Source organism: Bacillus sp. DJP31 (assembly GCF_049310945.1).
Taxonomy (GTDB): Bacteria; Bacillota; Bacilli; order Bacillales; family SA4; genus Bacillus_BS.
Genome location: NZ_JBMERO010000016.1, coordinates 1 through 57,671 on the forward strand (window position 1 = coordinate 1; position 57,671 = coordinate 57,671).

General features: G+C 35.7%; 50 protein-coding genes, 2 tRNA genes and 6 pseudogenes (1 of these 58 running past the window's edge). 23 read left to right on the plus strand and 35 right to left on the minus strand.

The genetic code is table 11. The features are described from left to right. The 4 genes from ACOI1C_RS14670 to ACOI1C_RS14685 all read left to right on the plus strand — a co-directional run. A partial coding sequence (locus ACOI1C_RS14670; RefSeq protein ID WP_422511252.1) for a hypothetical protein occupies positions 1-942 on the plus strand: 942 nt, incomplete at its 5' end. After that, positions 917-2,257, plus strand: a complete 1,341-nt coding sequence (locus ACOI1C_RS14675; RefSeq protein WP_422511253.1) for a YcaO-like family protein — start codon at positions 917-919, stop codon at positions 2,255-2,257. The genes ACOI1C_RS14670 and ACOI1C_RS14675, both read left to right, overlap by 26 nt. 16 nt (positions 2,258-2,273) lie before the next feature. Continuing rightward, a complete protein-coding gene (locus ACOI1C_RS14680) occupies positions 2,274-3,023 on the plus strand; it encodes a SagB/ThcOx family dehydrogenase (RefSeq protein ID WP_422511254.1) in 750 nt (249 codons plus the stop codon). A gap of 141 nt (positions 3,024-3,164) precedes the next feature. Then, entirely contained in the window at positions 3,165-3,329 is a 165-nt protein-coding gene (locus ACOI1C_RS14685) for a DUF2197 domain-containing protein (protein ID WP_422511255.1), read from the plus strand. 8 nt (positions 3,330-3,337) lie between these two features. Here ACOI1C_RS14685 and ACOI1C_RS14690 read toward each other — a convergent pair whose 3' ends face one another. Further along, positions 3,338-5,116 (minus strand): hypothetical protein, encoded by a 1,779-nt coding sequence (locus ACOI1C_RS14690; protein ID WP_422511256.1) that lies wholly within the window; start codon positions 5,114-5,116, stop codon positions 3,338-3,340. A 95-nt stretch (positions 5,117-5,211) separates the two neighbouring features. On the opposite strand from ACOI1C_RS14690, the gene ACOI1C_RS14695 reads away from it, so the two are divergent. The 6 genes from ACOI1C_RS14695 to ACOI1C_RS14720 all read left to right on the plus strand — a co-directional run bounded on the left by ACOI1C_RS14695 (position 5,212) and on the right by ACOI1C_RS14720 (position 13,567). Beyond that, positions 5,212-5,856: a 2OG-Fe(II) oxygenase gene (locus tag ACOI1C_RS14695; RefSeq protein ID WP_422511257.1), complete on the plus strand. Its 645-nt coding sequence runs from the start codon at positions 5,212-5,214 to the stop codon at positions 5,854-5,856. After that, positions 5,843-7,204, plus strand: coding sequence for an MmgE/PrpD family protein (locus ACOI1C_RS14700; protein WP_422511258.1), 1,362 nt, complete (start codon positions 5,843-5,845; stop codon positions 7,202-7,204). The genes ACOI1C_RS14695 and ACOI1C_RS14700 overlap by 14 nt, the downstream gene beginning before the upstream one ends. Further along, positions 7,174-8,514 carry an MFS transporter gene (locus ACOI1C_RS14705; protein WP_422511259.1) on the plus strand — a complete coding sequence of 447 codons (1,341 nt, stop codon included), beginning with the start codon at positions 7,174-7,176 and terminating at the stop codon, positions 8,512-8,514. Before ACOI1C_RS14700 ends, ACOI1C_RS14705 begins: the two co-directional genes overlap by 31 nt. A gap of 780 nt (positions 8,515-9,294) precedes the next feature. After that, positions 9,295-10,812, plus strand: a complete 1,518-nt coding sequence (locus ACOI1C_RS14710) for a hypothetical protein (RefSeq protein ID WP_422511260.1) — start codon at positions 9,295-9,297, stop codon at positions 10,810-10,812. Between the two features lie 801 nt (positions 10,813-11,613). After that, positions 11,614-11,787: a hypothetical protein gene (locus ACOI1C_RS14715; protein WP_422511261.1), complete on the plus strand. Its 174-nt coding sequence runs from the start codon at positions 11,614-11,616 to the stop codon at positions 11,785-11,787. Positions 11,788-12,334: 547 nt separating this feature from the next. Continuing rightward, positions 12,335-13,567: an IS701 family transposase gene (locus ACOI1C_RS14720; protein WP_422511262.1), complete on the plus strand. Its 1,233-nt coding sequence runs from the start codon at positions 12,335-12,337 to the stop codon at positions 13,565-13,567. Between the two features lie 353 nt (positions 13,568-13,920). On the opposite strand, the gene ACOI1C_RS14725 is transcribed toward ACOI1C_RS14720, so the two are convergent. The 3 genes and pseudogenes from ACOI1C_RS14725 to ACOI1C_RS14735 all read right to left on the minus strand — a co-directional run. Further along, complete coding sequence (locus tag ACOI1C_RS14725) at positions 13,921-14,304, minus strand: hypothetical protein (RefSeq protein WP_422511263.1); 384 nt, start codon at positions 14,302-14,304, stop codon at positions 13,921-13,923. 208 nt (positions 14,305-14,512) lie between these two features. Continuing rightward, the gene (locus ACOI1C_RS14730; protein ID WP_422511264.1) at positions 14,513-15,541 is read right to left on the minus strand and encodes an amidase domain-containing protein; all 1,029 of its coding nucleotides are present in this window, start codon (positions 15,539-15,541) and stop codon (positions 14,513-14,515) included. 818 nt (positions 15,542-16,359) lie between these two features. Further along, positions 16,360-16,572: pseudogene (locus tag ACOI1C_RS14735) on the minus strand (VOC family protein); the annotation flags it as partial. 278 nt (positions 16,573-16,850) lie between these two features. Between ACOI1C_RS14735 and ACOI1C_RS14740 the strand changes: the two are divergent. Further along, positions 16,851-17,462 (plus strand): annotated as a pseudogene (locus tag ACOI1C_RS14740) (tyrosine-type recombinase/integrase). A 148-nt stretch (positions 17,463-17,610) separates the two neighbouring features. Next, positions 17,611-18,141 carry a hypothetical protein gene (locus tag ACOI1C_RS14745; protein WP_422511265.1) on the plus strand — a complete coding sequence of 177 codons (531 nt, stop codon included), beginning with the start codon at positions 17,611-17,613 and terminating at the stop codon, positions 18,139-18,141. A gap of 317 nt (positions 18,142-18,458) precedes the next feature. On the opposite strand, the pseudogene ACOI1C_RS14750 reads toward ACOI1C_RS14745, so the two are convergent. Next, positions 18,459-18,839: pseudogene (locus tag ACOI1C_RS14750) on the minus strand (RNA-guided endonuclease TnpB family protein); the annotation flags it as partial. Between the two features lie 311 nt (positions 18,840-19,150). Here ACOI1C_RS14750 and ric point away from each other — a divergent pair. Then, a complete protein-coding gene (gene ric, locus ACOI1C_RS14755; RefSeq protein WP_422511266.1) occupies positions 19,151-19,891 on the plus strand; it encodes an iron-sulfur cluster repair di-iron protein in 741 nt (246 codons plus the stop codon). Here the strand turns inward: ric and ACOI1C_RS14760 are convergent. Together ACOI1C_RS14760 and ACOI1C_RS14765 are read right to left on the minus strand one after the other, a co-directional pair. Next, positions 19,879-20,118, minus strand: a pseudogene (locus ACOI1C_RS14760) (transposase); the annotation flags it as partial. The gene ric and the pseudogene ACOI1C_RS14760 sit on opposite strands and share 13 nt — an antisense overlap. 265 nt (positions 20,119-20,383) lie before the next feature. After that, positions 20,384-20,482: pseudogene (locus tag ACOI1C_RS14765) on the minus strand (hypothetical protein); the annotation flags it as partial. A gap of 145 nt (positions 20,483-20,627) precedes the next feature. On the opposite strand from ACOI1C_RS14765, the gene ACOI1C_RS14770 reads away from it, so the two are divergent. Continuing rightward, on the plus strand, positions 20,628-21,581 hold the full coding sequence (locus tag ACOI1C_RS14770; RefSeq protein WP_422511267.1) for an L-lactate dehydrogenase: 954 nt from the start codon (positions 20,628-20,630) through the stop codon (positions 21,579-21,581). A gap of 36 nt (positions 21,582-21,617) precedes the next feature. Further along, on the plus strand, positions 21,618-23,243 hold the full coding sequence (locus ACOI1C_RS14775; protein ID WP_422511268.1) for an L-lactate permease: 1,626 nt from the start codon (positions 21,618-21,620) through the stop codon (positions 23,241-23,243). Positions 23,244-23,782: 539 nt separating this feature from the next. Here ACOI1C_RS14775 and ACOI1C_RS14780 read toward each other — a convergent pair. Beyond that, on the minus strand, positions 23,783-24,430 hold the full coding sequence (locus ACOI1C_RS14780; protein ID WP_422511269.1) for a response regulator transcription factor: 648 nt from the start codon (positions 24,428-24,430) through the stop codon (positions 23,783-23,785). Beyond that, complete coding sequence (locus ACOI1C_RS14785) at positions 24,427-25,635, minus strand: sensor histidine kinase (protein WP_422511270.1); 1,209 nt, start codon at positions 25,633-25,635, stop codon at positions 24,427-24,429. Before ACOI1C_RS14785 ends, ACOI1C_RS14780 begins: the two co-directional genes overlap by 4 nt. A 147-nt stretch (positions 25,636-25,782) precedes the next feature. On the opposite strand from ACOI1C_RS14785, the gene ACOI1C_RS14790 reads away from it, so the two are divergent. Further along, positions 25,783-26,631 (plus strand): CPBP family intramembrane glutamic endopeptidase, encoded by an 849-nt coding sequence (locus ACOI1C_RS14790; RefSeq protein WP_422511271.1) that lies wholly within the window; start codon positions 25,783-25,785, stop codon positions 26,629-26,631. A 1-nt stretch (position 26,632) separates the two neighbouring features. Beyond that, positions 26,633-27,169 carry a DUF4097 family beta strand repeat-containing protein gene (locus ACOI1C_RS14795; RefSeq protein WP_422511272.1) on the plus strand — a complete coding sequence of 179 codons (537 nt, stop codon included), beginning with the start codon at positions 26,633-26,635 and terminating at the stop codon, positions 27,167-27,169. Between the two features lie 389 nt (positions 27,170-27,558). On the opposite strand, the gene ACOI1C_RS14800 is transcribed toward ACOI1C_RS14795, so the two are convergent. Further along, the gene (locus tag ACOI1C_RS14800) at positions 27,559-27,747 is read right to left on the minus strand and encodes a hypothetical protein (protein ID WP_422511273.1); all 189 of its coding nucleotides are present in this window, start codon (positions 27,745-27,747) and stop codon (positions 27,559-27,561) included. A 114-nt stretch (positions 27,748-27,861) separates the two neighbouring features. Here ACOI1C_RS14800 and ACOI1C_RS14805 point away from each other — a divergent pair, with 114 nt between their 5' ends. Both ACOI1C_RS14805 and ACOI1C_RS14810 read left to right on the plus strand, forming a co-directional pair. Further along, the gene (locus ACOI1C_RS14805) at positions 27,862-28,587 is read left to right on the plus strand and encodes an SDR family NAD(P)-dependent oxidoreductase (protein ID WP_422511274.1); all 726 of its coding nucleotides are present in this window, start codon (positions 27,862-27,864) and stop codon (positions 28,585-28,587) included. After that, positions 28,587-28,946, plus strand: a complete 360-nt coding sequence (locus ACOI1C_RS14810) for an S-adenosylmethionine:tRNA ribosyltransferase-isomerase (protein WP_422511275.1) — start codon at positions 28,587-28,589, stop codon at positions 28,944-28,946. The genes ACOI1C_RS14805 and ACOI1C_RS14810 overlap by 1 nt, the downstream gene beginning before the upstream one ends. On the opposite strand, the pseudogene ACOI1C_RS14815 reads toward ACOI1C_RS14810, so the two are convergent. Then, positions 28,899-29,945 (minus strand): annotated as a pseudogene (locus ACOI1C_RS14815) (IS3 family transposase). The gene ACOI1C_RS14810 and the pseudogene ACOI1C_RS14815 overlap by 48 nt on opposite strands. 259 nt (positions 29,946-30,204) lie before the next feature. Here ACOI1C_RS14815 and mntA point away from each other — a divergent pair. From mntA to ACOI1C_RS14830, 3 genes are all read left to right on the plus strand, one after another. Further along, entirely contained in the window at positions 30,205-30,615 is a 411-nt protein-coding gene (gene mntA, locus ACOI1C_RS14820; protein ID WP_422511276.1) for a type VII toxin-antitoxin system MntA family adenylyltransferase antitoxin, read from the plus strand. Continuing rightward, positions 30,608-31,015, plus strand: coding sequence for a type VII toxin-antitoxin system HepT family RNase toxin (gene hepT / locus ACOI1C_RS14825; RefSeq protein ID WP_422511318.1), 408 nt, complete (start codon positions 30,608-30,610; stop codon positions 31,013-31,015). The genes mntA and hepT overlap by 8 nt, the downstream gene beginning before the upstream one ends. Positions 31,016-31,208: 193 nt before the next feature. Further along, entirely contained in the window at positions 31,209-31,430 is a 222-nt protein-coding gene (locus ACOI1C_RS14830) for a hypothetical protein (protein ID WP_422511277.1), read from the plus strand. Positions 31,431-31,616: 186 nt separating this feature from the next. On the opposite strand, the gene ACOI1C_RS14835 is transcribed toward ACOI1C_RS14830, so the two are convergent. From ACOI1C_RS14835 to ACOI1C_RS14950, 24 genes are all read right to left on the minus strand, one after another. Then, positions 31,617-32,999, minus strand: coding sequence for a reverse transcriptase domain-containing protein (locus ACOI1C_RS14835; RefSeq protein WP_422511278.1), 1,383 nt, complete (start codon positions 32,997-32,999; stop codon positions 31,617-31,619). 668 nt (positions 33,000-33,667) lie between these two features. Further along, the gene (gene rlmH, locus ACOI1C_RS14840) at positions 33,668-34,147 is read right to left on the minus strand and encodes a 23S rRNA (pseudouridine(1915)-N(3))-methyltransferase RlmH (RefSeq protein WP_422511279.1); all 480 of its coding nucleotides are present in this window, start codon (positions 34,145-34,147) and stop codon (positions 33,668-33,670) included. 70 nt (positions 34,148-34,217) lie between these two features. After that, the gene (locus tag ACOI1C_RS14845; RefSeq protein WP_422511280.1) at positions 34,218-34,400 is read right to left on the minus strand and encodes a CxxH/CxxC protein; all 183 of its coding nucleotides are present in this window, start codon (positions 34,398-34,400) and stop codon (positions 34,218-34,220) included. A gap of 153 nt (positions 34,401-34,553) precedes the next feature. Then, positions 34,554-35,768, minus strand: a complete 1,215-nt coding sequence (locus ACOI1C_RS14850) for a S1C family serine protease (RefSeq protein ID WP_422511319.1) — start codon at positions 35,766-35,768, stop codon at positions 34,554-34,556. Between the two features lie 128 nt (positions 35,769-35,896). Then, on the minus strand, positions 35,897-36,691 hold the full coding sequence (locus ACOI1C_RS14855; protein WP_422511281.1) for an MBL fold metallo-hydrolase: 795 nt from the start codon (positions 36,689-36,691) through the stop codon (positions 35,897-35,899). Beyond that, positions 36,691-37,476, minus strand: coding sequence for a two-component system regulatory protein YycI (locus ACOI1C_RS14860; protein WP_422511282.1), 786 nt, complete (start codon positions 37,474-37,476; stop codon positions 36,691-36,693). Before ACOI1C_RS14860 ends, ACOI1C_RS14855 begins: the two co-directional genes overlap by 1 nt. Next, positions 37,463-38,803: a YycH family regulatory protein gene (locus ACOI1C_RS14865; RefSeq protein WP_422511283.1), complete on the minus strand. Its 1,341-nt coding sequence runs from the start codon at positions 38,801-38,803 to the stop codon at positions 37,463-37,465. The genes ACOI1C_RS14860 and ACOI1C_RS14865 overlap by 14 nt, the downstream gene beginning before the upstream one ends. Beyond that, a complete protein-coding gene (gene walK / locus ACOI1C_RS14870; RefSeq protein ID WP_422511284.1) occupies positions 38,800-40,623 on the minus strand; it encodes a cell wall metabolism sensor histidine kinase WalK in 1,824 nt (607 codons plus the stop codon). The genes ACOI1C_RS14865 and walK overlap by 4 nt, the downstream gene beginning before the upstream one ends. 6 nt (positions 40,624-40,629) lie before the next feature. Then, positions 40,630-41,337: a response regulator YycF gene (gene yycF / locus ACOI1C_RS14875; protein WP_422511285.1), complete on the minus strand. Its 708-nt coding sequence runs from the start codon at positions 41,335-41,337 to the stop codon at positions 40,630-40,632. Positions 41,338-41,523: 186 nt separating this feature from the next. Beyond that, positions 41,524-42,969: a peptidoglycan DD-metalloendopeptidase family protein gene (locus ACOI1C_RS14880; protein WP_422511286.1), complete on the minus strand. Its 1,446-nt coding sequence runs from the start codon at positions 42,967-42,969 to the stop codon at positions 41,524-41,526. Between the two features lie 292 nt (positions 42,970-43,261). Further along, positions 43,262-43,334: transfer RNA gene (locus ACOI1C_RS14885), tRNA-Phe, on the minus strand. 584 nt (positions 43,335-43,918) lie between these two features. Then, positions 43,919-43,993 (minus strand) — tRNA-Glu (locus tag ACOI1C_RS14890). Positions 43,994-44,288: 295 nt separating this feature from the next. Next, a complete protein-coding gene (locus ACOI1C_RS14895) occupies positions 44,289-45,581 on the minus strand; it encodes an adenylosuccinate synthase (protein WP_422511287.1) in 1,293 nt (430 codons plus the stop codon). Positions 45,582-46,099: 518 nt separating this feature from the next. Then, a complete protein-coding gene (dnaB, locus tag ACOI1C_RS14900) occupies positions 46,100-47,464 on the minus strand; it encodes a replicative DNA helicase (protein ID WP_422511288.1) in 1,365 nt (454 codons plus the stop codon). Between the two features lie 100 nt (positions 47,465-47,564). After that, a complete protein-coding gene (gene rplI / locus ACOI1C_RS14905; protein ID WP_422511289.1) occupies positions 47,565-48,011 on the minus strand; it encodes a 50S ribosomal protein L9 in 447 nt (148 codons plus the stop codon). After that, positions 48,008-49,984: a DHH family phosphoesterase gene (locus tag ACOI1C_RS14910; protein ID WP_422511290.1), complete on the minus strand. Its 1,977-nt coding sequence runs from the start codon at positions 49,982-49,984 to the stop codon at positions 48,008-48,010. Before ACOI1C_RS14910 ends, rplI begins: the two co-directional genes overlap by 4 nt. A 30-nt stretch (positions 49,985-50,014) precedes the next feature. Continuing rightward, positions 50,015-50,917: a YybS family protein gene (locus tag ACOI1C_RS14915; RefSeq protein ID WP_422511291.1), complete on the minus strand. Its 903-nt coding sequence runs from the start codon at positions 50,915-50,917 to the stop codon at positions 50,015-50,017. A gap of 223 nt (positions 50,918-51,140) precedes the next feature. Then, a complete protein-coding gene (rpsR, locus tag ACOI1C_RS14920; protein WP_422511292.1) occupies positions 51,141-51,383 on the minus strand; it encodes a 30S ribosomal protein S18 in 243 nt (80 codons plus the stop codon). Positions 51,384-51,422: 39 nt separating this feature from the next. Beyond that, complete coding sequence (gene ssb, locus ACOI1C_RS14925) at positions 51,423-51,941, minus strand: single-stranded DNA-binding protein (RefSeq protein WP_422511293.1); 519 nt, start codon at positions 51,939-51,941, stop codon at positions 51,423-51,425. A 45-nt stretch (positions 51,942-51,986) separates the two neighbouring features. Then, positions 51,987-52,277: a 30S ribosomal protein S6 gene (gene rpsF / locus ACOI1C_RS14930; protein ID WP_422511294.1), complete on the minus strand. Its 291-nt coding sequence runs from the start codon at positions 52,275-52,277 to the stop codon at positions 51,987-51,989. A 251-nt stretch (positions 52,278-52,528) separates the two neighbouring features. Beyond that, positions 52,529-53,629, minus strand: coding sequence for a redox-regulated ATPase YchF (gene ychF / locus ACOI1C_RS14935; protein WP_422511295.1), 1,101 nt, complete (start codon positions 53,627-53,629; stop codon positions 52,529-52,531). A gap of 115 nt (positions 53,630-53,744) precedes the next feature. Continuing rightward, positions 53,745-55,748, minus strand: a complete 2,004-nt coding sequence (locus ACOI1C_RS14940; protein ID WP_422511296.1) for a molybdopterin-dependent oxidoreductase — start codon at positions 55,746-55,748, stop codon at positions 53,745-53,747. Between the two features lie 21 nt (positions 55,749-55,769). Further along, positions 55,770-55,970: a DUF951 domain-containing protein gene (locus tag ACOI1C_RS14945; protein ID WP_422511297.1), complete on the minus strand. Its 201-nt coding sequence runs from the start codon at positions 55,968-55,970 to the stop codon at positions 55,770-55,772. Between the two features lie 29 nt (positions 55,971-55,999). Then, the gene (locus ACOI1C_RS14950) at positions 56,000-56,929 is read right to left on the minus strand and encodes a mechanosensitive ion channel family protein (RefSeq protein WP_422511298.1); all 930 of its coding nucleotides are present in this window, start codon (positions 56,927-56,929) and stop codon (positions 56,000-56,002) included. 491 nt (positions 56,930-57,420) lie between these two features. Between ACOI1C_RS14950 and yyaC the strand changes: the two genes are divergently transcribed. Beyond that, positions 57,421-57,671 carry the beginning of a spore protease YyaC gene (gene yyaC, locus ACOI1C_RS14955; RefSeq protein WP_422511299.1) on the plus strand. Its footprint extends 364 nt past the window's final position, so 251 of the gene's 615 nt are visible here — the first part of the coding sequence; its start codon is at positions 57,421-57,423; the stop codon falls past the right edge of the window.

Below are 57,671 nucleotides of genomic sequence, written 5' to 3' on the forward strand. Positions count from 1 at the left end.
GATAAATTAGTTTTAAACCCAAAATTCAATATATTTGATAATGGACAGGAAATTTGTTTTTATAACTCTGAAGAGGCTAAAGGTACTGTTTTGAGAGGCATGGGAGTTGGATTTTTCCGTAGAATAAATATAAAACAGATTCCTTTGCAATTGGATGTAAAGGTATTTAGTTCGAATGAACCTATTGAAGAAGAACTATGGAGTGCTTTTTTGGATTCTTTAATCGAGAAAAAAATTCTAATTGACGAAAAGGAGATTTTTAGTAAACATAATACAACAGAAATTAGTAATGTTACTCTCAGTCTATTCGGTAAACCTATAATCATTATACAAATGATAGAGCTTCTTCAAAAGGTAGGGTTTCAACATTTTATTGTTGAACGAGATGATACATTAGATTTTTCGAATTTTAATGAGTTAACTATTGAAACTGTATCATCGGTTAAAGATATAAGCAAAAGTAGTAGTAACATCGTAATTTTTATTGATTCATCTGCAGATATAAGGAAAGCTAGGTATTTAAATGAAATATCAATTAGTAACGGTATTCCCTTTTTAAGTCTTAGAATTTATGCTAGTTCTTTTGAGTTGGGTCCTTTGGCACTACCCGGTCAGAGTGCATGTTTTGAATGTTATTGGCAAAGACTTCAATCTAATAGTGACAATACTACAGAATGGTATTTAGATCATTTATCAGAAAACATAAATTTACCAAAGTCAGCCGAAGTAATTCTAAATCAAAACATTGCGTTACAGTATCTAACAATGGAATGTTTACGTTTCTCTTTGCAAGAGAAAGTGCCTATTTCCCTTGGACATATTATTTCTCATGACTTCGATAAAGGAAGGTTAAGGAGCTCAAGTATATTAGAGGTTCCAGGATGTGAAATATGTAATGTAGCGGGAGGAATATATAATGAAGCTACAATATACGGATGCTGACCAATTAGTAAAATCAATTTTAAAAAAAGAACCAGATGCTACTAAGTATCTAAATTCTTTTATGAGTCTAGTTGATCCCTCCTTAGGTATTATTCGCTATTTTGATAAAGAACAAGATTATTATGGTGACGAACCAAATTTTACTGCTTTTCGTGCAGAAATCTTTCCTACTAGTAATTATTCTCACGGAGGATATAAGACAGTAAAAGCTGAAGGTGGGCGGTCGCTATACCCTGATCAAGCAAGGGTGGGGGCTTTATTTGAAAGTTTTGAAAGATATTGTTTATCAATTTATAAGATTGAAAGATTAATATATTCTTCATTCAATCAGTTAACACAGTCTGGGGTTATAGTTGAAGATCCAATGAAGTTCGTCTCTAGTGAACAAAGTGGCCGAGAAGAGTTACGCGAGGAGAAAATGATGTGGACCTCTGCATGGTCCATTCGTTATGGAAAAGAAATTTTAATTCCTGCTCAGTGTGTTTATTTACCCTACCAATTTCAACAAGGTGAACCTGTCTTAAGAGATCCATTAACTACAGGGGCTGCTGCAGGTTTGACTTTAGGTAAAGCAATTCTAAGAGGATTGTTAGAAGTTATTGAGCGTGATTCAACTATGATTGTTCATTATAGAAAAATCAAGTGCCAAGAAATTGATCTATCTCAAGTTTCGGGAACTCTTAAATCACTTATTGATTCTCTCAAACGATATAACTTAGAATATAAAATTTATGACTATAGTTTAGACATTCCTGTTCCCGTAGTGGTTTGTAAGATAATAGATCGTTCGGGAGTGGGGCCAACCTGTACAGTTGGAGCAAAAGCCTCTTTTAGCCAGGAAAGTGCCATCCTCGGTGCCATTCTTGAAGCAGGCAGCTTACGATTAGGAATTCGTGGAGTTATGGAGGAAGCACGGAAAGAATCGTTAATAGCATTAAATGACTATTCTAAATTAGATACAGCGAACAGACGGTCGTTTTTATGGAGCCAACCAGAGATGCTACATCACTTAGATTATCAAGATGATTCAAACGAGAAATCTATTAAGTTTAAAGAATGGGATGAAATGAACGAAGAACGACTTAAAGAATTAATTAACGTTGTGTTAGAAAAGGGTGGCGACATAATTATAAAAGATGTTACCACTTATGATATAGGATCTTATGGCGTGAAGGTTGTAAAGGTAATAGTTCCAGGTCTTCAACCCATGCACTTATTTGAACCTGAATGTAGCTTTTCAAACAGGATATTAGAATTTGGTGGTGAAAGAATGAATCCTGATTCTTTAAACATGATTCCTCACCCATTTGGATAACTGGAGTTGAATGACATTGCATAATAGAAAGAGCTTTCAAATATTTCATGATAACAGTAAAAATGCGCATGTTACACTTGGAAATCAAACTTTGACAAATCCTAAAAATTGGCCTAAAGAATGGACTGAAGTAGAAGAAAAGACGCACCCGCGGCTACTTAATATTGAGCTCTCTAAAGATGACGTCTCTGTTGAAATGAAATTAATAGATGCAATTCATCTTAGAAGTTCATGCAAAACAAATAGTAGTGACCAACCTTTAGCTTTAAAAGATCTCTCTACGTTGATAAGAAATTCTGTTAGCTTCCGTAAACCCCATCAAACTAAAGATTTGAATATTGGAAGAAGAGTATATCCTTCTGCGGGTGCAAGATTTCCGTTGGAATGCTATATAATCGTTAATAATATTGTAGGTTTAGAAAAAGGTTTATATCACTACGAATTATCAAAAGAGAGTTTAGCTCTACTATTCCACAAAAATTTGGAAAGGGAAATAAAGGAAATATTTGGTGAAGATCTTGTTCATTCAAGAGCAATTATTATTCTTACTTCAGTAATGAATAGAAATATAATGAAGTATGGTGAAAGAGGCTATAGATTTGCATTAATAGAAGCTGGTCATTTAATGCAGAATATATGCCTTCTTTCCACAGCAATGAATATTCCTATGGCACCCATTGGAGGTTTTGTTGACGTGCTCGTTTCTAGATTACTTGATTTAGAAGAAACGAGAGAAATCCCCTTATATTCTTGTGTACTACCCTGAGGTTTTTCAGGACCAATAGAAAAAATTAGAGTATAAGATATAAAAAAACTGGAATTATTATTAATAAATTCGAGATTGAATAAAGTGTAATATAATAGATCAAGCAGTAAGCTTGATCTATTTACAAGAAAGGAGGCCTTTTTGTTATTTTTTTACAATGTTGAATGCTTATTGTGCAAAAAAATCTTTGAGCTTGATGAAAATAACTCTCAATATAAAAAATTTAAACTAAACATGAAGGGTAAATATATCTGTAATAGCTGCAAAGAAAAAATAGAATCTGATGCTAGAAAAATGATGCTTTGAGATATTAATTAATCCCTATGTGTATTTACGGTCTCTTCAAACTTCTCTAAATCATTAATAATGCAATCCATAGCTTCTTGCCAAAAGTAATTTTCTTGAAGATTAAGATTAAAGTGTTTTAATATAAGATTTTCTATGGTCATACTTCCAGTGTCTTTTAGTAATTGTTCGAAATTTTTTACGAAATCTGTACTATTTTGTTTAAATCTACTTAAAAGAAAATTGCTAAACAGACAGCCAAAAGCGTATGGAAAATTATAAAAGGGTACCATTGTTTTATAATAGTGGTTTTTCGAGCACCATGAGGAAGGATTGTAATTTTCAATCATATTCCCAAAAGCTTTCTTTTGCGAATGTTCCATTAGTTCATTTAATCTTTCAGAGTTCAGAACTCCGTGCTGTCTATTTTGATACAATTCGTACTCGAAGAGAAATCTAGAATAAATATCTAATAAAAAAACGACATTGTTTTCCATCTTTAAATTCATATAAGATAAAATATTTTTAACACTAGACTGTTCGTTGATAATACTATCTGTGACTATTAATTCAGTCAGCGCTGATGCTGTTTCTGCCATACTCAAGGAGTAATTTTGGGACAGTATAGGTAAATCATACAGAACATGATAATGATAAGCATGACCAAGCTCGTGAGCTAATGTAGTAGTATAGCTAAGATCGTTAGGTACATTAATATATACTCTGGACTGTTTTTTGTTCGCAAAATTCAAACTAAAGGCACAACGCTTTTTGGTAGGATCATTTTCAGATTTTATCCAACTTTCTTGAAAAAAGGTATGGATAAATTCCTTGAAATCTGTACTAAATGAGGATAAGCCATCTATGATGAGATCAACAGATTGGGAGTGTTCAACGGTATTGTCGGATTTCAAAATAGGAGCATTTAAGTCTTCCCAGCTTAATCGGTCTTTTCCTAATATCTCTGCTTTAATTTTCAGATATTTATGTAACTTATCTTTATTAAGTTCAATCACTTCCCACATTTTCCATAACGAGGTTTCGGACATATTGTTAATGTCAAACAAGGCTTCTGTTAAGAAAGAATCTTTATTTAAAACCTCATAAATAGCTAGCCTAAACCCAGAAAGATTGTTTAGAATCGAAGCAAATAGATCCTGGTTTTCGAACAATGTCTTATTTCTTATTTCAAATTCTTGCTTTCTAATATTCTCATGCATATTAAATTCATTGGTTTTAATATTACTAAAATGCTTTATTTTTCGTTGTGTTTCTATTTCCACCTTTTTCAAGAGAGTGGAATGGAGCTCTTCCCAAGAATGCAAGCCAATTGGTGTAAGACTATTGATTATTCTTATTACAGTTGGTGAGGTAAAACTACGAGAATTATATCTTCTTTTTTCAAGAGAAAAGCTAATAGGGTAGACCAATTCATCTGATATAATAATAGACCAATTTTCTTCCGGGATTTTTCCAATGTAATAATCTACAAAGAAAGAAGCTGTGAAATATGATGAAAGTAACCTTGTAACTATTTTTTTATATTTAATTACATTTACCTGATCCGTTTGAAGACAAACCAAATACCCATTTGCAAGACCTAAACGTTCAATAATATCTTGTAGTTTCTTAAATAGGGATTGAATGTTTGAGGGTAAAATATCTCTTGGACTCTCTAAATAATCAAGTTGTTCACAAAAAAAATGTAAATCAGAATCTAGTGTATTCAAAAATTGACGAAATTCTTGATAATTATTTTTGTTTGAAAAGATCGAATTTAAATTCCATTCATTTATAGGTATCTTCAAGTCAAAATCTCCTCATAAAATTAGTTAAAGTAATAATAGAATATTATCATATATTGTAAATATATCAAAAATTAGTTAAGTTGGAGTTGAGTGTGATGAAAAAAGAACTAAGTGAAGAAACATCATTTCTAGAGTTTTCTAAAGTGAATAAAAGTTTAATGCCATTTAAACACTTCTATGCTGAGAATGTATTTACAGAGAAAGTGAGCAACAATCTTTTAGAATGGATTAAAGACAATGATTTGTTTGTTCAAAAAAATGAACAATTTTACAGAAATTCATGGTTCAACATTACACCAGAGAACCTTCCTGCGGAATTAAAAGATGTTTTCTCAATTGAAGGATTAAAAATTTTAAAGAAAAAAGTAGAAGACATTTTCGAAGTTTCTTTTTTAGAAGATATTCTTGTTTTTGCTCAAAAATATGTGAAGGGAGAAGGAACATTAATTCATACAGATTATATGGAGCCAATAAATAGGGATTACCAATATTTCTTTACTCATAGAATGATTGCTTACTTAAACGATGGATGGAATGAAGAAATGGGGGGGACATTTGGAGTGTTTAGATCATCCAATCCATCAGATATTGTAAACACGTTTGTTCCTAAACATAACTCAGCAGTAGGTATTGCTCATGGTCCTCACTCTTATCATGCGGTTAGTGGCGTTACTAATGGAGTTCGATATGCCATTCAATTTAATTTTCTGTCTAAGGAATTGAAATATGAAGGGGAATAAATCTAATTCTCTAAAAAATCTAACAAAAACTATTTGCAACACGTCCTATGAAGATGTTCCTACTGCTCACTTTGACCAAATAAAACTATCAATCTTGGACTCATTAGGGGTAGCTTTAATGGCAAAAAACACTCAGGATTATAAAAAAATACATGAGTTTTATTGCTCTTTGGGAGGAGGTTCTAGTTATGTTTGGGGAAGTAATAAGAAAGTGTCTTCTTTAGATGCAACATTTTTGAATATTTATGCTGGTCATCGAAATGATTTCGATAATATTCTATATGGTACATTTGGTCACCCTTCAGTTATTTTATATCCAGCCTTAATTTCTGTTTACGATTATATGGAAATAAGCGGAGAAAGATTATTGAAATCCATTCTAATCGGACTAGAGACTATGACAACATTAGGAATGAGTTTTGGATGGAGTCTTAAAGAGAAAGGATTTCATCCTACGTCTGTTTTAGGAGGATTTGCGATTGCATCTTCCTTAGGGTGGATGCTTGAATATCCTGATGAAAAGCTCCGAAATGCTTTTGGATTAGTAGGTGCATCAATATCTGGTTTTAAAAGCAGTTTCGGTACTTTATCAAAGCCATATCAAGTAGCTGTATCTGGAAGAGAGGCTTTGTCTGCGACCTTATTACTTCATAATGGGGCAGAACTAATAAGTGAAGGAAAATGGCTAGAAAACCTATCACTATTATCTGGAGTTTATGAAAATGATTGGAATTATAGGGGATTTGGAGAACCATGGATTCTCGATGAAATGAATTTTCTATATAAATTTTATCCTTGCTGTGGTTATTTTCATCATGTGATGATGGAAGTTTCAAAAATCCTTGAAAACACCAATGAGGATAGAGAGTTTGTGGAGAAAGTCCACCTAATCCTACCTGAGTTTATTAAAAATGCTAGCATGTTTGATGAACCGAATAATATAGACGAGGCCAAATTCAGTATTTTATTTAATCTTGCGTTAGTGCTAATCTACGAGGATCTAACATTGGAACTATTTACAGAGAGAGAAGTACAAAATCCTACTGTAAAAAGGGTTATGGAAAAAATTGAAATTAAGTATATAAAAGATGAAGATGCCCTTAATGATAAAAATCAAATAAATGGTTGGGTTAGGTTGGAGTATAAGAGCGGGCAAGTATTGACTGGTACTATAAAATTAACTGATAATGGAAGTGAAGTGGATTTTAATAGAATCTATGAAAAGTTCTATCAGTGTGCAAGATCTTCGTTAACCGTTAAGCAAATTGATAAATATGTAGATTATATTATGAACATAGAAAAAAAAGATTCGCAGGAATGGATAAGATTACAGGAGAATTTCTTTTAGATGTAAATAGTAACCATTTTGTTCATTTAGGAGGCATTCATAATATGAGGTTAGATTCCAACTCATTATTTAAGTCTAATAAACACTTCCGCTTATTTTGGTCAGGACAAACCATTTCTATGTTTGGTTCCCAAATAACAGTAATTGGACTACCCTTAACTGCTGTTTATTTACTTGGTGCGAACCCATTTCAAATGGGGCTTTTTCAAGCAATGGCGACTATTCCCTTTTTTATTTTCAGTTTATTTGCAGGGGTGTGGATTGATCAAAATCAAAAGAAACCTTTGTTAATATTATCCAATTTGTTAACGGCTTTTTTCTTACTTTTAATTCCTTTATTTGCTTGGTTAGGAATGCTGAACTTTTTTATGTTCTATTTCATTGTCTTTTTATCTGCCACTTTTTCAATGGTCTTTGAGCTTGCTTACCTTTCATTTTTACCTGTTATTGTAAAGAGAGAAGATTTGTCTGATGGGAATAGTAAATTAGAAATAAGCCGGTCAATAGCACAAGTTTCTGGACCAAGCGTTGCTGGTGTTCTTATTTCAGTTTTAACAGCCCCTATAGCAATTCTCATTGATTCTATATCTTATATTGTTTCTACTATTTTTATATGGAGGATTAAAGCTGAAGAGCCAAAGCCAATAAAAGAATTCGATAGTAGTATATTCAAGAAAATTGGAGAAGGGATGGGTCTTCTAGTCAAGCATCCCATTTTAAGATCTATTTCTGCTTCAACAGCAATTCTTAATTTTTTTAGAACAGCATTTGACGCAGTTTACATTTTCTTTATAATAAAAGTTTTAGGAATTAATCCTACTCAAATTGGAATAATCTTCGGAGTAGGTAGTATAGGAGGAATATTAGGAGCATTTTTTTCTCGAAGAATTTCAGAAAAATTTGGCATTGGCCCTTCTATTATTGGTTCCGTTGCTATGGTAACTGTGGGTAGCATAATTGTTCCTTTTGCTAATGAACAAATAATAATTGCAATGACATTGCTCATATTAGGTCAAATTATAACAGGATTTGGTAATACTGTATATTTTGTAAGTCAAGTGAGCCTTAGGCAGTCAATTACTCCAATGGAAATATTGGGAAGGGTTAATGCTAGTAATCGGTTTATCTCTCGAGGAGCTATGCCTTTAGGAGGTATTTTCGGAGGATTACTGGGGACATTCATAGAATTAAGATTAGCTTTGTTGATTCTGGCTATTGGATATATACTAGCAATATTATGGTTAAGTATTTCTCCTGTTAGAAAAATACAAACAATTGAAGATGCAGATGGGTATAGAGTCCAAGCCTAGATGTTCCTTTCCCAACCTCGTTTCTCTGATTCTAGTTTGGGATTTTCTCTAGTTTGGGTGACGGTTCTCTAGACTGCTAATGTTTGGCATCAATCGCAATGTATTCTTCTTGGAAAACCTCAAATTGCTGATACTGATAAAATTATCTATTAATCTCTAAAGATTAAAAAAGTTTACTTTATTAGAAACGTGATTTAAGAAGCAAACATTACCACCGTCACTTCTTTGAAGAACTAGCGGAATTAGGTATAAGATAAATATATTAAAGCAATCCATTTTTTATTGGTGGATTGCGCTTATTACCCCTCGGATGCCATCAGCTTTATTATCGAACTTAGCTGGAAAATATTAATTCCGAGTATCCTCCAGATCTTACAATACTCAATGCACTGCACTCTCTGCATTAAATTAAAACAGCCAAAGTTAGATTTTTAATAAATAATATTATTCCATTAATCGTTGGTTATTACGGTTGAAAAATTTGCCATTATGCTATTGCTATACACTTTGAAGCAAGAAATCAGGCTCCTCCAAAGGAGGAAAAGCCCAGAACCGAAACCATATTCTGAAGGACTGTGTTTATTTAAAATTTGTAATTATGAAATCAACTTACATAGGTGCCTTAACAAAAAATTAAAAATCTAAATAAGCTATTCCGATTAGCTTATTTATCTTGGAAGAGAAAAATGTCAACTTAGTATCCTTGTATCAATCATTTCTTTATTTAAAAATTTTTGTGCTAATTGTAATATACCTTTACGTTATTGTGACGAAGCAACTATGTTGGGGAAGCAATGTAATAATTGTGGTAGAAGGTTAGATTACTTTATAGAACCAGAAGATTTATCAATAGCATATATTTCAAATGAACTAAGAAAATCCGAAGATTGGTTATTCATGTTATCTCATAAAGAGATATTTCAGAAACATGATGGTTTTTCAATAATGGAATCATTAACTATTACTTACTTATACTTTATAAGTCTTCAAGACGACATAACAAACATCCCTATCCCTCATTTTATTGATTTTTACAATTGTCAAATTTCAAGTTTAGCGAAAAAAAAAATAAATAAAAATCGAAATATCACGCCATTAAATCTACTAAGAACTTTAAGGTATTATAAAATTTCGTTAAAAGAATTTAGCGCTATTGATGTCCCAAAATCTTTTTTAGATACTATAAAAAGAAATGGTAATTCAGAAGGCGACAAATATGAGTTAGGTAAGTGCCCAGCCCCTTGGTGTAAAGGTGATGATGATTCTTCAACACTTATTAAATTAAACCAAAGAAGGATAAAGTACACTAAGACTACATACTGTACAAAATGTAGTCTCACCTATGGGTATAATAGAGAATCCCAAGCATGGGAGAACACTGATGGAATAATAGAAACATACTACACCTTACTCCCTTATTTAAAAGAGTTAAGTGATTTAGAAAGTTTGTTTTATAAAGAAATTGAGTTAGATGATAACATTCTTAATAAAACTATTGGATACTCATTAAATAATAGTTTAATACAAAATGAACTTTATCGACCAACACATATAAATTCTAAACAAGGTATATTGAAGAATTTATTATTGAAGTCAAAAAATGTCGGTAAATTAAAATCACTTGCTAAAAAAGACTATAACTGGAATCAATTAGAGTTTTACTATATCTACTATACTAAGGAAATTCAAGAGCATATACAATTTTTGATTGATGAAAGCAAGAATCAGGAAACAAAGACAAAAGATAAATGGAGATCGAAAATAAATGAAGCTATTACTCAATTAATAAATGAAGATAATGATATCTCAATAGGAGTTGTTGCTAATTTAATTGGATGCAATATAAAGACGATTAAAGTAAACTGCCTAACACAATTTATATTGGAGGCAAAAATTAATCAATTTAAAATGAGACACTTAAGACAAGAAAAAGAGTTGAAACCAATATTTGACCAATATTTGAATGAGTGTTTATATGAAAACATAAAGCCCACCTGTATGGAGGTCTACACATTATTAGGTGTTACGAAGATAACAATAAGTAAAAATTATCCTGACTTATATGAATATATAAAATATAAAATATCAATTGCTAATCGTTTATTATATGAAACTATAATAATGAAATATAAGAATTTATGTGGACTTGCCATAAGAGAAATTACCGAAAGGGGAGAAAGTTTATCATACTGTAAAATACTAAAAAAGGCAGGTTTGCAAGAATATTATTGTAGGAGTTATCCTGATTTAAGAACATATATTGACTATGAAATTAGTAAACTAGCTAAGGTCAATTAGTAATTTAGTTTATTATTAAATAGAACGCTATATTGGATATACAAACTTTAAAAATTCACTAAAAAATTACTGATAAGAAGGTTTTCAACTAGTTATAGCAACATAAAGGTCCTGCTCTCCCACAAAATGTATTATTTGACGCTTAAGTATAAAAAGAGATCTTCAAAGCCGAGGATCTCTTTTAATTGGTTTAATCAGTACCATTTAACTTCAGAATTAACCATCTAACTATGAAACCAATCAAAAAGTAATAAAAAAGAGAATAAATATAGTGCCATTTCACATTTTGAACAAGAGTGTATCCAAACGGAAATTGGTTCGCCCACAAACGCAAAAGAAATACCAAATATGAGGAGTTCTAGTGTCTAAAACACGGAACGTAACATATACCATTAGACAGTATTTTTCTTTTCGATAGCACAACTACATTTCCATAACATCCTTTAACTAATTAAAGCCAATGCGATTTTGGTTAGTATCAAAGGTGATATTTTTATATAGAAACGATGCCGCCCCTATCTAGTGCGCTAGTATAAGCTTAAATCACTTCGTGTCAAATAAGTTTATGTCAACTGTAATTATTGAAACCAATATTTTATGCCATCAGTAAATATTGTAAATGACAATTTTATGTTATTATTTCATGCTTATTTACCCCTTTTTTATGACAGTTGTAATTATTGCTCACATGAAGATAAAAAGCATTGGAGATTCCTCACCGAGAGTGAAATCAGAAAAATATTAGATGTACCTTGATGGTTTGAATTCCCTGAACACACGAACATCACAAGACGATTTGAGATGTTGGGACAATCTTTAAGTTGCCAAGTGATTAAAGCGATAGCTAACACCATTGCTGCTACATTTATGAAACAAGCCTTTAATAAGGTTAGTGAGTCAATGAAATCGGTAAAAGAGAAAGCTGAAAATGCTATTTCAATAGCAACAAATGGTCAGCTTGAATTAGTTTTTTAGTTAGTAAAGATGGTGTGGATCATGTCCTACCATCTTTTTTATTTTAAGTAAAAGTGTCATAGACTTTAAGATAATCTGTCCTAACGTTTTAATATCAAATGACATAGAAGAAAAGCTTTCAATCGATCGTTTGTCACCTAGCTAAATGTTTACAAATTTCGCTTACCATAATTGATATATTTCGATTTCATGCTACAATATAGAAAGTTAATTGAATGAGCTAAAGGGAAATCCCCTTAATGTATGTATTTCACTCTAAACGGGTGAAGTGTATTCATTAAGGGGATTTTTAGTTTAATAGGGAATCTTATCCTTCGGGCCAGAGTGAAAAGACGATAGAATTTTGTCAAATTATCTGATAAGATTATGATTATCTAATTTAATTAGTCAATAACTTGACTCTTGCAAAAATCTTGTCAGATAAAATCTTGTCTTAATCGCTCAAATGCTAAGAACCTTTGTCGAAACGGTAAAATAAAAAAGGACATTCCTACCTTTTTGGTGAAATTTGTGTTTACCACAACCCAAATACCCAAAAAAAAGGAGAATGTCTAACATTATGGTAACCTTCTATTCTTTTATCGTCAAATTTATTTTAGCCCTAAATCTTGAACTTTCAAAACCACAATTAAATCATGTTCTAACCTTTATGCAAGGGATCATATTAACCGACGGTCGTAAGACTGTTTCACAAATTCGGAGGTCAACTCATGAAAAGCGTCACCTAAGTTGTATGACGAGGTTCCTTAATGAATCTCCGTGGTGTCCGAATCGCGTGAATCGGAGACGTATTCAGTTCATGATGGAAAGGATTAAAAAAGCCCGTTTGAAGCAAGGTGATTCCCGTTCCATTACTTTTTTCATAATAGATGATACCCAGTCCAAGAAAGATCGTTCCACAAAACAAATGGAGGGACTAGATAATCATTTTTCACACTCTGACGGGAAAAGCATGTGGTCTCATTGTATAGTAACAGCACATATTGTTAGCGAGGGGTATTCCTTCGCATGGGATTTCAGGTCTTACTTTCGAGAACATTATTGCCAAGAACAAGGTCTTGCCTTCAAGAGTAAGAATGACCTAGCAATTGAACTGATTGAATCATACAAATCAACTACTGACGAGCAAGTATATGTTTTAGTTGATAGCTGGTACACAAGTAGAAAACTTATCGATGAATGTAGTCAAAAGGGTTTCCATCTCATTGGAGGACTACGAGCAAATCGTAAGATCTATCCAATTGGCATTGGTATTAAGATATCTGAATTTGCTTCGACGTATATACAGAAGTCTGACCTCCACTCTGTTACAGTGGGGCGTCATGACTATAAAATCTACACATATGAAGGACATCTAAGCGATACAGAGAGCGCCAAAGTCTTATTGTCTTGGGAAAACGAATTCGATTCAAGCAAAACTCCGTTTTGTATCCTTTGTACAGATAGTAGTCTGGATCTCGTGACGATCCTAAGCTACTATAATGTGCGCTGGAACATTGAAACCGGATATCGATACTTCAAGGATTTATTAGGCTTTGACGAATATCAACTTCTTTCAAACAAAGGCATTGAGCGTTTTTGGTGTATTGAGTTCTTGACCTACAACTTCTTAGAGTACCAACGTCATGAATGGAAAAAGGAAGTACCGCTAACGATTGGAGATGTTGTCCGAAGGATACGGAAAGACCATCTCGGTCAGATTGCGGTATACGCTTACGAACAGGCATTATCTAAAAAATCACTCGCCGACGTGCTGAAGGAACTTAAACTTACAGCTTAAAAAAAACCTTTAAGCTGCTTACACTACCAGTCTGACCTTTTTTAGGGATCTGGCTAGAAAATGCAAGAGTCAAGTAATTTTAGAAGAAAAGGCATTCAAGTTTTTAAGTAACTTTTTACCATTAGTTTTAATGGTAATCGGTGGTATCGTTTCAGATTCGCTTAAAAATAAGTATATTGATTAAAAAAGAGTGGCGATAAAGCCACTCTTTTTTAAGGAAATTACAATATTTAAAAGTCCAATTTCTCAATATTTGATAAATTTAACTTTTTTCATTACTCTAGAATAGCGTTTTCTGATTATGTAATAATTAGCACATAGTTAATTCGCTATTTGTTAAACAAAATAAATTTCTAAAAATGAGAAGGAACTTTAACAAGGACATAACGTTTTGTCCACATTTCTTTTACTACAATCAAGGTTTCACCATTTTTTTCAAAAAATAAGCCACTACCGTCTATCTCTTTAAAATCCCAGCCATTACTGCTAATAAATTTTTTTATATTTTCATCAACTTCTACCGCACCACTTTTGGGGTTTTTTGTAATATACCAAACTCGATTACTTTCCTTTGAAATTTCTACTAAATCTTGATCGGATTCATTTAGTTTTTGAATTGCTTCTTTAGGTGTTATGGAGTCAATAGGAAGATCTGGATACATCCAATTATTAACAATAAAAAAAGTTGTAACAACAACTGCAATGATAGCGGCGGCTATTAGCAATATTTTTTTCAATTAAACTCTCCCCTTTTAATTATTAGTCAAAAATGTATACACCTATGCTTAGATTAGTCAACGGCAGTGATCAACATGCCAGCGAGTGGTTCTCTCGCTGTGACAGTGGTTCAAAATGTCCGAGAAGCTTGTTCTCTCTTAGTGAAATATTCATATATAAAAGCGCAAACTTATTTGTTTGCGCTTTTATAAATTTTATAATCAATGTTTAATTTGATGCTTTATCCATCTCATAGCCATAAACTTTATAACCACTGTTATACCAATTGGCTAGAGTCGTTGTTTCTTTCTTATCAGATGTATGTTGTGTCAAATACTTTTGACTGCTAGCTGATCCAGTGTTCCTAGTGATAATAGCTGTATGTTCCATATCACCATCGCCTTGAAAGTCTGCATTAACAGCATCACCCGTTTGTAATGCGGAAGATGAACTTGTTACGCCAGCACGATTCTTCCAGTGAAGATAGAAGTTTTGAGCGCCCCCCCAACTATAAGATGGCACTACACCATAGCTCCAAGATGCTGAACTTGTATAAGAGCTACCATACTTTAGCCTCATACCGCCAGCGTATAGAGCTTGTGATACGAAATTAGTACAATCATTCCAGCATGATTCATTTGTAATACTACAACCGTTTTTATTTGCATAATAACCATAACTAGGATTCCTGCCAGTCCACCATTTATATGCATAATCTCTTGCAGCAATGTTATTATACCCATTTGAATATACAGTGCTAATTGATACCTCATTGGAAATAGGTGTCACGTTATTCTGAGTAGAAATATCATCCGATGAAAGTGGTAATAAGCTACCTAATTCAATATTCTCTTGTGACGATAATGTGTTTTTGCTATTTAATTTATTTTTATATTCTTTAAGCTTACCGTTTTTAGAGTGATTTTCATACAAATCTATAAACTTAACGAAGGATACTATTTTTTTCATATCCTCTTCATTAAACTCATCAAAACTACCACCTAATGATAAAACGAATTGCTGGTAAGTAGGATTATCTAGATCACTCTTAATGGAGAACTCGTTTGTTTGTATATATTCTTTAATTATTTTAATAGCTTCCTTATGTTCCACCATAGCAACTTTTTTTTCATTTGCCAAATCATTTGAACTCGTTTGGTAAAAACTAATATCTTCTGATTTATAGCTATTTTTCTCTTGAAGATTTACTTCCCCTGCAGCTAGAGTTGGGCTAGTCTGTAACGTTGTTGCAATCATTATAAAAGCCATTGCCGGTTACTAAAAACTTTTTTATACCTATTTCCCATCCATTTTTTATGATTAGTAAACAGAAAAAAGAATATTAAGAATAAATATAAAATTAAGATTTAATCAAACTATTCTTACTATCTATGTACTATTTTCAATATAAACAGCATTCAGATATTTGTCAATATAAACTAAATATTTGCAATGATTGTAAAATATTAATAAGGAATGACCCCTTTTATTTTAGAGAAAGTGGTCTCATTAGATTCTCTAAGACGAAGTTTTTCTTGTCAAAAAGAGGAGACGCATCACATTGATTAGTAGCGAAAGAAATAATTGAATTGTTAAATAATCAAGAAAATATATCAAGAGTAGAACGAAAAAAATGACCATCATTTTACTATGATGATCATTCCCCTAAATTTGCAACTAGCGCTATCGCAGTTAGTTGAGGAATTATATATTATTTATTAAGAAATTGTTCCCACTCACCTAAAGAAAGTTTTTCGTTATTATCTTGTAAGTGTCTAGGGACATGAACAAAACACATAAATTCCAAGCTATTACCGTCCGGATCTTCAAAATACACTGAAGCATTACTCTGATAAGGTCTTACAAACGGTTCAACACTAGTTCTGTTTCCAAAAGAGGTAGGCTGAATCCCTTTCTCTTCTAACCACCTCAATGCATTTTTCATTTTCTCAAAGGGTATTTTAAACGCCACGTGCCTTAATGCAGGATGGTAAGGTATTTTGTACTCTTCACCCTCCCATAGCCCTAACCAACTTTTCTCTTTTTCAATCCAAAAGAACGCACAGCCATCATTCTACATAGAACGCCACATGTCTAATAGATGGATGATATTCTACATCCACTTTGTTACTCTCCCATAGACCTAACCAACGTTTCCCTTTCTCCGTCCAAAAGAAAGTCATGTTGTCTCCTTTGTAAGCAAGTTTTAATCCTAAATTTTCATAAAATTTAATAGAACGTTCTATGTCTCTAACTGGTAAATGTGCCTCGTATAATCCTTTAATCATAAGATGTTCACCTCCCTAAAAAAATAACCACCTGATACCATTTATAGAATCATGTTCCCTGTTAGATTATTTCTACGTAGGATTGTAGATTCCTTATTTCCCCACTTTATTTAGACGGTAACGAAAAAAGTCTTATAAATTTAATGTAACAAAAATGATAGTAAGTTACTTTCAGTTTGTTGATTTTACTGCACTTCTACAAATCTCATGATACGCTGAGGAAATGAAGAAACTATGTTACATTCGATTCGTTGATTTTAAAGGGGTTCATCACGGCTATGGTTACTAAGAAACAGAAGACTGACGAAATTAAGGACGTGCAGCCGATTCGTTCCCTCGACCAAATTGAGGATATGGAATGGAGCTTAAAACGGCATTGTTCCGAACGAGATTACATCATGTTTTTAGTAGGGATTAATACAGGGTTACGTGTGGGGGATCTACTGAATTTAACGATCCGTGATGTTAAAGGGAAAAAGAAAATGGCCGTGAAAGAAGGCAAAACGAAGAAAACGAGAACCATCCATCTTGAACAGATCTACCAGGTGCTTAATGAGTACATAAAGACACTGGAAGGCACGGACTGGCTTTTTCCTTCTCGTAAAGGAGATAAGTCTATCAGTAGGATACAAGCGTACAGATAGCTGAATAAAGCTTCTCAGATGGTCGATATGCCGGATGGAATCGGCACACATACCATGCGGAAAACCTTCGGATACTGGCACTATAAACAGTTTAAAGACGTGGCTGAACTGCAAATGATTCTTAATCATTCGCATCCTCGAATCACGTTGGATTATATCGGGATTACCGAGGAGCAAATCGAACAAAATATGAAAAATTTTTCATTAGGGGTTGGGAAATTGCCCCCCGTAAGTAGAAAGCTTTAGGCAGGGATCCATCCTAGCCTTTTTCTTTTGTCTATAGATCCCCTTTCAGCAAATGTATGAAGGGATTTCATAAGGCTATATCGAAAAAGTACTGAAATAATAGCTTAGGCTGTTAACTAGTTCGAAAAGAAAGAGAGTTGATGATCTAATGAAAATTAGAGAAATTTTAGAATTAACTCAAAAAGAACAGTTATCACTAATTGCTAAAGAGCGTTTAACGTTTGGAGAAAAGAAAGCGAAGGCAGCATTAAAGGAGGCAGGCTGTACGTTTACTAGTGGAAAGCGCGGATGGTTTCTTGATGAAGGTACTGATAATAGCGTTTTAGAACAGTCTATTTACGACTATTCATCACCAAGCAAAAGAAAAGTTAAGGCTGTTAGTACCGGTATTGAAACTGGTTTGGATACCGGCACTGATACTGGTATTGAAACTGGTTTTAGTACTGGTACTGAAACCAGTAAGGTTACTGGTACTACTACCAGTAAAGAAACCCGTAACAGTACGGACCTATTAGATCGTTTGTTTACTGATTTGCAAGCAACCAACGACAAAAAAGAAGTTAGTTTTTATTTAACTTCAGATGTTATTGAAGTGATCAATCGAACTAGGAAGGGGAACAGATCGGACTTAGTAAACGAGGCATTAAGAAAAGTTTTTAGGGAAAAGGGCTGGCTGTAAGATTTACAATATCCACCAAGTGGTTTTCAGAATATTTCCGAAACCTCTATTTTGTTGTTGTCATGCAAGATAGATAACTTAATTAATACGAACGGACAAATAAAAAAGCCATTCCTTAATGTTAAAGGGACCAACCTTTAACGGAATGACTTCTTATTAACTCAGTGTTTGCACCACTGGTTAATTGATACACCTATTATATAACCTTACGTACATAAATTTCAACTAGAAAATGTAGGGTGAATTAAAAGGCGGCTATCTCTTTAACTTGGTAAGCACACAGGTAACCTGTACATTTTCGGCTTTGTTTTTTCCCCTTGTTTATCCCAATTAGAAGAACCTTTCTTTTTACGAGAAAGTTTGCGTTGTTCTTTTGTTAATTTCTCAAGCATTTGTCGATAAAACTTAGTGTAATTGGCTTTCTCATCCTCACTATCAACAAACAACCCATCCATCGCAAATTTGATATGACCATCCAACAACTCAATATTTCAGTTTACGACATTCGTTGTATAGCTTTGTTTATGTCGTTTACTTTTGAATTTCGGAAACTTAGAATTCCCTTTAAAAAAGGCTTTATAAGCCTTATCTAAGTTTTGTTGAGTATTCGCCAACGCTAACGAATCAACTTCTTTTAGCCACTCAAACTCCTTGTTGTATTTAGCAGGAGTGGGGTGTTTCACTTTTTTTAGTGCTTCCACCCGAGGGTATTGCTTGCTTGGAGTATTGAGAAAGGTTCAAGGCACCGTTGTTGTTAAGGTATCACATTAATAAAGACAAAAGTAATCTGTGAGGTAAATCACTATTTACAAGATTTCACTCTTAAACTCAATATTTTATTAGTTAGAGACAGTCGAACAAGTACGTAATGATATACAAAAATTTGTCACACGTTTGTGACAATTATTACTATAGACTAGGTGTTTTAAGTGACTTGCATCACTTCTCCCCTATTCAATGAAGGGTAGACTAAAGGTGTAAAAGTAAAAATTATATGGAGGCGAAGGAAATGGCAGAAGTATTTCATGAACAATCAAATGTAGGTGATATTGTTGCAAAGTTTCCCAAAGCAGGTGATTATTTCAAATCAATCCGAATTGATTTTTGTTGTGGAGGAAATCGGCCATTAATAGAAGCGCTTAATGAACGTGAATTAGAGGCAAGTGTTGTTATCTCTGATTTAAATACATTATATTCGAATGCTCTTAAGCGTAATGAGCTTGGGGTTGTTTGGGATCAAGCATCCTTCGAAGACATCATTGAGCTCATTATTCAAAAACATCATCTGTTTTTACAAGAAGAGCTACCTTCACTTAGTCCATATGTAACAAAGGTATTAAGAGTTCATGGGCACCATCAGCCTCATTTAGCTGAGGTACACAAATTATTCCACCAATTAAAAACTGAGTTAGAGCAACATACCATTAAAGAAGAGACAGAAGTCTTCCCTACTATCCTTCAAGCTGAGCAAGATAATATTCTTGAAGCTACGGAGATATTAACTAATAAAATAATGGAATTAGAAGCAGAGCATGATGCAGCAGGTGACATTATGAAAAGATTAAGAGTTATAACTAACGACTTCACTCCTCCTGAAGGAGCTTGTGGCACCTATCAGTTAGTGTATCGTAGGTTAGAGTCTATTGAGGACGACTTGTTCAAACACGTTCATATTGAAAATAATGTCTTGTTCCCAAAAGCAAGAGAGCGTTGGATTAGTAAAGTAAGATTGAAGACTAGCTCAGAATAGGTAATGGTTTCGGTTGATGCACACAGAGTGGATAAACGACTAAACCATTCACCTTTGATCTTTCTTCGTTTAAATCGATAACAAAAATCATTCAAATAAGATTGAAGATGCTTTGAGTCAAGGTCATGGAAGGTTCCACCAACAAACGCTTTTGCATTTGAAATAACTGTATGCAGCCAATGTAAGTGGTCTGGACTTTCTTTGGCATTATAAACTTGATATTCGCGTTTAAAGCCAGCTCCAGCAAGCGATCGTTACGAATAATGATACGCATCACTACTAATGGCAAGATTTTTCGCTCGAGAATTTTTTTTAGAACGTAATTAATTTCATATACTGGTGCTTACCCAATCGGAACATCCTCTCAAGAAACGTTTGTTTTACCATTATGACCGAACATTCTTTCTTTATATAAGTCATTCTGAGGTATAGGGATACCCATTTTTCTGATTAAAGTTAATCTCTAAATCTATTCATTGAAATTTCCTAGGATTAAGAATAAGCTTTGTAATTTTTATTCAGCTGTTCTATTTTCAATGTACTTGTACAATGCGGGTAATTACGGCAACCGTAAAAGCTTCCATATCCCCTTTTCTTTTTTGCATGTAACCCTTATAACTTGTACAGATTACACGGTAAAGGGTTTTGCTAGACAAATGTTTAATAAGTAATTAAACATTTACTTGTAAGGTGAATGACAATTATATGCCTTATAAAAAATAGAGGAGGAATGAACATGATTCAACGAAATATTAATCGTGTAGTTGTTATTGGAGCAGGATCTGTTGGAAGTAGTTATGCATTTGCGTTACTTAATCAGTCGTTAACAGAGGAATTAGTCCTTATTGATCAAAATGAAAATAAAGCAATAGGCGATGCAATGGATTTAAACCATGGTAAAGTATTTGCACCAAACCCTACAAAAACATGGTATGGAAATTATGATGATTGCAAAGACGCTTCAATCGTCTGTATATGTGCCGGAGCAAATCAAAAACCAGGTGAGACGCGTTTGGACCTCGTCGAAAAAAACCTAAAGATTTTTAAGTCAATTGTTGATCAAGTTATGACTAGTGGATTCAATGGTATTTTTCTTATCGCGACTAATCCTGTAGATATTTTATCATATGGAACATGGAAATATAGCGGTCTCCCTAAAGAACAAGTAATAGGTAGTGGAACGATTCTTGATTCAGGTCGTTTTCGCTTTTTGCTTGGTGAGTATTTTAATGTTGCGCCAGCTAACGTTCATGCACATATTATTGGAGAACACGGCGATACAGAGCTGCCGGTTTATAGTCAAGCTGACATAGGAGGCGTTTCTGTCAATACATTAATTGAACGAAATTCACATTACCATATGAAGGATTTGGATGACTTGTTTGTTAACGTTCGTGATGCCGCTTATCAAATTATCGAGAAAAAAGGAGCTACTTATTACGGAATTGCGATGGGTTTAGCTCGAATTACAAAAGCTATCCTGACAAATGAAAATAGTATCTTAACAGTGAGCACCTATCTAGATGGACAGTACGATGAAGAAAATGTTTATATTGGTGTTCCTGCCATTATCAATCGAAATGGAGTCAGAGAAATTGTTGAATTAACGCTTAATGAAAAAGAAATGCAACAATTTAAACATAGTGCAAAGGTTTTAAAAGATGTTTTAGCTCCTCATTTTACTAAATGAATGTAATAATATTGAATTTTGAATGGAGACGTTAGTATGTGGTTACAGCAATATGATCCTTTTGGCAATGAATTAATAAGTGCTATGGTGGCCTTTCTTCCGATTGTGTTTTTCTTTTTAGCTTTAACCTTGTTTAAAATGAAAGGAATTCTTGCTGCTCTTCTTACACTAGGAATTAGTTTTATTGTCTCCATTGTGTTCTTTGATATGCCGATCGCTAAAGCGTTATCTGCCGCATTTTTAGGAATATCAAATGGGTTCTGGCCGATAGGATATATCGTATTGATGGCTGTTTGGCTTTACAAAGTCGCCGTGAAAACGGGTAAATTCACCGTTATACGCGCAAGTATTGCGCGTATATCTTCAGATCAACGTCTACAGTTATTACTAATTGGTTTTTGCTTTAATGCTTTCTTAGAGGGGGCTGCAGGATTCGGTGTTCCAATTGCCATTTGTGCTGCACTGCTTGCAGAGCTAGGTTTTCGGCCGCTAAAAGCCGCGGCATTATGTTTAATTGCAAATGCCGCATCCGGAGCATTTGGTGCGATTGGGATACCTGTTATCGTAGGAGCACAGATGGGCAATATAGAAGCAATTGATCTTTCTAGAACACTTGCATATACTTTGCCGATGATTTCGTTCATTATCCCATTTTTATTAATTTTTATTCTTGATGGATTTAAAGGCATCAAGGAAACATTCCCAGCATTACTCCTTGTGAGTGGAATATTTACGGGCGTGCAGTTATTTACAATGATCTTCTTAGGACCAGAACTTGCTAATATCTTAGCGGCTTTAGCTAGTATGGGTGCACTTGCTTTGCTCTTACAAAAATGGCAACCTAAACAGATCTACCGAGAAAATAATACAACTGAAGTAGTAGAAGTGAAAAAATATAGCATGAAGGAAATTGTGAAAGCATGGTCACCATTTTATATTTTAACGGGTATGGTGACTGTATGGAGTTTCCCGGCATTTAAAGCATTGTTTCTTGAAGGTGGTATTCTCTTCAATACGATTGTTTTAGTAAAAGCGCCATTTTTACACCAACAAGTGATAAAAACGCCTCCTATTGCACCAACAGAAACTGCTCTTGATGTTATTTTAAAATTAGATTTTATTTCAGCAACGGGGACAGCTATTTTACTTGCTGTTATGTTAACAGGCATGTTTAGTTCAACCATTACATTTAAAGAAGGACTAGCATCGCTTAAAGAAACATCAAAAGAGTTATGGATTCCCATTATGACCATTAGTTTTGTCATGGGGTTTGCGAGTGTCGCTAATCTTGCAGGTTTAAGTTCTTCTATTGGTCTGGCATTATCAAAAACAGGCGATTTATTTCCTCTGTTCAGTCCGGTTCTCGGTTGGATCGGTGTATTTATCACTGGCTCAGTGGTAAGCAATAATGCTTTATTTGGTCATTTACAGGTTGTTACCGGGACGCAAATAGGGACCAATTCAACCTTACTTCTTGCTGCTAATACAGCTGGAGGAGTGATGGCAAAATTAATTTCGCCACAATCGATAGCGATAGCGACAGCTGCCGTAAAGGCGACAGGTCAAGAATCCGCATTATTTAAGATGACGTTAAAATACAGTCTTGCTTTGTTAGTAATCATCTGTATTTGGACATTCGTTCTATCCATAACCTTGAGTTAGATCAAAACCCTATAACCACCTCAACATCAGTTTCTAGATAATGATAAGGGACTGATTTTTTTGTGGAGATTATTTGCGATTAGCTAGCTGCGTTATGATAAATAGACGTTGTACAACGAAGCTGTTGATCAATTGATCGTCCCTTAGTGGTGTTATACGCTCCTCATCTATGTGAAAACAAATCAAAGCAACATATCCTAGCTAATAAAACCAATGAATAAAAAGTGAAAGCGTATTACATAAAAAATGACGATAAGGATTAGACAGGAGATACCCTATGAACGAAAATGAGTATGATCGCATGCTGAGAATTAACCCAACAAGCCTACAGGTTTTGAGTAGCTCTGTCCAACAAAATTGATACGAGGCAACCTCATATGAAGCACATGAAGCGTTAAGCGAAATGTATACGTTCGATCGTAAGGATGAGTTGACGATTATGGCTGTGGGAAAGGAAGAGTATAAAGTAATTCATTTTTTCTTCCTCATTTCTATTTTTAAATACAGTCACCTCAACCCTTCTAACGGCAAAAATAGTTCTAATTGTCTCTCACTTTTAAAGCAGCTTGATAACGGTCCTTCACATCCAGCTTGTGATATATACTTGAGATATAGTTCTTGACCGTTCCTTCGGATAAAAACAATTTTTCCGAAATATGTTTGTTACTTAGTCCTATCGCCAGACACTCCAGAATTTGCTCCTCACGCTCAGTTAATCCGTATTTATACTTCATTCCATTATTGCTTATCTCCTTAGAGGTATGAGCATCTGCTTGCTTAAGTAAAATCTTCACCATATCTTGTGATAAGAGACTTCCATCATTTTGGACATGCTTGATCCCTGATATTAATTCTTTGGGATGAATTGCTTTTAATAAGTAACCTTCCGCGCCTAGATTTAAAGCTTCAATAACATGCTCTACCTCTTGGAACGTTGTTAGAATAATAATTTTCACATTAGGCCATTCTTGTTTAATGACTCTAGTTGCTTCAATACCATTTAATAGTGGCATTTGTATGTCCATTAATACTATGGTCGGTTGAAGTTTTTCAACAAGTTCAATTGCTCTCTGACCATTCTCAGCTAGACCGACCACCTCTATGTCTTCATCTGTATTGATTATAAAAGCTAAACTTTCTCTAATCAGTTCTTGATCATCTACCAGTAGCAGCTTAATTTTCTTCATGCCTTTCCTCCTACCGGAACTGTACAGACGATTGTAATACCTTCCTCTACCTCATCATTCTCAATCTGCAACGTACCATTTCGTTCTTCCAATCGGTTTTTCATTGAAATTAATCCAAAACCATATTTCCCCGCATCCATTCTTCTTCCATTATTATAAACTTTTAGTTCGATGTATTCTTCCGTAAACCGAATACTCACGGATATACTTCTTGCTTCTCCGTGCCGCTTGGCATTCGTCATACATTCTTGCAAGCATCGGACAAATGTTAACTTTATATGAGATGCCAACTCAGGTTCTTTACCTTCTATATTAAAATTTATATCCGTACTGGTATGTTCCCCGAATTCTTTGGTCAATTGTTCAAGCTGAATGGATAAGGGAAGGTCATCCTCTGCGGGAGCTATCTGATGAATCGTTCTTCTCACCTCAGTTAATCCCTCTCTTGATATATCGGCAAGTTTATTTACCTTCTCTGCGGCCAGCTTGGGGTGAGTTTCAATCATGTATGAAATAGCATCCAACCCAACGGTGACCGAGGTGAAATGATGACCGATGGAATCATGAAGATCCCTTGCCATACGATTGCGCTCCTCTACTAGAGCCAGCTTTTCTACTTTTGCTGCATATTGCTCCAAAGTCTTGTTTTGTTGCGTAATGAGTTCATTTTGCTTCATGTTTTCGGTCAGGAGATTTTTGTACCGCTTTTGCGATTTTGTAATGAGGTTAAAGCCAAGACCAATTCCAAAAAACAGAAGGATGTCAGTGTACTGTAAGAAAAAATTAAATAGATTATCTATTGTCCAATACCGGCTTGCTGGTATAAGTATAACAAACAGTGGAATCGTCCAAGGCGCAGTACTTTTGGTCATTAAGTATCCGATCATGAGAACAGGCATGAGAATAATTGAAGTGTTCAGATGAATGCCGAGAATTATATGGATATACACTGAAAATCCACCTGTAACCATTAGCTCTGCAATCGCATACCCAGTTGGATGAATATACCCGGGACGCCAAAATATGAAAGGAATGATTAAACCCAGTAGAACAAAAAAAACGAATTCAAGATAGGAAAGTCCGCCTAAATTCTCGGGATTAACATAATAGTACATCAACCCTGTTCCATACCAACTGCATCTGAAGGTAAATATCAACCAATCCATCCACATCCATTGATGGGTTTTCACTCGCACCACTACCATTCCTTTTTATCTCTTTTTATATTATTAAACGAAAGTCATTTAGTACATATAGAAAATCATAAATGTTATGAAGATCTTCACTACGGTCATATGACTTTTTCTCTGTATGATAAAATTAAGAGTTAAAACAAAAGGAGACGATGTAATATGAAGAAAATTTGGAACGCTTCTGCAAGAATTATAACAGCTATTGTAATAACAAACCTACTGATCATAGCTATGGTTGGAATATTAATAGGCCTAGGACGCTTTGATGACTTACAAACTGATTTTATTTTTATGCATGTTATGTACACCGTTGTAGGTGTAATCAATACCCTTTTGATATTTCTCTTGTTTTATAAAGTGGATCATCAGAACCCTTGGTTCATGGGTTTTCATTTAAGAAAAAAAGATACTTTGTTTTCTATCGTGGCTCTCATCCTATCATTTTCAACGGTTTTGATATTTATATGGTTTCTTGACTATATGGAAGTAGTAATCGCACAATACCATTTTGAAAAAATTTTTACTGGAGGTTTTTATAAATTATTAGGAATATCCTGTATTGGATGGTTCTTTGCGGCTCTTAAAGAAGAAGTATTAGCTCGTGGTTACTTTATGGCAAACTTGAGTCGATTAAGTATACCTAATGCCATTTTCATCTCAGCTCTTCTATTTATGGCTTTGCACTTTGTCATGGGAGACTTGGATCCCTATAAAGCAGCGAGCTGGTTTACGGGTGGGATTGTATATGCTTATATCTACGTTAAAAGTGGTTCACTAACGGTTTCTACAATCGTTCACGCAGCCCATAATCTTGTTAATGATCTCGTCATTCATGGCTCACAAGGAGCATTGGTCCTATTAAACACCACAGTCACAACAGCAGATAAATTAATATACGAGCTTGTTCTAGGAACCTTATTGCTCCTTCTTACTTATTTGTTTTATGGTAAAAATGGTGTGTTCACACCTTCGCAAAATTTAAAGCTCCTTACTGAAGGAGGTCAATAAAATGAGAAGCCTTGGACACGGATTGACATTAATAGGTGTTATTTTATTATCGGGTATTGGTTTTATTTACTACGTCGAAGGCTCAGATGCTTTTTCTACAAAAATAGTCAAAATCCATGAAGATCAATACATCTCTGGAAAAGAAATTAAACATATTCTTATTAATTCCCGTTCTACTGACGTCAAAATCATTCCGCATTCACAAGAAGACATATGGATTGAACTAACTGGCGAAGTCAGCGAAAAGATGAAGGAATCTTTCACATTAACAGTTGAAGAACATAATGGAGGGTTACAAGTAGACTTGGACCGAAAAAGCCATCCCTCTTTTACCGTCTTTGCCATTAACAAAGGGACTAAACTAGTCGTCCATATCCCTGCTAAAACGTATGGAGATATTAAAGTTGAATCTACCTCAGGTGATATTATTTCGGCAAATTTAGTTTCTAATCATATTACAATCCATTCCAAATCAGGTGATATCAAAGAGGATACCCTTAACGGTTTAGCCCCACCCATCTGTCCCCGGAACGGATGAATCTATTTGTCAAAACGGTCAATCCGAATGCGATTGAGCTTGGAATCTATTATCTAACCTTCGGAGAATATTATGGCATCAGAGGCGACGTTGCCTTTATCCAAGCATTACACGAAACAGACTATTTTCGGTTTACCAGAATAGGAGCTACATGACCAGATAATCCGGGTGCACACTTTGCTACACCAGAAGAAGGGGTACTTGCCCATCTTCTGCATTTGTACGCTTATGCTTCTACTAAAACCATTACCAAATCAATCCCAAACGGTCGATCCACGCTTTCATTTAGTAAAAAGAGGACCTGCCAACATGGACCTCATTAAACGGAAAATGGACAGTTCCAGGCACCAATTACTGACAAACCATTTTGAGTTTATATGAAAGAATGATTAATTCATCGGTTCAAGACCTTGGCAAGGTCCTGAAAGAACTCCAAGCTTAACAAGATTCTTTGTTTCTGTTTGTAATAAAAATTTAAGACAGTTAATAGACAATGAGCTCGGTTCCGAACCGAGCTCATTGTCTTGTTGATATAAAATTGTACTATTTTCCGGCAAATACCAAGGCTTGACAGGCACCGCCTTCTACTCCAAAAGTTGTAGAGAAAGTTCAAGCTTTTTTCCGAGGGAGGAACTTACAGAATCCTTTAAGCTTAATACATCAAGTCATACACGCTTAAAGGGGAGATTGAAATGATGAATAACAAAGTTGTCATGATCACAGGTGCAGCAAAGGGGTTAGGGCGGGCGTTGACATTGGCTTTTGCTAAGGAAGGAGCAAGGTTAGCCATCTGTTCCAGGTCATCAAAGGGATTGCTTGCGGTAAAAGCCCAAGCAGAAGCATTAGGGGCTGAGGTACTTGCCGTCACAGCTGATATCTCGATACCTAGGGATGTAGAACGGTTTGTTGCCGTGTCGGAAGAGGCTTTCGGGCAAACGGATGTCCTCATTAATAATGCTTCCATTCTAGGGCCAAGTCCAATGCCCTTGTTGCTCGATTATCCTGAAGAGGATTTTGCCGAAGTGTTAAGAGAAAATGCGATTTCGCCGTTTTTGGTAACACGGCGAGTGATTCCGGGGATGCTCCAGCGGAATCAAGGCTCGATCATTAATGTCACTTCGGAAGCGGGCCATGTTGGCTATGCAGGCTGGGGAGCATACGGTATTTCGAAGTTTGCCGTTGACGGTCTCACCCAGACCTGGGCAAATGAAATAACTTCCACAAACGTTCGGGTAAACATGGTCGACCCGAGGGAAATGGATACGGAAATGCACCGATTAGCCGTTCCTGATTGTGATTATCCATTAGCTAAACCGGAAGAAATAGTCGGCGTTTTCTTGTATTTGGCATCGGAAAAATCAATAGGCATGAACGGGCAGCGCTTTGAAGCCCAAGAATTTTCAGAGGAGGCCTTATGATGGAAGCAACTGCGTTTGATTTCTACCTGCCTTCTGAATTAAATGCCTCTCATCCGCCTGAAAGAAGGGGAATAAGAAGGGATCATGTAAAGATGATGGTCCTTGATAGAAAAACAGGAAATGTCCGGCATGACCAATTCTTCCAACTGTTTGATTATCTTAAGCCGGGCGATTTGATTGTGTTGAACAACAGCCGCACCTTACCTGCTATTCTCCATGCCAAGTTGCTTAGGGCAACAACAGTACTAGAAGAAAAAGTAGAGATACGGCTAGCAAGGCGGCGTGACGAAGACTGGATTGTCAACACTAAACTAGACAACTTTTTTAAGGTGTTCAAGTTTGTATTCAATCGGGCTTAGGTACCCAAGTGTTCCATGGATTCTAATGTTGTTAAACCAATGAACATAGTCTTGAAATTCTAAGGTTAACTCTTCTAAACTACTAAAATGTTGACCTTTAATAAACTCAGTCTTAATAATCTTAAATGTGGCTTCGGCTACAGCATTGTCGTAAGGACAACCCTTCATACTCAGGGAACGTTGAATTTCAAATGTGTCTAATGCTTCCTCTATTAACTTATTATCAAACTCTTTTCCACGGTCCGTATGGAAGACTTTTATCTTGCGAAGATCTCTCTGAATTGATGCGAATGCACGATAAACCAACGCGGCATCCTTATTGGGACCCGTGCTATAACCAATGATTTCTCGGTTATAGAGGTCAACAAATACACATACATAATGCCATTCTCCATTGACTCTTATGTATGTTAAATCACTGACCACAACGGTCAGTTCTTCTTCCTGGTCAAACTCACGGTTCAATTCATTCTTCTGATTGGATTCGTTACACGTCTTGGAATGTGGCTTAAACTGTGCGATCGTGTAACTTGAGACTAGACCTTGTTCATTCATAATTCGACCAATACGTCTCCTTTCCACCTTGATTTTACGAGTACCATAGTTTTGTCGACTCTGATGAAAGATCGTAATGATGAGAGAAGTTATATCATCTTCAGAAGCCCTTTCTGATGCTTCATAATAGTAAGTGCTTCTTGGGAGCTGTAGGACTTTGCACATTGCTGATACCCTAGTATTTGTGTAGGTTATTCTTAATCACATTTACTTTCGTCCTAGTATCAGCGCGGCTTGCTTTAAAATATCATTCTCCATAAGCAACTGCTTATTTTCCTTTTTAAGCTTAGTTAGTTCTTTCTGTTCTGGTGTCTGATTGTCCCATTCTTTAAATGATCCAGAAGTCTGACTTTGGTTCAACCACTTATCAAGTGAAGAAGGTGTCAGGTCATACTCACGGATTAAATCCTGACGTGACTTTCCGTTAAGATGCAGCTGGACGATTTGATGTTTTAGCCTGTTTTCTCATTTTATACCTCATTGTAAACAACCTTTTTAAAATATGAAGTTGTCTTCATACCCGATTCTAATTAAGGGACATTAAAAAGTGCCTAAAAATTATTAGGCACTTTTGCTTTGACATATAAATCCTAATCAAAAAAACCTCATTTGCTTATGGTACGGTTCAGCGTAACTGGTTTAAGTGAGGTTTTATTTTTATAAACTTTAAAAAAGCGTATAATAAAGTAAAGGAGGTGAAAGCATGCTTACCGAAGAAATGAAGAAACAAATGGTTGAAGTGCTTCAAAAGAAAACGAACCCTGATTTCGTAATTTTATTTGGCTCGTTTGCAAAAGGATCTCCACGTGTTGAAAGTGATGTGGATCTTGCTTATTTCAGTGAGAAGCAGCTTTCATCTTATCACCGCTTTAACTTGGCAAATGATTTAGCACTTATTTGCGAACGAGAAGTGGATCTTGTAGACATACGCGAAATTAATACAATATTTTCCATGCAGATTTTTGAGAATGGTATACCTATTTATATACAAAATGAAAATGAATACACACGTCAAAAAATAAAAGCGTATCGTATGTATGCTGAACTAAATGAACGACGAGCGATCATTATTGAAGGTATTAAAAATAGAGGAAGTGTGTTTGGCGATGAATGACGTCATTTTGAGTAAAGTTACAACAATTGAGCGTTGCGTGAAAAGAATTCATGAAGTTTACAAAGACAATCCAGAAAACTTATTAGACTTCACGAAGCAAGATAGTATTATATTAAACATTCAACGCGCCTGTGAAGCAAGCATCGATATTGCTATGCACATTGTAAGTGAGAAAAAAATAGGCGTACCTAAAGCAAGTCGTGAGGCATTTAAATTACTTCAGGAATCCGGGATTATTGATGCAGCACTTGCAAAAACTTTAATGAATATGGTTGGTTTTAGAAATATAGCTGTTCACGACTATCAAGTGCTTGAATTAGATATTTTGAAAGCAATTTTAAACAAGCATATCGATGATTTTAAAAAGTTTACGAAGACTATTTTAAAAATGGATCACTAGGTCCGTTTCGGGCACGTTAATTAACTTCAGCAACTAAACAGCTATTAAAAAGGAGCTGGCTTTTATACGTAAAAGTAGTGTTTTCTTACTCATTCTTACTATCACAATTTTTATTGCTATTTTTTTTCGGACTCTAGGTAATCAACATTCCATTTCATCTGGCGATATATACGCTCTTATTGAAGCAAGGGAAATGCAAATTGATTTAACAACACTAGCTGATTTTGAATGGGATAACGTCCATGTATTTGGACCTTATACAACGGGTCAAATGATTGAAGACTCGACCGGGATTAAATTTCTGTTTGGTGGAATTGATGTCATGGAAACTCAATTCTTATTGGTATTTGCAAAAGGAGAAAACCGAAAAAAACGATTTACCTTTCAAGACAATATGGTGATTATAAAGTCGTAGAAAATAAATTTTTAGTTATCGAGGAAAATTTTTTTTAATGATTAAATTTGAAACCACCTAAAATGTTGTAATATCAATGTTTTAGGTGGTTCAATTTTTAAACCTCATTTACTTATGATACGGTTCACCGTAATGTATCTAAATGAGGTTTTTTCACTAAAATCTAAAAAGCCTAACTCTCGTTAATTAGGTGCTAGGCTTTTTAGGTTTCGGCGTTATTAGGCGTTTCTGAATTTTCCTCCAATGATTTTTAACTTGGTATGCCATAAGGTTGTTCGTTGCAGAGTCTTTATCAAATACTTCTTGAGCCCTTTCGGCATAAGTTAAGAAGTTACCATAGCCTCCCTTGCCATTTCCAAGGTGAGTATATTTAGTATATAAGCTTTTTCTATACTTTTTCACACCCGATTCTTCTGATTTCCAATTACATAATCGAACCTTTTTATATGCCCTGCAGTAGAATTTGAATAAACTCTTTTCTCGTAATTTCACATTGTGTCCATCAAACGCAAATCCTAGGTAATCTAAAATACTTGGCTCAAAATTCTCGTCATATATTCTATCCTGATTATAGATAAACCTCTTTGTTTTTTCCTTTTGAATGATTAACCTTGGAGTTTGCCTTTTCACTTGCTCAATTACATCTAGATGTTGACTATAATTGTAACTGGTTGCTTCCCCCTCAAAAGGTATAACAATGATTAAATCATCGCAATATCTTCTGTAAAGACCCCCACAGGATTCTACATAATTATTTATTTCCTCATCAAAGTCTAAAAGATATATATTGGAACAAACTGAACTCAATCCCGCACCCTGAGGTATTCCATAATTATTTTTATTGTACTCTACGTTTTGATTATTTGCTTTTCTAAACCTTCTAAAATCCTTCTCATCTAAAAGTCTGGACAGCTTTTTTCTCTTATCCCTATTTTTGTATTTCTTCTTTAATAATTCGTCGATTTTTGTCTTATCAACCCAACTATATTTAGTAATACTCTTAAAAACAGCATAATAATCTTCCGGCAAAATTTCTTTTTCTAAGACTGTTTGTAACTGATTTTTAAGATACTTGTGGTCAAGTTCGTCAAAAAAGGATTTGAAATCCGCTACGTATATGAACGCCTGATTATTTCTTTTAATGTAATCTATTACTTCTTTCGCAAAATGGATATTGCATTTTCCATCATTCTTTTTCCTATAAGCAGTTGCAACAGAATCTATTCCACGTTTAACAGCTACTTTATTGTACATATCATTTAGCAAGTCACCGTAATATTTATAAATAAAGCTATCAATATGAGATGCATAAAAGATTTTTCTTTCTTTCGGTTCTGGTTTTTCTTTCCCTTTCATCTCATTATTATATTTATGTATCTTTATACTAAAATGAATAAACGGATAAAATCCATGCTTTTTTACCCAGCATGGATTTGTGACTCTATCAACAGCATTTTTAATAGAAACTATATTATCAATATGCTTATAATTCTTAGTGTGATATTTATCAAAATTAATATTAGCAGAGCTGGAAAGGGGATGTAATTTTAGCCTATTACTCTGATTCATAGTCAGTCACCCTTTCAGCTTACCGTGGTCTCAATTAAATCCTATAAATAGACTTCAAAAGGACCGTTTACATTGCATGTGATTTCGCACAGACAACAAGGCTAAATAATCTTACTAATCCTATATACTATTGAGTATACAGTAGAATGGTTGACTACAAATGGAGGTGTTAATTCCGATATGCAGTGCAGTTGCCTTACGTTATCCTTTGTTATTGCCTGCTGGTTCGTGATAGCAGCAAGAAATGTCGTTTGGATAAAGCTTGACAACCGTTCACCAGTCTCCCTCGTAACTTTTTTACGAGGCACTATTATTATATCACAAATGGATTCTATTACCAGGAGTTTTACTGAATTATCAAACGTTTAAATCTATTATGATATCTTGTAGCAAAGCTGTACATCTTCAGTACTATGTACTCCGATTCTTAAAACCATGGGATTTTTCAGGTTAACTTCGTCCTGAAATTCCAACTCTAAAGGATTGCTTAGAAGTTTATTCAATTCCCCCTTTTCTTCCAATAGTATCATAGCTTGATGGGGTTCTAGTACAAATTCATCCACCTGATCACCATCTTTTAAAATGAGTTGCGAGATACACTCCCACATGTGTAAAGTGAAAAAACAAACTATAAAGAAGATTCGTATGTGTTTTTAAAAAAACCTCATTTACTTATGGTACGGTTCACCCCGATTTATCCGATAAGCCCGATAAATCTGCTCTACGAGTATAAGCTTCATCAACTGATGTGGAAATGTCATCTTCGAGAAGGATAGTTTTTCATCCGCCCGCTTCATCACCTCATCACTCAATCCCAATGATCCACCAATCACAAAAGCCACTTTACTCTTTCCGTAGGTGGCAAGCTTGTCTAGATCTTCGGCAAGTTGTTCGGAGGATTTCATTTTTCCTTCAATAGCTAATGCAATCACATAGGTATCCTGAGATATCTTTTGTAAAATCCGCTCTCCTTCTTTCTGCTTAACCTGCACCATCTCGGCCTCACTTAAATTCTCTGGGGCTTTCTCATCTGCTAGCTCAATGATCTCGACCTTTGCATAGGCAGACAATCGCTTTATGTATTCGTCAATTCCTTGTTTTAAATACTTTTCTTTCAGTTTTCCAAGTGTAATAATTGAGATATTCACATTTACCTCCGCTTAATATACAGTTTACAAACAAACTTATCCACAGAACTTATCCACATATACACAATTTTCATCCGCATATTGTGTCAGAATATGTGTTCGACACAATATATATTGCCTTTTCCTTACAATATCCACAGGTTGTTGATAACTTCTCTGTTTCTGTTAGTAACTTTATTTCAGGTGCAATTTCATACTCATCGACAATGGTATCTATTGCTATATCCACATGTTCTGCACAGGCATTAATCATACCGTAAACCTCACTTTGTATAGTTTTTTTTATTATACCTTATCCACATTGCATTTATCATTTTGCTCGTAAACTTAATTGTGAATAATATTTTTCTCTCCTTCAAGAGAATACAAAAAAACAGGCTAGCATTCAGCCTGTTTATAACTTAACCTAATATGAATCTTCCACAAGTTTCATGCTGGTTGTAAACTTTTCACCTTGACGATATGCCGTCACTTCCATCATGTCACCAATGTTCTTGTTATTGTATAGATGCTTTCGCAAATTTAATGCATCTTTAATTTCTACACCATCTAAAGCAACGATTACATCGTATACCTCTAACCCGGCTGTAGCTGATGGAGATAAAGGTGCAACTTCTTCAATAAATACACCTGCTATGATATCTTTTGGAAGCTTCAAGGTTTGCTCCCAGTGATAACTAGAGATATCTGACAAGTTTCGAAGCCCCACTCCCATATATGGTCGTTTTACTTCACCGTATTTTTCTATGTCATCAATAATGGGTCTAACGATAGTGACTGGGATTGAAAGACCAATCCCCTCGACGGCTTGCTGGGCAATCTTCATCGAGTTAATACCGATGACTTGCCCTTCGATATTCACAAGGGCACCGCCACTATTTCCTGGATTAATGGCTGCATCCGTCTGCATAACTTCGGCCTGCCAATCTACAATACCATCCTGATCAAAGTCTAACGGAATGGTACGCTCTGTCCCTGAGATGATACCTTGTGTGACTGAACCAGAAAATTGAAGACCAAGAGGGTTTCCGATTGCAATTACAGGTTCTCCAGGTCGAACATTATCAGAATTACCGAATTCAGCAATAACACCCACTGCTTTTTCATCAACAGCTAGGACAGCTAGGTCTGTAAAAATATCACTACCTAAAATTTCGGCTGGAACACGTGATCCATCATCTAAGCTAATCTCGACAGTTGTAGCTCCTTCAATAACATGATGATTTGTCACAATAAAGGCTTTCCCACCTTCTTTTTTATACACTACCCCTGATCCTGTTCCAGCTTCCCCGCTTGTTTCCTCCCAAAATCCAGAGGCTTGGATGTTAATCACTCCAACCACCGCGTCGGAAACTCGGTCTACGGCATCTGTTATTTGAGACACAACATTTACATTTATCGTCTGTCCTGGAGATGCATTCATGTCTTCGTTATTCGTAGTACCCGCTTCTTTACTTCCTGATGGCGTGTCAATCTGAAGCATATTGATCCGTTCTAATGCCGGTACAGCAAATACCATTAAAAGAGCACCTAAAATAGCTCCTACAAACCCTGCAATAAAGACTCCACTGCGTTTATTCTTTTTTCGAATATGCTGATAATCTTGATCATAATACCCCAAATGTTTCACCATACCTTTCACTGATGAACGTCCGAAAAGACCTATTTGTATACCTTTTTATAGTTTGTTTATAATGGCATATTATACTCTATAAGTATATTTTTTCTATCATAAAGGATTAGTGGCTTTTATACAGCAGTGATCGCTGTTGGGATTCGGGGATCTGTATCAAGCAGCTTGAACCGATGTCCGACACCTATATCCTTAGATTCTAACGTTTGCTGTACCGACATACGTGCAAGATCCTTCATATTGTTATCTTGGCTTAAATGGGCTAGATAAATACTAATCGTACGGTCTCCGATGACTTCTGCCATAGCTAAAGCTGCATCTTCATTAGATACATGTCCAACATCGCTTAGGATTCGGCGTTTAATGCTCCAGGGATACCTGCCCATTCGTAGCATTTCTACATCATGATTACTTTCAAATACATAAACATCTGCATTTTTAATAATGCCTTTCATTCGATCACTCACATAACCCGTATCTGTAATAATCACCAGCTTCTTTTCACCATGATGAAACACATAAAACATGGGCTCTGCTGCATCATGAGAAACTCCAAATGATTCAACATCAATGTCTTGAAACGTTTGAACCTGTCCGGATTCAAAAATAAACTTTTGCTCAACTGGAATCGCGCCGATTAAGGGTTCCATCGCTTTCCACGTTTTGCTATTCGCGTAGATAGGTAAGTCATATTTACGGGCTAGAATTCCTACCCCTTTAATATGATCACTATGCTCATGAGTGACAAGGATACCTGATAGCTCTTTCGGATTAACATTAACACGCTGGAACAATTGATCCATTTGCTTTCCGCTCAAGCCCGCATCAACGAGTAACTTCATTTTGTCCGTTCCTATATATATCGCATTCCCGCTGCTTCCACTAGCAAGAACACTGAAATGTAAACTCATTATTCCTCACTCCAGTTTGCACTATCTCGAATAATAAGCCCTTCGAAGGCATTTACGAAATAGTTTTCTTCGTTGTCAATGATAAAGTGCCAGGTTGGCACAAACACCTGTGAGTCCTTAACTAGGGTATAATATCCAAGGTCCACCTTCGTTACTTTACTTCCTTGATTTAATTCATTTCTTTCAAACATATTTTCAATTGCTTTTAACGCTGTGAAGGTTCCTGTTTGTTCTTCATCCACTTCCATTACTTCTATATCCTCAAGAAGGGTTTGTTCATAATAGACCATCTCATTTTTTTCATTTAAACGAATAACTAGCACCGCATTTTTATTATAATAAATGGTTTTCCCCTTATATTGTTGAAAAAAGACCATATTCATTTCTTCTTCGACACCCCAAAATACATAGGAACTGCCTTCAATCACATTCTCTTTAATAAAAGACTGTAACCACTGCGGGGAATTTTCCACAATGGGAATAGGTCTTTCAAATCTAGAAATTATTTTGTTTTTTTCGCTAATCTGTGGATCTTGCCCTTTAAGCTTGGCTATATCCTCTTCTGTGAAAGTCCTGCTTGCTCCGCTTATATACGTTTCATCAATAGGTTCATTGGGCATATCTACATAAGAGATATCATTTTCTTTTAACTGATCCTCTACTGTAGCCTCTGCAAGAAGTCCCAACTGATTACTGTCTCGCTTTTCAACAAATTGGAAAGCTAGGAACAAATCAAGGATTAGAAAAACGATAATAAAAATGGTTTTAGTTCTACTCCAATCCAATCAAGTTCCCCCCTAGCTCTCTTAAATCATCATCCATGACTATTTTTTTCCAGTCACCATCAAGCTTTACTATCCATATTGGTTCTACTGTTACTTTTGCATTCGAATGGTCCTTAATCATTTCGTATCCGATTTTGACATCCTCTAGCTTGAGAGGATCAAAAGATGGTGTTTGCCTTAACAAATCGATCAATGTTTGACCAGATGGAAGTTCGACAACGGAGCTTTCGCTTTCAATTGTTACCTGTAGTCTAAATAGTGGTCTCTTGTATATATCAAAGAGGCCTGTTTCACCCCAGGTTAAGATCATCCTTGATAATCCACTATAGTTGTAAACAGGCAATCCATTTATATGCAATCTAAAGACAGCCGATTTGGAAGAAGAATCCCATTCAGTAAATTGGTACGTATCTGTCCACCCACTATGATCATTCACAAAATCAACACTCTTTTGTATCATTTTAGAAGCACTTATCACCTGTTGATCAGAATCGGTTGATGGATTAATATAGCGCATATAATCCCCGCTACTATCAATTTTCAATGCCCTTGACCCATCAGAATAAGATTCTCCTCCTGATTCTTGAAAATCCTGCTTCACATAGCTCGGATCGGTAAATAACGCATTTTTAAAATCCTTACCAGCCAGTTTAACTGAATAGTACGTGATTCGGTCTGCTTTTACCATATCGACTGGTAAAAAGAAGCTATGATATATATCTGTTTTATAAGCAAAGTATTGTGGATATCTTGGAGCAGTCTGAAAGATTTCCCTGTTAAAGTCCTGGTAAGAGAAATTGTTCAGTTTTGCTTCATACACTTGATTGTTCTTATACGAAATAAAATAAGCAACTGAATTCTCTTGTTGTGACTGCATGGCCGGAATTAAAAGCCGATCAAAAGTAACCGAACGAATCTCATCATCTTCAATCTTTAGGATTCCTTTTAGCGTTTCGATTGGTATTTCAGATGGGAAAATTACTTCGACACCTTCCTGTTCATAAAGAAAATCTAGATATTCATCCCTAATTGATGCTGTGATATCTCTAAAATCATTAAAGTTCCATGCACGAATATTCCTCATCATATTCTTCATATCAGTTCCATTAGCAGTCCCATAGTGATGATCATTTTTGTGAAAAAGTATTTTCTGAGGCAGGATTAAGCTTGTAGGTTCCTTTTTCAACCCGATATTTACGTCTTGAATAAACTTAGTTTTTTCAATGACACCATAGTTAGGTTGGTATGTCCATATACTCCATGTCAACACTAGGCTCATAATAACTGATAACGTTAAGAGAACAGATTTAATGTTTTCGTAGTTCATTCCCAATCATCCTCAAGATCATTTTCCAGTGGGAGTGAGAAATGGACAGTTGTTCCAATATACTCATTGCTCTTTGCCCAAATCTCTCCTCCATGCGCCTCTACCATTTCTTTTGCAATAGCCAATCCTAAACCAGTTCCACCAAGCTTTCTTGATCTTGCCTTCTCCACACGATAAAATCGGTCAAAGATATGATTAAGATTATCCTTTGGAATTCCAACACCTTGGTCTAGTACCGTTACCTCGAGATCGTTTTCCTTCTTTCTTAAATGGAATTGGATCACTCCACCCTCTGGGGAATATTTTAAGGCATTGGAGATAATGTTATCTAATACTTGTGTAATCTTGTCCTCATCTATTTCAATAAAAAATTCTTGATCAGGGATTTTTCGAACAAAGGTCACATTCTGCTGTTTGGTCATCTCAAATCGATCAATGATTTTATTGAAATAGAGCGAAAAATCAACCCAGTCTTTTGTGAGACGGTAATCCGTACTGTCTAATTTTGATAGCTGTAATAAATCATTGACTAAACGAATCATTCGTTCCGTTTCTGTTTGCGTGACATCTAGAAACTTAGGTGCAATCTCTTGGTCTTTCCATGCACCATCAGCCAAAGCCTCTAAATAGCTTCTCATTGTTGTGAGTGGTGTCCTTAACTCGTGTGACACATTCGCAACAAACTCTCTTCTTTCCTGTTCAATCTTTTCTTGTTCGGTAATATCGTATAACACAGCAATTAATCCGTTTATCAAACCTGTTTCTTTTTGGATAACTGAGAAATTCACTTTTAAAATATATGGCCTCTGTTCAGTGCTAAAGTCTAGAACAAGAGAGTCTGATTCATTCATAATATTTTCTAGTGAATACTCTTCCTCAATCCCTAGTACCGTTAAAATAGACTCTGCCAATATGGTTTCACGTGAAACATTTAACATATCACAGGCAGGGTCATTCACTAAGATGATCCTACCCTTTCGGTCAGTTGCAATCACACCATCTGTCATATAGGCTAAAACAGAGCTTAGCTTTCTTCGCTCACCTTCAGTCGTTGCTTGTGCTTCTTGCAGTCTCTTGGTCAAGGTATTAAATGTCAGGGCTAATTGACCTATTTCATCATATCCGTACACCTTTACTTTTCTAGAGAAGTTCCCTTTTGCCATTTCAAGAGCTTGCTTTCGCATATCTGACATAGGTCTCGTAATAGTTTGAGCTAGAAATATTCCAAGTATTGCTGTGATAGTTAAGGCTATTCCCGTACCTGTTACGAATATGTTATTAATTTGCTTCATTTGGTCATAGACGTTTTCCATAGAGGCTTCAAGATATGTAACACCTAGTATATCTTTACCACTTTTAATTGGAACAGTTAAGACAAGCATACGATGACCCAATTGTTTATCAACTAAAACCTTCTCATCTCTTGACCCCGCAACTAATGCTTGTTTGACTGGAATATCTGTCGTTCTTCTCCCGACAATTTGTTGACTATTAATGTCTGATGTACCGATTACTCGACTCTTATTATCAATAACCCGTACATCTATAATATCTTCAGAGAAGAAATCAAATAAAATTTGTTGTACCTTTTCTTCTAATCTAGGCATATTCTCATCTCGTTTAATAATCATTTCTTGCTCCAAATTATAGGCTAATAAATCAACCTTTTCATTCAATGATTCAGAAAAGTTTGAGACAAGCTGCTTTTCTAATCGTTGAACAAAATAAACACCGATAATTTGCATGGCGATTAAAATCAATAACACGTATATTAATACAAATTTAAAATGAATCGATTTAAAAAAACCGACTTTTTTCATCACCTTTTACTCCTGCTCTGGATTTTTAAGATAATATCCAACACCTCTTCTTGTTACTATCCATGTTGGATGGCTTGGGCTATCCTCCACTTTTTCTCGTAAACGTCTAACTGTTACATCAACTGTCCGAACATCTCCATAATAATCATAGCCCCAAACGGTTTGAAGTAGATGTTCTCTCGTCATAACCTGACCAATATGCTTGCCTAAATAATGAAGTAATTCAAACTCTCTATGAGTTAACTCGATTTCTACCCCTCGCTTTGTTACGGAATACGCATCAGGGTGTATAATCAATGTCCCAATCGTGATCTCATTGGTTTCAACCGTTGCTTCTCCAGTATCCTTTTGCTGGTGTCGTCTCATATTTGCTTTGACCCTTGCTAAAAGCTCTCTTGTACTAAAAGGCTTTGTTACATAATCATCAGCCCCGAGCTCTAACCCCAGTACCTTATCAATCTCTGAATCTTTAGCGGTTAACATGATAATTGGCATATCATACTTTTTCCTTACTTCACGGCATACTTCCATACCATCCTTTAAAGGAAGCATTATATCTAATAAAATTAAATCAGGTTTATGCTCTTCAACCATCTGTATGGCTTCTATACCATCATAAGCACATAAAACCTCATATCCTTCTTTTTGTAAATTAAATTTAATTATATCTGCAATTGGTTTTTCATCATCAACTACTAGTATTTTTTTCTCCATGTCATTGCTCCTCACATTAATTTTTGAGAAGATGCTATATCTTTATCTTGTAATCTATCTATAACTTTACCATTTCTAGCAAAGGAAATCACCTTTTCCCATGAAGGTGGTTCCTTCCATTTATATTATTAGGATATTTCTATACAAAAATCCTCTAGCCAGGACTAGAGGATTTTAATGATTTATTTATTTTATGTAGTTTATTGGATTCTGTAAACTTCCGCTCTTATACACTTCAAAATGAAGGTGAACTCCAGTTGAATTTCCAGTCTCTCCCATTACCCCGATCTTCTGTCCTCTTTGAACGGTTTGGCCAACTCCTACAGAAAGACTATCTAAATGCGCATACATTGTTGTAATACCGTTATTATGATTGATAACAATTTTATTCCCATAACCACCATCATATCCTGCCGATGTAACAACACCGTTATCAGCAGCTAATATGTTCCGGTTGCTAGGTCGAGCAATATCAATCCCTTTGTGCATTTTCCCCCAGCGATAACCTAAGTTACTAGAGATATATCCACCAACAGCTGGCCATGCTAATGATCCAGTTCCACGAGATGGGATAACCTTTGTACCTTTTTCTACGATTTCAATTACTGGTTCTTTAACTATCTCTTCTTTTGTTGTTTCTTGCTTTACGATATTTCCATTTTCTTTAGAAACAAGGTAGTTTACTAGTTTTTCACCATTTTGGCCTTCTTGCTTTACCTTGTTTTCACCTTTAGGCAAATCTTTATTTTCTTTTACTTCCCTAGTAAAAGATATATTTTCACGCTTAGATACTTCTTCTTGAAGTAGAACATGTAGATAAGGTTTAATGGCTGTAACATTCATTTCTTCACCTGGTTTGATCAAAGATTCATCTGTTAGTCCTGAATTCAATGCAAGTAACTCAGCTAGCTCAAGATTATGCTTGCTAGCAATTGTTCCAAGGACATCTCCTTCTTGAACTTGATACTTCTTCTCCTCAAGTGCCCCTTTAGAAAGGTAGGTAACAGCCTCTTCCACAGTTAGCATCTTATCGGGTGAAATTTTTTGTTCATTAATTGAAACCTTTTCCTTAAATGTAACGTCTAATATACGAGACTGCCCTTCTTCAAGAACAGGTAAAGTTGTATTTGGGTCTTTAGTTTCAATTTGTACGAGTGCTTCTTCTGAAATATATTTTAATTTCATCAATCGCAATACTTCGTCAGCCATTTCTTTATTTTCTAGAAATGCAATAGGCTCATCATTTATTAAAATTGAGGATGACTCTGCTAATATTTGTAGATTATCAGTTAGCAATTTAATTACTTGCTGATTATTTACATTTGGTCTAAAAACCTTCTCAGAAATGAACTGTACGTTATTATCTAACCCGAAATCAATGGTAGGATTTTTAGCTTTGAGTGTTATTTCACGGTTTTCTATGTAACTTTCCACTACCCGTTTGTTATCGACCGTACCTATTCTTTCTCCATTAACATATACATGATAAACCGTATTAATACCTAAACTACTGTCTGCTGATACAGTCCCAATCATCAAAGTAGTGATCACAGCAGTACTCACGGCTGTTCGTTTCACCATATCTGAAACATTGTAATAACGTGAACGTAATTTATCTTTCCAATCAAACACTGTTCTTCCTCCTAAACAAGGCTATCCTTCAGTACGAAGTGCCTTTCTGTAAGTGTAACAGTTTCCATTAGTACTTATAGACTAGTAAACTATTATTACGACAAGGTGAATTCCCATTCACAAATATGTCACTTTTTTAACTTTAGCATAAACTGATAGATAATAGGCTAAAAAACAGAAATATGTAATATAATTGTAGTATTATTGTCATATTTTAGGGAATAATTGCCGATAAGTAGTATATTTGACTATATGAAAAAAGACATGCATTCTTCAGCATGTCTTTTTGGGATGGCTCGGGACGGAATCGAACCGCCGACACAAGGATTTTCAGTCCTTTGCTCTACCGACTGAGCTACCGAGCCATAATTTTTATATGTAGTCATATATTATTAACTACTTTCTTATCTGGGCAAAGCTTCGTCCCAATCTCAGGAAGATCATGCAAGATGCAGCTCGATTGGTACGCTGAAGTGATTTCAATGAAGATTATTCGATCGTGCTCTACCGACTGAGCTACCGAGCCATAATTTTTTATATGTAGTCATATATCGTGAACTACTTTTTTATCTGGGCAAAGTTCGTCCCAATCTCAGGAAGATCATGCAAGATGCAGCTCGATTGGTACGCTGAAGTAATTTCAATGAAGATTATTCGATCGTGCTCTACCGACTGAGCTACCGAGCCATAATTTTTATATGTAGTCATATATTATTAACTACTTTCTTATCTGGGCAAAGCTTCGTCCCAATCTCAGGAAGATCATGCAAGATGCAGCTCGATTGGTACGCTGAAGTGATTTCAATGAAGATTATTCGATCGTGCTCTACCGACTGAGCTACCGAGCCATAATTTTTTATATGTAGTCATATATCGTGAACTACTTTTTTATCTGGGCAAAGCTTCATCATAATATGTGTATAGTAAATTCTATTCGAAAAAAAACAAATGGTGACCCATACGGGATTCGAACCCGTGTTACCGCCGTGAAAGGGCGGTGTCTTAACCGCTTGACCAATGGGCCGTAATGCTTAAAAATGGTGAGCCATAATGGATTAAAAACCATCGAATCTATTATTAATTGGCTGCTCAGTATAAGATTTTTGTTCAAAAGAACAACAAATAATATAATACCATGTAATTTCAATTAAATTCAAGATAAATTTTATTGTTTATATTGATATTAACCAATTGGCAGCGTTCATTATAGGCACATCATCTCATTATTCCCGTCACTTTGATCTTAATCAAGTTAGAAATTTTTTTCCGTTAGAAAAATCCCCTGTTACTTAGATGTACTCGTAACAAGGGAATATAAATTATTTAGGTCCATATACACTGCGGACTAAGTTTGTTTGTTTGCGATCAGGACCAACAGAGAAAATGGATAATGGAATCCCTGTTAACTGAGAAATTCTTTCAATATAATGACGGGCATTTTCAGGCAACTCACTTAATGTTTGCACCCCTGTTAAATCTTCGGTCCAACCTGGAAGCTCCTCATACACTGGTTCACATTGAGCAAGTACCTTCAAGCTAGCTGGAAAATCCTTAACCACTTCTCCATTATATTGGTAGGCTGTACATATTTTCAGCTTTTCTATACCTGTTAATACATCGATGGAATTTAATGATAGATCTGTAATACCACTCACTCTTCTTGCATGTCTTACAACAACACTGTCAAACCAACCTACACGACGAGGGCGGCCTGTTGTTGTTCCGTATTCCCGGCCAACTTCACGAATTTGAACACCGATCTCATCATGTATTTCAGTCGGGAATGGACCATCTCCCACACGAGTTGTATATGCCTTAGAAACACCAACAACATGATTTATTTTAGAAGGTCCAACACCGCTTCCAATTGTAACTCCACCCGCTATCGGATTGGAAGAAGTAACAAATGGATAGGTACCTTGGTCAATATCTAGCATAACACCTTGAGCTCCTTCAAAAAGGACGCGTCTACCTTCATCAAGTGCATCATTTAATACAACAGAAGTGTCACATACATATTTCGCAATCTGTTGACCATATTCATAATATTCGTCTAGGATATCTTCTATTTTAAGACCTTCTACTTCATAGAACTTCTCAAATAAACGATTCTTTTCGTTAAGGTTATTTGTTAATTTAGACTCAAATTCTTCACGATCCAATAAGTCAGTAATACGAATGCCCATTCTAGCTGCTTTATCCATATAGGCAGGTCCAATACCCTTTTTCGTTGTACCGATCTTATTTGCCCCTTTACGTTCTTCCTCTACCTCATCTAATTTCAGATGATAAGGTAAGATGACATGAGCACGGTTACTAATTCTAAGATGATCGGTTGTAACTCCTAAATCGTGTAAATATTTTAATTCTTCTACTAAGGCTTTAGGGTCAATTACCATTCCGTTTCCTAAAACACAAATTTTATCTGAATAAAAAATCCCAGAAGGAATCAAGTGTAATTTATATTTTTGACCGTTAAAAACAATGGTATGACCAGCATTGTTTCCACCTTGGTATCTAGCTACAACCTCTGCATTTTCGGATAAGTAATCAGTGATCTTACCTTTTCCTTCGTCTCCCCATTGTGTTCCAACAACAACAACTGATGACATTATCTGCACCTCCGCGAAATTACCTTACTTATACATTTTCTCAACAAACCATTGTAAGTATACTGGTATAGAATAGAAAAGTCAATATTAAACACGAACATTATAGGTTCGACAACGTAGTTTGTTCGTTTTTATTCAGGAATGATTTATATACTATTCGTATTGTAATCATACCAAAATGATACGAATTGAACCTCTTTCTTCTTGGCTGTTTTCGTAAACATTCTTCCTATTTATCCAATTGAAGAGTGGTTGATTGTAGCGAGTGTTGCTTCCTTTCCACGGGTCAGGTGGTGAACATCCTCGGCGCAGAGCGCCTTGTGCTTAGTCTAACCTGCCCCGCTGCTCCACCACGAGTCTCGCATATCCGTTCCAATCAACCAATTTGTCAACCGATTGCTATTACAAAACTCGTATTAAAAAACACAATTTTTTAAAAAAGAGCCTGCTTTTTAGAATAATACTACATGATACTAGACAATCTTTAAACAAACAAAACCCCCTCATTAATGAGGGGGTTACGCACCGGCAGGTACATTTGAGTCGTCGAATCGTCTCTCTAAGTTTACAAATTTATTAAACTCTTTTACGAAGGCCAATTCGACCGTTCCAGTCGGGCCATTACGTTGTTTTGCTATGATGATTTCTATTATATTCTTATTCTCTGATTCTTTATCATAGTAATCATCACGATATAAGAAAGCTACGATATCAGCATCCTGCTCAATACTCCCTGATTCACGAATATCTGACATCATTGGACGTTTGTCCTGACGTTGTTCAACGCCACGAGATAGCTGCGATAAGGCAATAACAGGTACTTCTAATTCACGTGCCAGTGATTTTAATGAACGGGAAATTTCAGATACTTCCTGCTGACGATTCTCACCTGCTCGTCCGTTCCCTGAAATCAGTTGTAGATAGTCAATTAAAATCATACCAAGACCGTGTTCTTGCTTTAGTCTTCGGCATTTAGCTTGAATATCATTAATTTTCACTCCTGGTGTATCATCTATATAAATTCCGGCATTTGAGAGGCTTCCCATTGCCATTGTTAGCTTTCCCCAATCCTCAGGAGTTAATTGACCTGTTCGTAAGTTTTGAGCATTAATATTTCCTTCTGCACACAACATACGCATTACAAGCTGTTGTGCACCCATCTCTAAACTAAAGATCGCCACATTTTCATCTGTTTTTGTCGCGACGTTTTGAGCAATATTCAAGGCAAATGCTGTCTTACCGACTGAAGGACGGGCTGCTACAATAATGAGATCATTTCGTTGAAATCCAGCTGTCATTCGATCCAGCTCCGAGAAACCAGTGGCAATTCCAGTTACATCTCCTACACGATTATGAAGCAACTCAATATTATCGTAGGCACCCACTAGTACATCTTTAATATTTTGGAAAGCCCCGCTATTTCTTCTTCGCGAAACATCTAGTATGTTTTTTTCAGCTTCATTTAGAAGTACTTCCACTTCATCGTTTTGAGAATAACCATCTGTTGCAATTGCTGTAGCTGTTCTAATTAATCTACGTAAAATTGATTTCTCTTCAACCATCTTGGCATAATATTCAATGTTAGCTGCAGTAGGTACAGAGTTTGCTAGATCACTTAAATAAGAGACATTACCAATTTCCTCAAGTAATTTCATATCTGCTAATTCTGATGTTACTGTTACAAGGTCGACGGGCTCTCCCTTTTCTGACAATGTGATCATAACAGTAAAGATTCTTTGATGAGAAGCTCGATAGAAATCTTCTGGAATTAATATTTCAGAGGCCGTGATTAATGAGGAGGGTTCTAAAAATATTGCACCTAAAACTGCTTGTTCCGCTTCAATATTTTGTGGAGGGGTACGATCGGCATATATATCTGACATTAATGGTTTTCCTCCTATCGAGAATCACAAACTAGCTTATATGAATTCATATTTCTTCAATAAAAATAGAAGGAGCAGCTACCATTAGCTGCTTTCTTCTTTATATTTCTTTAACATGTACTTTTAAGGTTGCTGTTACTTTCGGGTGAAGTTTAACAGGAACATTTGTCACACCTAATGAACGAATAAGATCACTTAATTCCATTTTGCGTTTGTCGATCTTGATTTTATGGGCCTTTAGAAGCTCATCTGCAATTTGCTTTGTCGTTATGGATCCGAAAAGGCGACCGCCTTCTCCTGACTTTGCCTTCAATTCAACAGTCAATTCCTCAAGAGTCCCTTTTAGGTTTTGAGCTTGTTGGTATTCTTCCTCAACCTCTTTTTGTTCTTTTTTCTTTTGTCCTTCGAGAGTGCTTACATTTGCATTACTTGCTTCAATCGCCAATCCCTGCTTTATTAGGAAATTATGTGCATAACCGTCCGCAACATTTTTAACTTCTCCCTTTTTCCCTTTACCTTTAACATCCTTTAAGAATATCACTTTCATAACTCTATACTACTCCCTTCGATATACTCATCTATGGCTACTTGTAACTTTTTCTCCGCTTCATCAATTGTACAGTTTGATAACTGAGCAGCAGCATTTGTTAAATGCCCACCACCCTTTAACGCCTCCATGATCAATTGAACATTAATATCACCTAATGACCTGGCACTTATTCCAACTACTCCATCATGTCTTGTGGCAATAGCAAACGAGGCAATAACACCACTCATAGACAGAAGAGTATCTGCAGATTGGGCTATTAACACTTGATCATATCGCTCGTCTTGATTTCCTTTTGCGATGGCTAATCCAGTTTTATAAAGTACAGTTTTCTCTATGATTTTTGAACGTTTTACAAAAACATTTATATCTTCTTTTAAGAACTTTTGGACGAGAATCGTATCTGCACCATGTGCTCTTAAATAAGAAGCAGCATCGAAGGTTCTAGAACCGGTTCGAAGTGTAAAGCTTTTTGTATCAACAATAATTCCAGCTAATAACGCTGTTGATTCTAGCATATCTAACTTCGACCGTTTTGGTTGATATTCTAAAAGTTCTGTCACGAGCTCTGCTGTAGATGACGCATATGGCTCCATATAAACAAGCAATGGGTTCTCAATGAAATCCTCACCACGCCTGTGATGATCAATAACTACCACACGATCCAATTTAGACAGCAACTTCTCTTCAATAACTAATGAAGGCTTATGTGTATCAACTACGACAAGTAAGGTCTCTTCTGTAGAAATCTCAATTGCTTGCTCAGGTGTTATAAACCGAGACCAAAGCTCTGGATGCAACTTAATCTCACTAATTAGGCGTTGAACACCTGTATCCAGTTCATTTTTATCGATGACAATAAATCCTTCTCTTTGATTAGCTTGGGCTACCTTTAAAATTCCAATAGAGGCACCAATTGCATCCATGTCCGGGTATTTATGTCCCATGATGACTATTTTATCACTTTCTATTACAAGCTCTCGTAATGCATGGGAAATCACCCTTGCCCTTACTCTTGTTCGCTTTTCCATTGGATTAGTTTTACCACCGTAAAACTTAACCTTCCCATTGGATTGCTTAATTGCTACTTGATCTCCACCTCGTCCCAATGCTAAATCCAACCCGGATTGAGCTAATGATCCTAGTTCAGGAAGTGAAGGAGTGCCTGAACCGATTCCAATACTTAAAGTCAAAGGAATACTCTGCTTTGATGTATTCTCTCTTACTTGGTCTAAAATATCAAACTTAGTTTTTTCTAGTACATACAATATTTGCTCATTGAAAACAGCAAAGAACCGTTCTGATGATGTCCTTTTTAGAAAAACACCGTTATTTGTTGCCCATTTATTTAAGATTGAGGTCACCTGACTATTAATATTACTCTTCCGTTGATCGTCCATCCCTTGGGTTACTTCATCATAGTTGTCTAAAAAGATCACACCCAGTACTGACCGTTCATCCTCATAAAGCTTTTCAATTTCAGCTTGTTCAGTTACATCAAAGAAATATAACAATCTTTCCTCTTTTTTATTCATTATCTTTAACTTTCGACTGTGTATGGAAACAACTTCAATTTCAACTTCTTGCTTTATTAATGGAAGAAGTGCTTCAGATAAATCCTGAATAGATTTACCAATAATCGATTCCTCTCCGAAAAAAGAGGTCATATACGGATTGGTCCATTCAATCTGATATTCCTCATTATATAGAATTATGCCAATTGGCATTTCCATTAAGGCTTCTTCCCCTACTTTTTTAACTCGATGGGATAGAGTTGAAATATACTGCTCCATATCCTGACGAAATAGAGTATCTGATCTCAAGAGGAAATAAAGAAGAACACCCAGTATCGTAAATCCAAGAAGACCAAGAATCCACTGATAAAAACCAATGACTCCTATTAAAAAAGCGGTAATACCAACTAATGTATAAATGGGATAACGAAAGATTCGCTTCCGATAAAAATTAGGCATGTTTTCATTTTCAGCTCCTAAACATGTCTTCTATTTTTTTTGTTCTACTTTGTTTCTCAAGTTAAATCCTAAATCAATTATACCTATTATCCTAACAATATAAAGTAAAGGTTGAAATAAGAGGGACACAATGGCAATCGTAATCGGTATCCCTTTTGAAATATTCTTATGATAGCAATAGTAAAAGATGAATGAAATTCCTTGTAACACCATTAAGAGTTGCATAATTTGATGCAAATTAAGGACAGCTAGAAATAGAAATGAATCTTTATCTAATGGAATAATCATGAATATCATTGAGATCAGGTAGTACCAAATAATGCTTTTAGGTAATTGGATTTCACGTATGGGGGGCCATTTCTCAATTTGAAACCCAAGTCTTTTTAAAATTAGTGTAGAGAAAATTTGGGTAATAAGCGCAAAAATAATCCCAGTAAGTACAATAATGGTTGGAAGTAATAAGGGTATTAACTGTAAAGTCTCTTCCATCAAAACTAGACGGTCCCCATCGAGGGATTGGCCCATTTTCTCCATCATTTCCCGGGTTATTTTCAAGGAATCTTCACTTGCCTGAAGAATCACCTCTGGGATATTCACTTCAAATACAGTAATCACTAGGACATAAAGTACTAGCAGATTTAATATGAAGGCAATACTACTAAAAGATAGAACCTCAAATTTAGAACGGTTTTGTTTATATAAATGACCCATTACTACACCGCTAGAACCCATAATAAAGGTCAATGGAATGGCGAAGATGGATCCAAATAATAACGTTAAAATAAGTGCAGCAATGAATAAAATGATACCACTCTTCCAGCCGTTCCTCGCTACGAAAACAACAAAGGGTAACGAAAGGAGTAATGAAGTGATACTTCCCAAGAATGGCATGTATAGAGTAGTAATAAATAAAACGATAAACAGTGCTAACATACTAGCACCTTCTGTTATTACTTTCGTTTTACTCAGGTAGATCACCCCTTAAAATAGACTTTATGTATTCATTAATTCTTGTGATAGTATAACACAACCACTAATCTTCTCCTATTTTAGATGGATTTGATCAAACAGAAAAACCACAGCCTGATTAACTGTGGTATGTATGATCCTTTTATCCATAAGAAAAGCAGCGAGGTTCCCCTGCTGCTTCGTTTATTTATTCTCCAGATACATATGGAAGCAATGCCATTTGACGTGCACGCTTAATTGCAATTGTTAATTTACGTTGATATCTAGCACTTGTACCAGTAACACGACGAGGTAAAATCTTACCACGCTCAGATACAAAACGCTTTAATAAATCTACATCTTTATAATCAATCGTGATAATACCGTTTGATGTGAAGAAACACACCTTTTTACGCTTACCACCACGACCACCTTTACGGAATCCAGCCATCAAAAGTTCCTCCTCTCTACTTGAATTTTAATCCGTCTATTAAAATGGCAAATCATCATCTGAGATGTCAATTGGTTCACCATTATTAGCAAATGGATCTTCATCTACACGAGTGTATCCTTGATTTTTCTGGTTTTGATTTTGATTCTGATTCTGATTTCTTTGTCCCTGATCTTGTCCATATGAAGAGTTGTCCTGTCCGCCGCCGAAGGAACCACCGCGTTCAGCGTTGCTTCCACCCTTGGGTTCTAAGAACTGAACACTATCTGCAAGAACCTCTGTCACATATACACGTTTCCCGTCTTGACCTTCGTAGCTTCTTGATTGAATTCTACCATCAACACCTGCTAAGCTTCCTTTTTTCAGGAAGTTTGCAACGTTTTCAGCCGGACGTTTCCAAATGACACAGTTAATAAAATCAGCCTCGCGCTCTCCTTGTTGATTAGTATACGTGCGGTTAACTGCTAACGTAAACGTCGCAACTGCCACACCACTAGGTGTATAACGCAATTCTGGATCTTTAGTTAAACGACCTACAAGTACAACGCGATTCATCATTACAAAGCCAACTCCCTTAAGAATACTACTATAACTATCTATTTTTTACTTGTCCTCTAAACTAACAACCATATGACGGATGATGTCTTCGTTAATTTTCGCAAGACGATCAAACTCCTGAACAGCTACTGCTGGAGCGGTCATGTTAACTAGCATGTAGAAACCATCGCGGAAATCATTGATTTCATATGCAAGACGACGCTTACCCCATTCTTTAACATTTGTTAACTCAGCACCATTTTCAGATAAGATACCGTTGAAACGTTCAACAAGCGCTTTTTGAGCTTCTTCTTCAATATTTGGACGAATGATGTACATAACTTCGTACTTTCTCATTTCTGTCACCTCCTTTTGGACTAGCGGCCCAGTCATGGGCAAGGAATAATTTAAACTAATTACTCACAATTGAATATTATATCAGAGACCGCTGTCTTCTGCAACTAGAAGAAAAGCTAAATTGTCTCGTTTAGCCCGGGAAAAGCAAATGTTTCAAGCTACATGCACTTTTATCCTTTTCGCCACTCCGTTATACGACCTCATAGTGCTCAGTATGGATTCAAATGCAAGCGCCTTTTGGGTGGTCAAACTTAAACGTTAAATCGGAAATGAATGACATCTCCATCTTGAACGATATACTCTTTTCCTTCTAAACGAACCTTACCCGCTTCTTTGGAAGCAACCATATTTCCTGCTGCAAGAAGATCATCGTAAGACACTGTTTCAGCACGAATAAAACCACGTTCAAAATCAGTATGAATAACTCCAGCACACTGTGGTGCTTTCATACCTTTTTTAAATGTCCATGCACGTACCTCCTGAACACCTGCCGTGAAATACGTTGCTAGCCCAAGTAGATAATAAGCAGCACGGATCAATTGGTCTAATCCTGATTCTTCAATTCCTAATTCTTCAAGGAATGCCTTCTTTTCCTCTGGGTCTAATTCAGAGATTTCCTCTTCAATTCTTGCACAAATCACGATAACCTGAGCATTTTCCTTTTCTGCAAAATCTCTTACTTTTTGCACATAAGGATTCTCAGATGGATTTACTACATCGTCTTCTCCAACATTTGCTACATATAGAACCGGCTTAATCGTCAATAGATGTAAACCTTTTACAATCTTTAGCTGATCATCTGTAAATTCGACTGTACGTGCAGGCTTTTCTAGCTCAAAAGCTTCTCTTAATAGTACTAAAACTTCATGCTCTATTACAGCATCCTTATCTTTTCCTTTTGCCAGTTTTGCTACACGATCAATTCGCTTTTCAACTGTCTCTAAGTCGGCAAGAATGAGTTCTAGATTGATGGTTTCGATGTCATCAATTGGATCTACCTTACCTGAAACGTGAGTGATGTTGTCATCTTCAAAACAGCGAACCACTTGGCATATAGCGTCAACCTGTCTAATATGTGAGAGGAATTTGTTTCCAAGACCTTCCCCTTTACTAGCACCTTTTACGATACCTGCAATATCTGTAAATTCAAACGTTGTTGGTACTGTTTTCTTTGGGTTTACTAGCTCTGTTAATTTATTTAATCGTTGATCAGGTACTTCTACAACTCCTACGTTCGGATCAATTGTACAGAACGGGTAATTTGCAGACTCAGCACCTGCTTGCGTAATTGCGTTAAATAGTGTGGATTTCCCTACATTTGGAAGTCCCACAATACCAGCTGTTAATGCCATCTCATTCACTCCTTGTTTCTCGTAAACACTTTAATCTTTCCCAATTATAGATACTACCACTTAAAAAGACAAGCTATTCCCCTGCGACAAAAAGAAAAGGCACCATTCGGTACCATTAACATTTCTCTATATTTACTAAGCAATCGTAAAGAATGCTTCCTAGTCCATTATCTGATTTTCCATTTGAAGTTAGCTGATTAACACTTCCACCAAATGCATGCCAGTTACCTTCATCAATATTAATCATTTTACGGTGTGATTTTTTCATAATTTTAACGTTTCCGGTCAATTCACCACGTTTATTGTAAACCTTGACCCTGTCGTTTTCTTCTATTCCCTCTTCCTTTGCAATATCGGCTGAGATTTCTATTTTATTTTGCTGCAGCCCGGAGATAAGGTGATAATTTTGTGAATGATTTGATCGCATTGGATGCAAGGATAAGAGTGAATAAGGATACTTCTCTTCAAGTTCCGGATTTTGATTTGAAGACTCCTTAGGAAATGAGAGAGTTAGTCTTCCATTTAAGCCTTTTTGTTTGGCCAAGCTTGCTGTAAATTCATATTTACTACTAGGTGTTTTAAAAACTTTATCTTCCCATGGAACATCCTTCACTGGTAAAAGAAGGTGATTTTCAACTTTAAGTTGTTCAAGGGTAATCCCGTAATCCTTTAAATTCGATAGTCCCATTTGTAAAAACTGCTCGCGATTATATGTAAAGTCTTCTCCAAACCCGAGCTTTTCCGCTAACCTTGACCATATCCATAGGTCTGACTTCGCTTCCCCTGGAGCAGTAACGAGTGCAGGACTATAATTGACATACCCATGATACATAGATGCATAATATACATCTTCTACCTCGAAGGATGAAGTAGTGGGGAGTAAATAATCTGCCATCGCTGCTGTATCCGTCATATATTGTTCGATGACAACAACTGTCTCCACTTTCTCGAAAGCCTCTCTAACTTTAGTGGTATCCGGAACTTGGGTTAATGGATTGCCACAAGTCACAACGACCATTCTAATTGGAGGTTCAGTTGAATTCACTATCTCCTCCGCTTGTTTCATCATCGTGAAAGTACGGTGATTGATTTTCCTGTGCGGAAGAGTCAGAGCATCTATATTAAAGCTTTGGCCAACCTGTAAATTTCCATAATTGGCTCCACCACCAGGAATTCCAACATTACCACACATGGCAATCAGAGCATCAATGCAACGAATAGTGTTCCCACCATTCTCATATCGTTGCATACCTAGGCCTAAATAGGTCGAGGTAGGTCCATTTCCATAAATCTCAGCAAGACTAGTGAACACACGTTCTTCAATTTCTGTATATAATGAGAGTTCTCGTAAAGTGACAGACTGTAGCAACTCTTCTATATCACTAAAACCAACTGAATGATGGGTAATAAAATGGCGGTCTTCTAATTTTAAACGGCATACCTCTTTCATAATTCCTAAAGCTAAAAATGAATCCATTCCAGGTTTAATTGAAATATATTCATCTGCAATCTTAGCTGTTGCATTATATATTGGATCAATAACAGTTAAAGTGGCACCCTTTTTCTTGGCTTCTTGAAGGTATTCATATAAATGCATATTCGTTCTGGCAACATTTCTTCCCCACACCACAATATGCTTACTATTTAAGATATCATGTGGTGCATGGCTATACGAATCCCCGAAATCCCATTTTTGAGCTTCAATCCCTGCTCCCCAGCAAAGACTACCCACAAGTTCAGTCACACCACCAAAAAGATTAAAGAAACGTTTGTCTAAGTTAATGAGCAGCCCACTATTCGCATAATCATGGCTATGAAGAATGGCTGTACTCCCATACTCTTCTTTAATCCCCGCCATAGTGCTCGAAATTTCCTCCAAAGCTTGATCCCATGTAATTGGTTGAAATGAACCGTTAACCTTCTTCAGTGGTGTTGTAAGACGTTGTGGGTTATTCGTTCTGGCTTCTAAGGCTCTTCCTCTTCCACAAATCTTCCCTTTTGTGATTGGATGATCCAAATCACCTTCAATTTTCACGATTTTGTCATGGCTAACTGTCACCGTAAGTCCACAACTATCCCAACAGTTTAGAGGGCAAGCTGATTTAACCTCTTTCTCCACCTTTCATCTCTCCTACTCTACTTATTCGCCTTCAAATTGCACTAATACCTTTTTCATTTTTCTAGAAAACTCTTTTCTTGGGATAATAACACTATGCTGACATCCTTCACATTTAACTCGTATGTCCATTCCCATTCGAATGATTTTCCAACGATTCGTACCACAGGGATGCTGTTTTTTCATCTCAACAATATCATTTAGTCCAAATACTTTCTCTTCCATCCCATATGGCTCCTCTCTTACTTATATTCTTATTCTTCATGTTCAAGCTTACCTTTACTTCCAGGTTCTTCCTTACGGTTATACATAACTAAACGTGGGAAAGGAATCTCAATATCATTTTTATCTAGACAAGATTTTATCTCTTTTCTTAGTGCCCTTGAAATGGCAAAGTGTTTCATCGGCTTCACCTCAGAAACGATTCGGAGCACTACATCAGATACTCCAAGCATTTGAATACCCAATAGCTCAGGAGTTTTCACCATATCTTCATATCTAGATGGCATTTCCTCTAATAGCTCTTGAATGACCCTTTCTGCCTTCACAATATCCCCTTCATAAGCAATACTCACATCAACGATCGCAACACTATTTGAGATGGAGAAGTTTGTCACATCTGTTATGTTTCCATTAGGGATTATATGAATTTCACCTGTTATACTTTTAAGTTTTGTTATTCTTAATCCTATTTCTTCTACAGACCCTTCAAAATTTCCTGTTCGAATATAATCACCTACAGAAAATTGATCTTCAAAAATAATAAAAAATCCAGTGATAACGTCTCTGACAAGATTTTGAGCTCCAAACCCAATGGCTAATCCTGCAACTCCTGCTCCAGCAAGTAATGCTGTTACTTCTATTGTAAATACTTCTAAAATCATAATAAAGGAAATAAAATAGATCACATAGGTCAAAATGTTATCTAATAACTTCAATAGTGTTGCTTCTCTTCTTTCCGTTACACGTAAAGGGCTTGCTGTACGGATTTTAAATATATTATGCAACATAATCTTACCAACACGTATTAATATATTCGAAATTAGAATGATCAATATAATCTTAAGGAGTCCCTGTCCCAATCCTAACCAAATCTTTTCATCTGTTAAATAATTCATTATTTTTTCATAAACCTCTGTAATCATATCAGCTACACTTCCTAACTTTGTTTGTAAATCGTACATTCTTCTCTTTTTCTATCATATCAATATATTACTCCCATTTATAGCAATTTTAAATTGTTAAGTAAACCAATTCACCACATTCTTTTAATTAATCTCACATGCCCTCATGAAGTAATTAGGTTTTTTTCTTTATTATAACTTTCTTGCTATTTAAGCAATATGATAAGTGGTGGATTTTAGCGAGGGGATGCTCACTTGAGGGCACTGGAAAAGTCCACTTTTTAAAAAGTATGTGTTAAATTTACCTGTTGATTTCCACTCCAGGATTCTCTCTTTATGTGGGTCTCGCCTGTCCCGCTGCTTGCGCAGGAGTGGCGAACCTTTCGCTCTACTCAACTTATTTATCAACAGGAAGATTTCATAAACTCCTTTTAAAAAGAAACAATCTTTTAGAAAAGAGCTCTGATAAATAACCTAAATTTCTAGTACATATGTATAGAATGAGAGAATTCTCCGTATACTGTTATTACAATTAATAAGGGGTGGAATCTATGAATCTTAGACCGAGTTTTTTTGATAAGAAGGGCGGGGAATTAAAGGTTCCTTTTGATGAGGTAGGATCATCTACAAAGATTGCAACTTCTATCGTCTCGCACCTTCCTATAAAAACCAATCAGTCTATAGCTATTATCTGTATTGGAACAGACCGGTCTACTGGTGATGCGCTCGGTCCTTTAATAGGAACAAAGCTCGAAGAAAGAAAACCCTCTCTTTTTCATGTTTATGGCACTCTAGAAAATCC

Excerpts from the sequence above, each read along its gene's own strand:
- ACOI1C_RS14895 (WP_422511287.1), bottom strand. The coding sequence starts at position 45,581 with ATGTCATCAGTTGTTGTTGTTGGAACACAATGGGGAGACGAAGGAAAA.
- ACOI1C_RS14720 (WP_422511262.1), top strand. The coding sequence starts at position 12,335 with ATGTCTAACATTATGGTAACCTTCTATTCTTTTATCGTCAAATTTATT.
- ACOI1C_RS14675 (WP_422511253.1), top strand. The coding sequence starts at position 917 with ATGAAGCTACAATATACGGATGCTGACCAATTAGTAAAATCAATTTTA.
- ACOI1C_RS14790 (WP_422511271.1), top strand. The coding sequence starts at position 25,783 with ATGAAGAAAATTTGGAACGCTTCTGCAAGAATTATAACAGCTATTGTA.
- ACOI1C_RS14810 (WP_422511275.1), top strand. The coding sequence starts at position 28,587 with ATGGAAGCAACTGCGTTTGATTTCTACCTGCCTTCTGAATTAAATGCC.
- ric (WP_422511266.1), top strand. The coding sequence starts at position 19,151 with ATGGCAGAAGTATTTCATGAACAATCAAATGTAGGTGATATTGTTGCA.
- ACOI1C_RS14745 (WP_422511265.1), top strand. The coding sequence starts at position 17,611 with ATGAAAATTAGAGAAATTTTAGAATTAACTCAAAAAGAACAGTTATCA.
- ACOI1C_RS14915 (WP_422511291.1), bottom strand. The coding sequence starts at position 50,917 with ATGTTAGCACTGTTTATCGTTTTATTTATTACTACTCTATACATGCCA.
- ACOI1C_RS14785 (WP_422511270.1), bottom strand. The coding sequence starts at position 25,635 with ATGGTAGTGGTGCGAGTGAAAACCCATCAATGGATGTGGATGGATTGG.
- ACOI1C_RS14780 (WP_422511269.1), bottom strand. The coding sequence starts at position 24,430 with ATGAAGAAAATTAAGCTGCTACTGGTAGATGATCAAGAACTGATTAGA.
- ACOI1C_RS14805 (WP_422511274.1), top strand. The coding sequence starts at position 27,862 with ATGATGAATAACAAAGTTGTCATGATCACAGGTGCAGCAAAGGGGTTA.
- ACOI1C_RS14865 (WP_422511283.1), bottom strand. The coding sequence starts at position 38,803 with ATGAACTACGAAAACATTAAATCTGTTCTCTTAACGTTATCAGTTATT.
- yycF (WP_422511285.1), bottom strand. The coding sequence starts at position 41,337 with ATGGAGAAAAAAATACTAGTAGTTGATGATGAAAAACCAATTGCAGAT.
- mntA (WP_422511276.1), top strand. The coding sequence starts at position 30,205 with ATGCTTACCGAAGAAATGAAGAAACAAATGGTTGAAGTGCTTCAAAAG.
- ACOI1C_RS14715 (WP_422511261.1), top strand. The coding sequence starts at position 11,614 with ATGTTGGGACAATCTTTAAGTTGCCAAGTGATTAAAGCGATAGCTAAC.
- hepT (WP_422511318.1), top strand. The coding sequence starts at position 30,608 with ATGAATGACGTCATTTTGAGTAAAGTTACAACAATTGAGCGTTGCGTG.
- ACOI1C_RS14855 (WP_422511281.1), bottom strand. The coding sequence starts at position 36,691 with ATGAGTTTACATTTCAGTGTTCTTGCTAGTGGAAGCAGCGGGAATGCG.
- ACOI1C_RS14710 (WP_422511260.1), top strand. The coding sequence starts at position 9,295 with ATGTTGGGGAAGCAATGTAATAATTGTGGTAGAAGGTTAGATTACTTT.
- ssb (WP_422511293.1), bottom strand. The coding sequence starts at position 51,941 with ATGATGAATCGCGTTGTACTTGTAGGTCGTTTAACTAAAGATCCAGAA.
- rpsF (WP_422511294.1), bottom strand. The coding sequence starts at position 52,277 with ATGAGAAAGTACGAAGTTATGTACATCATTCGTCCAAATATTGAAGAA.
- ACOI1C_RS14950 (WP_422511298.1), bottom strand. The coding sequence starts at position 56,929 with ATGTACGATTTACAAACAAAGTTAGGAAGTGTAGCTGATATGATTACA.
- ACOI1C_RS14945 (WP_422511297.1), bottom strand. The coding sequence starts at position 55,970 with ATGGAAGAGAAAGTATTTGGACTAAATGATATTGTTGAGATGAAAAAA.
- rplI (WP_422511289.1), bottom strand. The coding sequence starts at position 48,011 with ATGAAAGTGATATTCTTAAAGGATGTTAAAGGTAAAGGGAAAAAGGGA.
- dnaB (WP_422511288.1), bottom strand. The coding sequence starts at position 47,464 with ATGTCAGATATATATGCCGATCGTACCCCTCCACAAAATATTGAAGCG.
- ACOI1C_RS14795 (WP_422511272.1), top strand. The coding sequence starts at position 26,633 with ATGAGAAGCCTTGGACACGGATTGACATTAATAGGTGTTATTTTATTA.
- ACOI1C_RS14730 (WP_422511264.1), bottom strand. The coding sequence starts at position 15,541 with ATGATTGCAACAACGTTACAGACTAGCCCAACTCTAGCTGCAGGGGAA.
- ACOI1C_RS14835 (WP_422511278.1), bottom strand. The coding sequence starts at position 32,999 with ATGAATCAGAGTAATAGGCTAAAATTACATCCCCTTTCCAGCTCTGCT.
- rpsR (WP_422511292.1), bottom strand. The coding sequence starts at position 51,383 with ATGGCTGGATTCCGTAAAGGTGGTCGTGGTGGTAAGCGTAAAAAGGTG.
- ACOI1C_RS14695 (WP_422511257.1), top strand. The coding sequence starts at position 5,212 with ATGAAAAAAGAACTAAGTGAAGAAACATCATTTCTAGAGTTTTCTAAA.
- ACOI1C_RS14705 (WP_422511259.1), top strand. The coding sequence starts at position 7,174 with ATGGATAAGATTACAGGAGAATTTCTTTTAGATGTAAATAGTAACCAT.
- ychF (WP_422511295.1), bottom strand. The coding sequence starts at position 53,629 with ATGGCATTAACAGCTGGTATTGTGGGACTTCCAAATGTAGGGAAATCC.
- ACOI1C_RS14910 (WP_422511290.1), bottom strand. The coding sequence starts at position 49,984 with ATGCCTAATTTTTATCGGAAGCGAATCTTTCGTTATCCCATTTATACA.
- ACOI1C_RS14700 (WP_422511258.1), top strand. The coding sequence starts at position 5,843 with ATGAAGGGGAATAAATCTAATTCTCTAAAAAATCTAACAAAAACTATT.
- ACOI1C_RS14845 (WP_422511280.1), bottom strand. The coding sequence starts at position 34,400 with ATGATTAATGCCTGTGCAGAACATGTGGATATAGCAATAGATACCATT.
- ACOI1C_RS14775 (WP_422511268.1), top strand. The coding sequence starts at position 21,618 with ATGTGGTTACAGCAATATGATCCTTTTGGCAATGAATTAATAAGTGCT.
- ACOI1C_RS14770 (WP_422511267.1), top strand. The coding sequence starts at position 20,628 with ATGATTCAACGAAATATTAATCGTGTAGTTGTTATTGGAGCAGGATCT.
- ACOI1C_RS14830 (WP_422511277.1), top strand. The coding sequence starts at position 31,209 with ATGCAAATTGATTTAACAACACTAGCTGATTTTGAATGGGATAACGTC.
- walK (WP_422511284.1), bottom strand. The coding sequence starts at position 40,623 with ATGAAAAAAGTCGGTTTTTTTAAATCGATTCATTTTAAATTTGTATTA.